Origin of the sequence: Methylobacterium sp. Leaf85 (assembly GCF_001422125.1) — a bacterium.
Classification (GTDB): domain Bacteria; phylum Pseudomonadota; class Alphaproteobacteria; order Rhizobiales; family Beijerinckiaceae; genus Methylobacterium; species Methylobacterium bullatum.
This window is the reverse complement of the sequence record NZ_LMME01000012.1, coordinates 7,501-62,500: the sequence shown is the minus strand read 5'-3', so window position 1 is coordinate 62,500 and position 55,000 is coordinate 7,501. Positions and strand designations below refer to the sequence as shown.

56 protein-coding genes and 1 pseudogene (2 of these 57 running past the window's edge) are annotated in these 55,000 nt (G+C 66.6%); 28 read left to right on the top strand and 29 right to left on the bottom strand.

Annotated elements, in window-relative coordinates:
* A protein-coding gene (gene ubiA, locus ASF08_RS09010) for a 4-hydroxybenzoate octaprenyltransferase (RefSeq protein ID WP_056144037.1) crosses the window boundary here: on the top strand, positions 1–172 show its end. 785 nt of this gene lie to the left of the window's left edge; only the last 172 of its 957 coding nucleotides appear in the window; the start codon falls outside the window, past its left edge; its stop codon occupies positions 170–172.
* 13 nt (positions 173–185) lie between these two features.
* Here the strand turns inward: ubiA and ASF08_RS09005 are convergent, their stop codons facing one another.
* Positions 186–698, bottom strand: a complete 513-nt coding sequence (locus ASF08_RS09005; protein WP_056144708.1) for a DUF6101 family protein — start codon at positions 696–698, stop codon at positions 186–188.
* Positions 699–1,020: 322 nt separating this feature from the next.
* Here ASF08_RS09005 and ASF08_RS09000 point away from each other — a divergent pair, with 322 nt between their 5' ends.
* Positions 1,021–1,848 carry a 3'(2'),5'-bisphosphate nucleotidase CysQ gene (locus ASF08_RS09000; RefSeq protein ID WP_056144034.1) on the top strand — a complete coding sequence of 276 codons (828 nt, stop codon included), beginning with the start codon at positions 1,021–1,023 and terminating at the stop codon, positions 1,846–1,848.
* Positions 1,849–1,992: 144 nt separating this feature from the next.
* Here ASF08_RS09000 and ASF08_RS08995 read toward each other — a convergent pair whose 3' ends face one another.
* The 3 genes from ASF08_RS08995 to ASF08_RS08985 form a co-directional block, all read right to left on the bottom strand.
* Positions 1,993–2,520, bottom strand: coding sequence for a hypothetical protein (locus ASF08_RS08995; protein ID WP_056144031.1), 528 nt, complete (start codon positions 2,518–2,520; stop codon positions 1,993–1,995).
* Positions 2,521–2,842: 322 nt separating this feature from the next.
* Positions 2,843–3,073 (bottom strand): hypothetical protein, encoded by a 231-nt coding sequence (locus ASF08_RS08990; RefSeq protein WP_018042523.1) that lies wholly within the window; start codon positions 3,071–3,073, stop codon positions 2,843–2,845.
* Between the two features lie 202 nt (positions 3,074–3,275).
* Positions 3,276–3,485 carry a cold-shock protein gene (locus ASF08_RS08985; protein WP_026175704.1) on the bottom strand — a complete coding sequence of 70 codons (210 nt, stop codon included), beginning with the start codon at positions 3,483–3,485 and terminating at the stop codon, positions 3,276–3,278.
* A 325-nt stretch (positions 3,486–3,810) separates the two neighbouring features.
* Between ASF08_RS08985 and ASF08_RS08980 the strand changes: the two genes are divergently transcribed.
* Positions 3,811–4,200 (top strand): hypothetical protein, encoded by a 390-nt coding sequence (locus tag ASF08_RS08980; RefSeq protein ID WP_018042521.1) that lies wholly within the window; start codon positions 3,811–3,813, stop codon positions 4,198–4,200.
* 8 nt (positions 4,201–4,208) lie between these two features.
* On the opposite strand, the gene ASF08_RS08975 is transcribed toward ASF08_RS08980, so the two are convergent.
* On the bottom strand, positions 4,209–4,430 hold the full coding sequence (locus ASF08_RS08975) for a hypothetical protein (RefSeq protein ID WP_018042520.1): 222 nt from the start codon (positions 4,428–4,430) through the stop codon (positions 4,209–4,211).
* 197 nt (positions 4,431–4,627) lie between these two features.
* Between ASF08_RS08975 and ASF08_RS08970 the strand changes: the two genes are divergently transcribed.
* Complete coding sequence (locus ASF08_RS08970) at positions 4,628–5,206, top strand: type 1 glutamine amidotransferase domain-containing protein (protein ID WP_018042519.1); 579 nt, start codon at positions 4,628–4,630, stop codon at positions 5,204–5,206.
* 146 nt (positions 5,207–5,352) lie between these two features.
* Here the strand turns inward: ASF08_RS08970 and ASF08_RS08965 are convergent, their stop codons facing one another.
* The 7 genes from ASF08_RS08965 to ASF08_RS08935 form a co-directional block, all read right to left on the bottom strand.
* Positions 5,353–7,011: a calcineurin-like phosphoesterase C-terminal domain-containing protein gene (locus tag ASF08_RS08965; protein WP_056144028.1), complete on the bottom strand. Its 1,659-nt coding sequence runs from the start codon at positions 7,009–7,011 to the stop codon at positions 5,353–5,355.
* 78 nt (positions 7,012–7,089) lie between these two features.
* Positions 7,090–7,383, bottom strand: coding sequence for a hypothetical protein (locus ASF08_RS08960; RefSeq protein WP_056144024.1), 294 nt, complete (start codon positions 7,381–7,383; stop codon positions 7,090–7,092).
* Positions 7,384–7,761: 378 nt separating this feature from the next.
* Positions 7,762–8,604, bottom strand: coding sequence for an NAD(P)-dependent oxidoreductase (locus tag ASF08_RS08955; protein WP_056144022.1), 843 nt, complete (start codon positions 8,602–8,604; stop codon positions 7,762–7,764).
* Positions 8,605–8,691: 87 nt separating this feature from the next.
* Positions 8,692–9,894: a pyridoxal phosphate-dependent aminotransferase gene (locus ASF08_RS08950; protein ID WP_056144018.1), complete on the bottom strand. Its 1,203-nt coding sequence runs from the start codon at positions 9,892–9,894 to the stop codon at positions 8,692–8,694.
* 441 nt (positions 9,895–10,335) lie between these two features.
* The gene (gene cysN, locus ASF08_RS08945; protein ID WP_056144015.1) at positions 10,336–11,736 is read right to left on the bottom strand and encodes a sulfate adenylyltransferase subunit CysN; all 1,401 of its coding nucleotides are present in this window, start codon (positions 11,734–11,736) and stop codon (positions 10,336–10,338) included.
* Between the two features lies 1 nt (position 11,737).
* A complete protein-coding gene (gene cysD / locus ASF08_RS08940; RefSeq protein ID WP_056144011.1) occupies positions 11,738–12,673 on the bottom strand; it encodes a sulfate adenylyltransferase subunit CysD in 936 nt (311 codons plus the stop codon).
* Complete coding sequence (locus ASF08_RS08935; protein ID WP_056144008.1) at positions 12,670–13,467, bottom strand: phosphoadenylyl-sulfate reductase; 798 nt, start codon at positions 13,465–13,467, stop codon at positions 12,670–12,672. The genes cysD and ASF08_RS08935 overlap by 4 nt, the downstream gene beginning before the upstream one ends.
* Positions 13,468–13,717: 250 nt before the next feature.
* On the opposite strand from ASF08_RS08935, the gene ASF08_RS08930 reads away from it, so the two are divergent.
* From ASF08_RS08930 to ASF08_RS08910, 5 genes are all read left to right on the top strand, one after another.
* The gene (locus ASF08_RS08930) at positions 13,718–14,224 is read left to right on the top strand and encodes an Lrp/AsnC family transcriptional regulator (protein WP_056144005.1); all 507 of its coding nucleotides are present in this window, start codon (positions 13,718–13,720) and stop codon (positions 14,222–14,224) included.
* A 107-nt stretch (positions 14,225–14,331) separates the two neighbouring features.
* Positions 14,332–16,101, top strand: coding sequence for a diflavin oxidoreductase (locus tag ASF08_RS08925; RefSeq protein ID WP_056144001.1), 1,770 nt, complete (start codon positions 14,332–14,334; stop codon positions 16,099–16,101).
* Positions 16,102–16,184: 83 nt separating this feature from the next.
* A complete protein-coding gene (locus ASF08_RS08920) occupies positions 16,185–17,978 on the top strand; it encodes an NADPH-dependent assimilatory sulfite reductase hemoprotein subunit (RefSeq protein WP_056143996.1) in 1,794 nt (597 codons plus the stop codon).
* Between the two features lie 152 nt (positions 17,979–18,130).
* A complete protein-coding gene (locus tag ASF08_RS08915; RefSeq protein ID WP_018042507.1) occupies positions 18,131–18,328 on the top strand; it encodes a hypothetical protein in 198 nt (65 codons plus the stop codon).
* A gap of 356 nt (positions 18,329–18,684) precedes the next feature.
* Positions 18,685–19,353, top strand: a complete 669-nt coding sequence (locus ASF08_RS08910; RefSeq protein ID WP_056143994.1) for a TetR/AcrR family transcriptional regulator — start codon at positions 18,685–18,687, stop codon at positions 19,351–19,353.
* A 23-nt stretch (positions 19,354–19,376) separates the two neighbouring features.
* Here the strand turns inward: ASF08_RS08910 and pyrF are convergent, their stop codons facing one another.
* Positions 19,377–20,087: an orotidine-5'-phosphate decarboxylase gene (gene pyrF, locus ASF08_RS08905; protein ID WP_056143991.1), complete on the bottom strand. Its 711-nt coding sequence runs from the start codon at positions 20,085–20,087 to the stop codon at positions 19,377–19,379.
* 66 nt (positions 20,088–20,153) lie between these two features.
* On the bottom strand, positions 20,154–20,774 hold the full coding sequence (locus ASF08_RS08900) for a uracil-DNA glycosylase family protein (RefSeq protein ID WP_056143988.1): 621 nt from the start codon (positions 20,772–20,774) through the stop codon (positions 20,154–20,156).
* 165 nt (positions 20,775–20,939) lie between these two features.
* On the opposite strand from ASF08_RS08900, the gene ASF08_RS08895 reads away from it, so the two are divergent.
* On the top strand, positions 20,940–21,761 hold the full coding sequence (locus ASF08_RS08895; protein WP_056143984.1) for an alpha/beta fold hydrolase: 822 nt from the start codon (positions 20,940–20,942) through the stop codon (positions 21,759–21,761).
* Positions 21,762–21,799: 38 nt separating this feature from the next.
* Here ASF08_RS08895 and ASF08_RS08890 read toward each other — a convergent pair whose 3' ends face one another.
* Both ASF08_RS08890 and ASF08_RS08885 read right to left on the bottom strand, forming a co-directional pair.
* Positions 21,800–24,016, bottom strand: coding sequence for a xanthine dehydrogenase family protein molybdopterin-binding subunit (locus tag ASF08_RS08890; RefSeq protein WP_056144705.1), 2,217 nt, complete (start codon positions 24,014–24,016; stop codon positions 21,800–21,802).
* A 78-nt stretch (positions 24,017–24,094) separates the two neighbouring features.
* Positions 24,095–24,550, bottom strand: coding sequence for a (2Fe-2S)-binding protein (locus ASF08_RS08885; RefSeq protein WP_056143982.1), 456 nt, complete (start codon positions 24,548–24,550; stop codon positions 24,095–24,097).
* A 260-nt stretch (positions 24,551–24,810) separates the two neighbouring features.
* Between ASF08_RS08885 and ASF08_RS08880 the strand changes: the two genes are divergently transcribed.
* Complete coding sequence (locus ASF08_RS08880; RefSeq protein ID WP_056143979.1) at positions 24,811–26,358, top strand: sensor histidine kinase; 1,548 nt, start codon at positions 24,811–24,813, stop codon at positions 26,356–26,358.
* Positions 26,359–26,438: 80 nt separating this feature from the next.
* Here ASF08_RS08880 and cobT read toward each other — a convergent pair whose 3' ends face one another.
* Positions 26,439–27,488 (bottom strand): nicotinate-nucleotide--dimethylbenzimidazole phosphoribosyltransferase, encoded by a 1,050-nt coding sequence (gene cobT / locus ASF08_RS08875; RefSeq protein ID WP_056143976.1) that lies wholly within the window; start codon positions 27,486–27,488, stop codon positions 26,439–26,441.
* Between the two features lie 101 nt (positions 27,489–27,589).
* On the opposite strand from cobT, the gene cobS reads away from it, so the two are divergent.
* The 4 genes and pseudogenes from cobS to ASF08_RS25745 form a co-directional block, all read left to right on the top strand.
* Complete coding sequence (gene cobS, locus ASF08_RS08870) at positions 27,590–28,420, top strand: adenosylcobinamide-GDP ribazoletransferase (RefSeq protein ID WP_056143972.1); 831 nt, start codon at positions 27,590–27,592, stop codon at positions 28,418–28,420.
* Positions 28,421–28,473: 53 nt separating this feature from the next.
* Positions 28,474–28,692: a DUF1289 domain-containing protein gene (locus ASF08_RS08865; RefSeq protein WP_018042497.1), complete on the top strand. Its 219-nt coding sequence runs from the start codon at positions 28,474–28,476 to the stop codon at positions 28,690–28,692.
* Positions 28,689–29,381, top strand: coding sequence for a retropepsin-like aspartic protease family protein (locus ASF08_RS08860; protein WP_018042496.1), 693 nt, complete (start codon positions 28,689–28,691; stop codon positions 29,379–29,381). The genes ASF08_RS08865 and ASF08_RS08860 overlap by 4 nt, the downstream gene beginning before the upstream one ends.
* 286 nt (positions 29,382–29,667) lie before the next feature.
* Positions 29,668–30,288: pseudogene (locus ASF08_RS25745) on the top strand (alpha/beta fold hydrolase); the annotation flags it as partial.
* Positions 30,289–30,340: 52 nt separating this feature from the next.
* Here the strand turns inward: ASF08_RS25745 and ASF08_RS08850 are convergent.
* Genes ASF08_RS08850 through pdxY form a run of 3 tightly spaced genes read right to left on the bottom strand, consistent with a single transcriptional unit; the run spans position 30,341 to position 32,878 of the window.
* Positions 30,341–31,117, bottom strand: a complete 777-nt coding sequence (locus ASF08_RS08850) for a hypothetical protein (protein ID WP_056143966.1) — start codon at positions 31,115–31,117, stop codon at positions 30,341–30,343.
* A complete protein-coding gene (locus tag ASF08_RS08845; protein WP_056144702.1) occupies positions 31,110–32,006 on the bottom strand; it encodes a PhzF family phenazine biosynthesis protein in 897 nt (298 codons plus the stop codon). The genes ASF08_RS08850 and ASF08_RS08845 overlap by 8 nt, the downstream gene beginning before the upstream one ends.
* Positions 32,007–32,029: 23 nt before the next feature.
* Complete coding sequence (pdxY, locus tag ASF08_RS08840) at positions 32,030–32,878, bottom strand: pyridoxal kinase PdxY (RefSeq protein WP_056143963.1); 849 nt, start codon at positions 32,876–32,878, stop codon at positions 32,030–32,032.
* 167 nt (positions 32,879–33,045) lie between these two features.
* Here pdxY and ASF08_RS08835 point away from each other — a divergent pair, with 167 nt between their 5' ends.
* From ASF08_RS08835 to ASF08_RS08820, 4 genes are all read left to right on the top strand, one after another.
* Positions 33,046–33,567 carry a DedA family protein gene (locus ASF08_RS08835; protein ID WP_056143960.1) on the top strand — a complete coding sequence of 174 codons (522 nt, stop codon included), beginning with the start codon at positions 33,046–33,048 and terminating at the stop codon, positions 33,565–33,567.
* Positions 33,568–33,573: 6 nt separating this feature from the next.
* The gene (locus tag ASF08_RS08830; RefSeq protein ID WP_056143958.1) at positions 33,574–34,389 is read left to right on the top strand and encodes a cobalamin-binding protein; all 816 of its coding nucleotides are present in this window, start codon (positions 33,574–33,576) and stop codon (positions 34,387–34,389) included.
* Positions 34,390–34,471: 82 nt separating this feature from the next.
* The gene (locus ASF08_RS08825; RefSeq protein WP_056143956.1) at positions 34,472–34,957 is read left to right on the top strand and encodes an MmcB family DNA repair protein; all 486 of its coding nucleotides are present in this window, start codon (positions 34,472–34,474) and stop codon (positions 34,955–34,957) included.
* A gap of 121 nt (positions 34,958–35,078) precedes the next feature.
* Complete coding sequence (locus ASF08_RS08820) at positions 35,079–37,367, top strand: calcium-binding protein (RefSeq protein ID WP_056143951.1); 2,289 nt, start codon at positions 35,079–35,081, stop codon at positions 37,365–37,367.
* Between the two features lie 24 nt (positions 37,368–37,391).
* Here the strand turns inward: ASF08_RS08820 and ASF08_RS08815 are convergent, their stop codons facing one another.
* Both ASF08_RS08815 and ASF08_RS08810 read right to left on the bottom strand, forming a co-directional pair.
* Positions 37,392–38,258: an NAD(P)-dependent oxidoreductase gene (locus tag ASF08_RS08815; protein WP_056143948.1), complete on the bottom strand. Its 867-nt coding sequence runs from the start codon at positions 38,256–38,258 to the stop codon at positions 37,392–37,394.
* A gap of 27 nt (positions 38,259–38,285) precedes the next feature.
* Entirely contained in the window at positions 38,286–39,287 is a 1,002-nt protein-coding gene (locus ASF08_RS08810) for an alpha/beta fold hydrolase (RefSeq protein ID WP_056143946.1), read from the bottom strand.
* A 157-nt stretch (positions 39,288–39,444) separates the two neighbouring features.
* Here ASF08_RS08810 and ASF08_RS08805 point away from each other — a divergent pair, with 157 nt between their 5' ends.
* Positions 39,445–40,800, top strand: a complete 1,356-nt coding sequence (locus tag ASF08_RS08805; RefSeq protein ID WP_056143942.1) for an MFS transporter — start codon at positions 39,445–39,447, stop codon at positions 40,798–40,800.
* A gap of 66 nt (positions 40,801–40,866) precedes the next feature.
* Complete coding sequence (locus tag ASF08_RS08800) at positions 40,867–41,664, top strand: SDR family NAD(P)-dependent oxidoreductase (RefSeq protein WP_018042486.1); 798 nt, start codon at positions 40,867–40,869, stop codon at positions 41,662–41,664.
* Positions 41,665–41,749: 85 nt separating this feature from the next.
* Here ASF08_RS08800 and ASF08_RS08795 read toward each other — a convergent pair whose 3' ends face one another.
* Complete coding sequence (locus ASF08_RS08795; protein WP_018042485.1) at positions 41,750–42,082, bottom strand: SWIB/MDM2 domain-containing protein; 333 nt, start codon at positions 42,080–42,082, stop codon at positions 41,750–41,752.
* A gap of 542 nt (positions 42,083–42,624) precedes the next feature.
* Between ASF08_RS08795 and ASF08_RS25985 the strand changes: the two genes are divergently transcribed.
* Positions 42,625–42,747, top strand: coding sequence for a hypothetical protein (locus ASF08_RS25985; RefSeq protein ID WP_018042484.1), 123 nt, complete (start codon positions 42,625–42,627; stop codon positions 42,745–42,747).
* Between the two features lie 137 nt (positions 42,748–42,884).
* Here the strand turns inward: ASF08_RS25985 and ASF08_RS08790 are convergent, their stop codons facing one another.
* Positions 42,885–43,262: a hypothetical protein gene (locus ASF08_RS08790; protein ID WP_018042483.1), complete on the bottom strand. Its 378-nt coding sequence runs from the start codon at positions 43,260–43,262 to the stop codon at positions 42,885–42,887.
* Positions 43,263–43,647: 385 nt separating this feature from the next.
* Here ASF08_RS08790 and ASF08_RS08785 point away from each other — a divergent pair, with 385 nt between their 5' ends.
* The 3 genes from ASF08_RS08785 to ASF08_RS08775 all read left to right on the top strand — a co-directional run bounded on the left by ASF08_RS08785 (position 43,648) and on the right by ASF08_RS08775 (position 47,635).
* Positions 43,648–44,340 carry a PRC-barrel domain-containing protein gene (locus ASF08_RS08785; RefSeq protein ID WP_443136810.1) on the top strand — a complete coding sequence of 231 codons (693 nt, stop codon included), beginning with the start codon at positions 43,648–43,650 and terminating at the stop codon, positions 44,338–44,340.
* Positions 44,337–45,668 carry an MFS transporter gene (locus tag ASF08_RS08780; protein WP_018042481.1) on the top strand — a complete coding sequence of 444 codons (1,332 nt, stop codon included), beginning with the start codon at positions 44,337–44,339 and terminating at the stop codon, positions 45,666–45,668. The genes ASF08_RS08785 and ASF08_RS08780 overlap by 4 nt, the downstream gene beginning before the upstream one ends.
* A gap of 200 nt (positions 45,669–45,868) precedes the next feature.
* The gene (locus ASF08_RS08775) at positions 45,869–47,635 is read left to right on the top strand and encodes an ABC transporter ATP-binding protein (protein ID WP_056144699.1); all 1,767 of its coding nucleotides are present in this window, start codon (positions 45,869–45,871) and stop codon (positions 47,633–47,635) included.
* 177 nt (positions 47,636–47,812) lie between these two features.
* Here ASF08_RS08775 and ASF08_RS08770 read toward each other — a convergent pair whose 3' ends face one another.
* On the bottom strand, positions 47,813–49,288 hold the full coding sequence (locus tag ASF08_RS08770) for a M48 family metalloprotease (RefSeq protein ID WP_056143936.1): 1,476 nt from the start codon (positions 49,286–49,288) through the stop codon (positions 47,813–47,815).
* A gap of 5 nt (positions 49,289–49,293) precedes the next feature.
* Positions 49,294–50,103, bottom strand: a complete 810-nt coding sequence (locus ASF08_RS08765) for a hypothetical protein (protein WP_056143931.1) — start codon at positions 50,101–50,103, stop codon at positions 49,294–49,296.
* Between the two features lie 315 nt (positions 50,104–50,418).
* Here ASF08_RS08765 and ASF08_RS08760 point away from each other — a divergent pair, with 315 nt between their 5' ends.
* The gene (locus tag ASF08_RS08760; protein ID WP_056144696.1) at positions 50,419–51,432 is read left to right on the top strand and encodes a TerC family protein; all 1,014 of its coding nucleotides are present in this window, start codon (positions 50,419–50,421) and stop codon (positions 51,430–51,432) included.
* Between the two features lie 184 nt (positions 51,433–51,616).
* Here the strand turns inward: ASF08_RS08760 and ASF08_RS08755 are convergent, their stop codons facing one another.
* The 3 genes from ASF08_RS08755 to ASF08_RS08745 form a co-directional block, all read right to left on the bottom strand.
* A complete protein-coding gene (locus tag ASF08_RS08755) occupies positions 51,617–52,387 on the bottom strand; it encodes an N-acetylmuramoyl-L-alanine amidase (RefSeq protein ID WP_056143928.1) in 771 nt (256 codons plus the stop codon).
* A gap of 22 nt (positions 52,388–52,409) precedes the next feature.
* Positions 52,410–53,135 (bottom strand): J domain-containing protein, encoded by a 726-nt coding sequence (locus ASF08_RS08750; RefSeq protein WP_056143925.1) that lies wholly within the window; start codon positions 53,133–53,135, stop codon positions 52,410–52,412.
* A gap of 214 nt (positions 53,136–53,349) precedes the next feature.
* Positions 53,350–53,619 carry a hypothetical protein gene (locus tag ASF08_RS08745; RefSeq protein ID WP_018042474.1) on the bottom strand — a complete coding sequence of 90 codons (270 nt, stop codon included), beginning with the start codon at positions 53,617–53,619 and terminating at the stop codon, positions 53,350–53,352.
* 220 nt (positions 53,620–53,839) lie between these two features.
* Between ASF08_RS08745 and ASF08_RS08740 the strand changes: the two genes are divergently transcribed.
* Positions 53,840–54,409, top strand: coding sequence for an urease accessory protein UreE (locus tag ASF08_RS08740; RefSeq protein WP_056143922.1), 570 nt, complete (start codon positions 53,840–53,842; stop codon positions 54,407–54,409).
* 64 nt (positions 54,410–54,473) lie between these two features.
* A protein-coding gene (gene dusA, locus ASF08_RS08735; RefSeq protein ID WP_082473136.1) for a tRNA dihydrouridine(20/20a) synthase DusA crosses the window boundary here: on the top strand, positions 54,474–55,000 show its 5' portion. The gene runs 478 nt beyond the window's last position; only the first 527 of its 1,005 coding nucleotides appear in the window; it begins with the start codon at positions 54,474–54,476; the stop codon falls past the right edge of the window.

Genomic DNA, 55,000 nt, shown 5'->3' with positions numbered 1-55,000 from the left:
CGTGGGCGCCCTCGGCGTCACCCTCTTCGCTCTCCATCTCGGATGGCAGGTCGTCCGTCTGACACCCGGCGACGGGCGCGGGGCGCTCAGGCTCTTCCGCTCCAACCGCGATGCCGGGCTGATCCTCTTTGCCGGACTGACGGCGGATGCCGTCTGGCAGGGGCTGTCCTGAGCCCGATCCGGCCTCAGGACAGGGCGCCGCCGACGATCTCGTTCTCGCCGCGATAGATCAGCGGACGCACCGGCAGCACGCCGGTCTTGCGGCGGACGAGGAAGCGCGGGCGACGGCCGTTGAGCAGGCCGTGGCGGCGGCGGGCGCGAGTGGTGCCGAGCGCGACCCGGCCGAGCTGCCGCGACACGACGGCGAGGGTGCCGTCTTCCCGCACGATCATCCGCGGCAGGCCCGTGCGAGCCGAGCAATCGCGCCAGATCGCCACGACGTCCTCGTCACCGTAAGGGCCGAGGCGGCCGAGCGTGGTGCCGGCGCCATCCACCAGAAGAAGCGCGAAACGGTCTTCGTCGCACGCATCGCTGTCCTCGGAGGCGAAAGCGAGGGCGACGCCGACGGCTTCGGTGCCGCCACCGATGCGGCCGGTGATCGGAAGCGACGAGGGGGAAAACGTCGTGGTGGGCAGCGTGACACCGTCCTGGAGGCAGGCATCCGCAGCGGTGCCGACAGTTGTCTCGGTCTGATTCATGTTTGAGAAAGTGTTCATCGGATCGACGCCCTGTTGGTGTGGTCGGCCTCTTGAGGGCCGCCTCTTATGACAAGCAGAATCACGTCTAACCTCATCACGCCAGCTTAATAGCCAGAGTTAAGCGATGGTGGATGGGCCGGAAGCGTTCGGAATGCTCAACACTTCCTTGCCGCATTCGTCAGGATCCGGGGGCATCGCCCGCGCGCGATCCTTGTGGGCGTCGCGGGCTCACCCTACAAAGAAAAGGGTCCCTTGCACCGCCCTGCGCGTGGAAGACGGATTCGCCACCGCCACCGATAGAACCCCGACGATCCGGAGACGCATGTCCGACACGATGTCGCCCAAAGCCGCCCAGGCGCTGCTTCCCGCCCTGAGGGAGGCGATCCGTGAGGCGGCGTCCCTGGCCCTCCCCTTCTTCAGGGCGGGGGCGCAGACGACCGCGCGGACATGGTCGAAAGCCGGCGGGTCGCCGGTGACGGAAGCCGACGTCGCGGTGGATACGTTCCTGAAGATCCGCCTCAGCGCGCTGCTGCCCGAGGCGGCCTGGCTGTCGGAGGAGACCAGCGACGATGCCATCCGGCTCGGCTCGGACCTCGTCTGGATCGTCGATCCCATCGACGGGACACGGGCCTTCCTCACCGGCCATCAGGACTGGTCGATCTCGGTGGCGCTGCTGGCGGGCGGACAACCGATCCTCGGCTTCGTCCACGCACCGGTGACCGACCGGTTCTACGAGGCCGTGGCGGGGGGCGGGGCGACCTGCAACGGCGTGCCGCTGTCCGTCTCGACCCAGACCGGCCTCACGGGGGCGAAGGTGACCGGACCGAAGCCGATGATCGACAAGCTCGCGCGTGGCGGCTCGACGAACGGCGAGGCCCTCGATGTCCAGATCGTCCCTCGGGTGCCGTCCCTCGCCTTGCGGGTGGCGCGGGTCGCCGAGGGATCGATCGATGTCGGCCTGGTCTCGTCCGATGCGCGCGACTGGGATCTCGCCGGGGCGGATCTGCTCCTTCGCGAGGCCGGCGGATCGGTGAGCGACCTGAAGGGAACCCGCACGACCTACAACCGCCCGGACCCCGTCCACGGCGCGCTGATCGCGATGTCGGACGGCTTGCGCGACGATGTCGTCGCGGCCCTGACGCGGGGCTAGGGCGGCCTTCGCCCACGGGGACGCGGGCTCGCCAAAGGCCGAGCCTCACCACGGGGCTCCAGGCCCTGTGGACGAAGACGCCGGCGATCACGATGGCATCTCCGCTCAGGCTGTGTTCCGGACGCACTCGGAGGCAAAGCCCGGTCAGATCAGCATGGCCCCGCGACCGGACGCGACGACGGGGGCAATGCCCGCGTAGAAGAACGGGATGCTGTCCTCGGGGCCGTTCACCACGCGACCCCTCACCTTGGCCATGACGCAGACACCGATTTCGGCCTCCCCTCTGCCGATGGCCAGAACGAAGGGATTGTCTTTGTCGCCCCGCAGGTAGCGTCCGCCGAACGCACGGCGCGCGACCTCGAAGACATACGCCGATGTCAGGAAATGGAGATCATCCGGAAGCGGCTCGTGCCTGCGATGAAAATCATCGAGCACTTGGTCGACTAGGGCAAGGGACGCCTCGCTGTAATCGAGTTTGCTCCCATCGATCGGCGATCCGGAATGCGAGAAGGCCGCGACGAAGTCCGCCGCTTGCCACTCCATGCCTTCCTCAATGCTCGTGGGCATCCCGTTCGAATTCGGGATGCCCTGATTGACCTTGTCCCTCCACGGGGCGAACGGATTGGTTCCACCGGAGAACGGTCCGAACAGCTTTCTCAGAAAGCCAAACATATCGCCTGTGCTCCCGGTGTTTGCTCTGTCGGAATTAGCGGGCTCAAGATCGTCCGACGCCGTTTGTCCTGCAATGGTCCCAGCGAAAGACGTACCGGTTCCGCCGGCACCGAGATCGTTCGACCACTCGGACTGCCTCTTAGGTCAATTGACGCGAGAATGGCAAAGCCGGAGCCCGCCTCCCGGCCGCCTGGAGCAGTGCTGGTCCCGGCGGTAGCAGCGCCGGCATGGTCTAGACATGCGAACGCCGAGCTCGGTGAGGAACTCGGCGTGAAACGTCGTGAGGCGCGAGGAGACTATCCCCGGCGCGGGAAGGCCCCGATCAGGCGTGTTCGCGAACCGCGACCACGTCGGGAGCCACGCCCAGCCGCTCGGCCAGATGCCAGCGCAATTCACGGGGCGAGTGATAATTGTAAGAGGTGTCGATGAGGTGGCTGAGATCGATGTCCTGCGCTTCACGCGACGTCGTCTGCTTCAGCTTTCCTACCTTGAAGGTCGCCGCATCGGTGATCGGCGAACGGACGCCGCGGCGTCGGGTATATTCGAACAACATGTTTTCTTGTGATCTTTCAGATTTTCTTGGTGTGCGAAACGACGAGCTTTGCCTCTCGTTCCGTAAGTCAAAGGATTTTGGGGTTGAGGATGGGTCATTCCTGAAACGAACTCGTCTCCCCAGAGGAGCGCGTCGGAATGCCGGCGAAGCCGGCGCTTGGCGCCGGTGGTGACGCCAGCCCCGAGGGCTGGCGCCGGGTGCGTCAGGCCGCCTGGAGGTTACCAGCCGAATCCTTGCCGCTGCGCTTGTCGGTCTGGATCTCGTAGGAGACCTTCTGACCTTCAATGAGATTGCGCATTCCCGCGCGCTCGACGGCGGAGATGTGAACGAACACGTCCTTGCCGCCGTCATCGGGCTGAATGAAGCCGTAGCCTTTGGTTTCGTTGAACCACTTAACAGTGCCGGTATTCACGAATAGAACCTCGTATCGTTCGTTGACCAAACACGCGTATCTGCTCGAGACACCCGGCGCCGGTCCTCTTTTACATTTGACGGGATCAGCAGGTCGTGAGACGTGCGAGGCACGTTGTGTTCGGCTCACTGACGCCCGCTGAAATCCATGTAGGCGCATTGTGCGGCGGCAACAAGGCATCCGGCTGGATCTTGCCTGTCGGATCGACGCACCGCCCTCTCATGCCGCGCGATGCGAGCCCTGTGGCGAACCCCGTGTTTTTCGGTCCGCGACGTGCATATATGAGTTCGGCTCCAGGCAGTTAGGCGACGCAATCAGGCGGTTCATGGCGGGCATCTCGGTTTCCCTCGAAGGCGCGAACATCCAGCTCTCGTTCCAGAAGGACGATCAGGCCACGGCCGTCGTCATGGATGCCCGTGCGGCCCGTGCCCTCGTGCGCGCGGTCGGGCATCTGCTGACCGCGATCGACGAGCCGGACGAGGTCGATCCGCCGGACGACCTCGCCGACGAGGACATCGCCATGCTGGAAGTCACCTCCTCCGCCATCGAGGTGGGAACCGACGAGAAGGGTCAGGCCGTCGTGGCCCTCCAGGCGGGGCCGCTGCCGCCGTTCCAGCTGCGCCTGACGGACGAAGAGGCCCGTCACGTGGCGACGAGCCTCTCCGAAATCCTCAACGCCCCCCGCGATGTACGCGCATCGCATGGGGATCACTGACGGAACGGTTACATCCGCACGCCCGGGTCCGTCGGACCGCCGGGCAGATAGTCGGGCTCGGAGCCCGGCCCCGCCGGCTCGTCGATGCCGGGATCGTCGACGGGATAGGGTGTCCGCGGACCGGTCGGTCCGATATCGGGAGCCTCGTCCGGCGGCAGCGGCGGGGGCGGCAGGTCGCCGGGAATTCCCCCCGGGAGCGGCTCGGGGATCGGTAGGCCTGGATTGGCCATGCAGCGTCTCCTTCGCTTTGAGGTGGATCGGTCGGTGTGCCGGAGAAACCCACCCCGGCAGTCGCCAGTTCCAGCCCGATGCGGATTCGAGCGTTGCGCTGCCACCGAGGCTGCATTGCATCTCCCCGGAACCAGGAACCCGCCATATCGGCTACCAGTTCTTCCGCCATCATTCGTGACACGTGCGGAGATCAATCATGTCCGATATCAAGCAGTCGAAAGTTCTCATTCTCGCCACCGACGGTTTCGAGGAAACGGAGCTGACGGTTCCGCTGCAGACCCTCAAGAGCGCCGGGGCGAGCGTCGTCGTCGCCTCGCCGAAATCGCGCGAATCGCGCGAATCCATTCGCGCCTGGGACAAGACGGATTGGGGCAAGAACGTCGCGGTGGACAAGGATCTGGAAGACATCGACCCGGCGGATTACGACGCCCTCGTGCTGCCGGGCGGCCAGATCAACCCGGACAAGCTCCGGCTCGAGCCGAAGGCCCTCGACGTGATCAAGACGTTCCTCGTCTCCGGAAAAGTGGTGGCCGCGATCTGCCACGCGCCGTGGCTGTTGATCGAGGTGGGGGTCGTGAAGGGGCTGAACCTGACGTCGTTCTCGTCGATCAGGACGGATGTCATCAATGCCGGCGGCCAATGGCGGGACGAGGCGGTGGTGACCGACAAGGGCATCGTCACGAGCCGTAATCCCGGCGATCTCGACGCTTTCTGCGCCAAGATCATTGAGGAGATCGAGGAGGGCAACCACGGCGCTCGCCGCCTGGCCGCCTGACACTGTGCCTCGGGACGCTAGAGCGCTCTCCGCCGAAGTGGATGCCGGTTCGGCGAAAAAGAGCGCGGCACAACAAAGGCCGAGAGATGTGCCGCGACCCAATGTGGTCGGGCGCTGCTCTAGGCCCTGACCGGCCGGCGTCCCTCTCAGCCCCGCGAGGGGCCGTCCTCGCCGGTGACTTCGAGGACCATCGCGGACGAGAACGGGCGCCCGTACTCGTCCCGAACCTCGACGGTGATGCGATGGCTGCCGGCCGGAATGTCGCCGCCGAGGCGCGCGACCCAGATGTGGCTCGACGGCTCGGCCTTCACCCACGGCTTCTTCGCTTCCGGATAGCGCAGGAAGACCTCGGCGACGAACGGGTCGGGCCGCCGCGTGCGTACCATCTCGACGGCGGGACCGTCGTCGATGCGGTACCGGACGCGAGTACGCGGACCGCCGTCGAAGACGTTCACCACCAGATTGGTCGCCCCGACGCTCTCGCGCGGCACAGGCGAGCGCAGGGTCTGCATCGGCCGGTAATCGCGCAGGACCTCACCGGCCCCTCCACGATACTGGCTCTCCAGCACGATTCTCATTCTCTCTTCCGGTTCGCCCTGGGCCGGTTGGTAGCGAGTGGTGTAGTCGGCGCCGTCGATGGACAGGACGTGGAAACCGTTGGGTGTCCCGTCGCGGCTGTCGGCCGAGGGAATGCCGGTGCGCGCGGAGGGGCCGCTCCACCACGACCCGGAGACGGCGGTGAGGACGTGGTGGTGGTGGCTCCCGCTTGCGCCTGCGCGGGGGTAATGATGCTCGGTCGTGTGGGTATGGCCGGCGAGGCTGAGCACGGGTCGGTCACCGAGGAGGTCGAGCAGGCGCTCGCGGTCCATCACGTTCTGGCGCGGATCGGCCGGGTCGAGATCGGTGACGAGCGGGATATGCATCGCGATGACGACGAGGGTCTCCTTGGGCGTCATCGACAGCATGTTGGCGATGAAGGTCATCTGCCGCTCGCCGATGCGCCCCTCGTAGCGGCCGACACCGTCGCCCTTGCCCGACGCGGCGCCCAGGTAATGCACGGTGTCGAGCATCAGGAAGAGGGCCTTGCCGTGGTGGAAGGCATAGTAGGGCGCGCCGTAGACCCGCTTGTAGGTCTCGCGGCTGTAGCGGGCGTCGGGCGCCTCGAAGTTGAGGTCGTGGTTGCCGCCGATATGGAACCAGGGGATCCCGATGCGCCCCATGATGCGGTTGGAGCGGCCGTAGAACGACAGATCGTCGAACAGGATGTCGCCCGTGGTCATGCCGAAGGCGGCCTTCGTGCCGAGGACCCGCGTCACCGCCGTATCGCGGACATGGCCGAGCTCCACCGGGCTTTCCGGCTGCGGATCGGTGAACAGGATCACGTCGAACGCGTCCGGCTCCGGTTCGCGGGTCAGCGCGAAGTCGATGGAGGCGGGAAGCGGTCCGGTCGGGTCGATGCCGCGATAGCGCAGGCTTAGATCGGGCGGCGTGCCCTGCGGCTGATGGATGTAGCTGAAGCGCGGAATGTTGTTCTCGTCGCGCGGCAGCGCGAAGCCGGCGGGCTTCACCAGGAAGACGATATCGCCGTCCGAGACGTCGAGCGCGTAGCGGCCCTGGCCGTCGGTGCGGACCACGTCGCGACCGTTCGAGACGGCCACATCCGGGATGCCTGCCCGCCCCCCCGGAACCACTTCGTAGACGGAACCCGTCGCGCGCTCCGACGACCGCGCCGCCGAAGGCGCCAGGGCGAGGACGGCGGCACCTGCCAGGGTTTCGCGGCGGGTGAGAGCGGGACGGTCAATCATGCGGCAGCCTGTTGCGACGGGTCGGCCGCACCGAACCACGCCCTCTTGACCATGGCGTGACGATAGTCGCGTCCGCCCTCAGTGTCTGGCTGCGGCCTTCTCGACCTTTGGCTTGTCGCCAGTGGCGCCCGAAAACAATTCGCCGAGGTGTTTCTGGTCGAGACCGCGTGTCACGTCCGCAAGTCGTTCGCGAGTTGGGGATTCCGCGCTGCGCGTGAGGATCGAACCGGTGGCGACCGGATCCTTCACCGCTGCGACGGGGGCCGGCACGGCGGTGGGCGCACGCTGCACGCGCATGGCCCAATGGGCGGCGGTGGAAAGTGCGGCAATGACGACGATTGCCTTGATGCCACCGGTGAGAAGGCGTCGCATGCTGGAAAGCCCGAGACTACGCGGAGGAACGCGACCGGTTCCCCGGCCCGTCTCACTTGTGCGAGAAGTCGGTAAACCATTTGGCCGCTGGCCGGCCCGGAGCCTGTCCTGAAATGGCGCGACCCATCCGCTACTACGATGAGCGTGGGCCATCAGCCACGGCGACGGTTCCTGTTCCCCGCGCCCGTGACACACTTGCCGCGACCCGGCCCACGAGGCCTCACAGGATCGACGCAGAGAACTGGTCCGCACCGCCCCGTCACGACAAGCCCTGCAACCGCGCCAGTCCGAGAGGGTTCGCGAAACCATCGGACGCATCGGCTGCGGGGATGGTGGATGTAGACATCCTGACTTGAGCCGGCAACCAACCCGGCTGCATCAGGGCCTTTCCGCCGCAGCGGCGAAGGCCTTCAACTGCCCGACCTCGTCCCCGTCGCCCTCGGCGGAGAGCCGTTCATAGACGCGCCCCGCGCCGTCGAACATCAGTCGGCCGCCGTCGTCGCTCTCAAGAAAACTCGCGATCTCGTCCATCTCCGCGACCCAGCGATAAGCCTTCGGCACCATGTCGGGCAGGACGCGGGAGAACCGCGCGAGCAGTTCCGGCTCGCTTTCGGCGAGTTCGGCATACAGCGCATGGGCGGCACCCGCCCGGCCTGCCGCGAGTACCATGACGGCGGCGAGCGCCGTCAGCCCCTTGTTGATGCCGGCATAGGACATTTTGAGCGCCGACGCCGCGCCGACGCCGCCCTCTACGGGTCGGACGTCCAGCCCCATTTCGCGCAACGCCACGGACGCCGAAAGGTCATCGCCGGAGACGTAGAACCGTGGCCCCTTGCCATTGGGCTTGGGCGGCGCTCCGATGATGGCGGCATCGATGAAGGGCGCGCCGGCCTGTCCGATCACGGCGGCGACGCCACGTTTCGTCACGACGTTGAGGGCGTTGCAATCGACATAGACCGGTTTGCGCACCGCTGCAGCGAGCAGCGGGGACAGGCGAATTGCAAGGTTCGCCGCCTCCGCTGGCGGGACGATGGAGAGGATGAGGTCGGCCTCGGCAAGGGCCGTCTCCTCCACTCCTTCCATTCCGGATTCCTGGGCGCGTGCGATCGTAACGGCACTTCGACCTGCCAGAACGGTGAGGATACGGGCGCCGTTTCCGTGCAGTCGCGCTGCGATCGCACTGCCCATGGCACCAGGTGCGATGACAGCGATCGTCGCCATGAACGTTTCCTCCGAGTGGAACCACCCGGCTCGCATCTGACTCGCGTCAGACGTGAGTCGTCAAGTCGCGATCCACCCTCGGATGGCTCAGCTCAGCGAGCCGCAGAAGCGCTGGATGCGGGTGCAGGCCTCTTCCAGCGCCGTGTTCGAGGTGGCGTAGGAGATGCGCAGGTTCGGTCCGAGGCCGAAGGCCGAGCCGTGGACGGCGGCGACCCCCTCCGCCTGCAGCAGTTCCACCACGAAATCCTCATCGGACTGGATGACCTTGCCCGACGGCGTCTTGCGCCCGATCGTCTCGGCACAGGACGGGTAGACGTAGAAGGCGCCTTCCGGCGTCGGGCATTTGAGGCCCTTGGTCTGGTTCAGCATGGAGACCACGAGGTCGCGGCGCTCGTGGAAGGCGGCGCGGAAACGGGCGAGATGCTCCTGCGTGCCGTCGAGGGCCGCCACCGCCGCCCATTGGGAGATCGAGGAGGCGCCGGAGGTCTGCTGGCCCTGGACGAAATCCATCGCCTTGATGAGGTGCTCGGGGCCGGCGGCGTAGCCGATGCGCCAGCCGGTCATCGCATAGGCCTTCGAGACGCCGTTCATGGTCAGGGTGCGGTCGTAGAGGCCGGGCTCCACCTGGGCCGGCGTGACGAACTCGAAATCGCCGTAGCAGAGGTGCTCGTACATGTCGTCCGTGAGCACCCAGACATGGGGGTGGCGCATGAGGACGTCGGTGATCTTCTTCAGCTCGTCGCGGGCATAGGCCGCGCCGGAGGGGTTCGACGGCGAGTTGAGGATGATCCACTTGGTCTTGGGCGTGATCACCCGCTCCAGCTCCTCCGGCTGGAGCTTGAAATCATGCTCCATGTCGGTCTCGGCGAAGACCGGCGTGCCGCCGCACAGCACCACCATCTCCGGATAGGAAACCCAGTAGGGACGCGGGATCACCACCTCGTCGCCGGGGTTCAGCGTGGCGAGGAGGGCATTGTAGATGACGTGCTTGCCGCCGGTGCCGACGATGGTCTGCGACGCCTTGTAGTCGAGGCCGTTCTCGCGCTTGAACTTCCGCACGATCGCCTCGCGCAGGGGCACGATGCCGGAGACCGGTGTGTACTTGGTCTCGCCGCGGCGGATCGCGTCGATGGCCGCGTCCTTGATGTGGTCCGGCGTATCGAAATCGGGCTCGCCCACCGACAGGCTGATCACGTCCATCCCGCCGGCTTTCAGCTCGCGGGCCTTCTGCGTCATCGCGATGGTCGCGGACGGCTTCACCTTGGACAGGGCGTCGGCGAGAAAGCCCATGATGGTCTGCTCCGATCACGTCAGATGGGCGCCGATGCGCGCCTCTTCAAAAAGCGCGCGGACCCTAGTCCCGGAGCTGTGAGCCGGCAAGGCTGAGTCGCAGGCGGCACTGTGTCGAAAACGGATCGATCTCGCCCTGCGGGTCGAAACGGTCCCCATCTCCCCCCACCACCTCATCCTGAGGCGCTGCGAAGCAGCCTCAAAGGAGGGCTCCAGTTCCCATGGCGCCTACTGGAGCCCTCCTTCGAGGCCTCCGCTCCGCTTCGGCACCTCAGGATGAGGTGAAGGGTGGGAGGAACGGTGTCACCCGTACGTTTCGCGACCGTCGATCACCGGACCATCCGTCGTGCGAGGAGAAAGGTGCCTTTGGAAACAAAGCCGCCACCCGCCCCGCTCTTGGCAGGCCGGATGGCGGTTCGTTTTAGCCGGTGGCGCGTCCGTTCAGATGCCGCCGAACACCCACCTAAGCTTCGACAGAAATCCGCCGCCGGATTTCGCAGCGCGGGTCGCCTCCGGCTCGTCCTTCCCCGCGGCGGAAGCCTTGTCCGCATGGATCAGCCCGAGGGCCGCCGTGTCGGTGGTCTCGCGGTCGATGAGGATGAAACCGCCGGTGTCGCGGTTCGCCGCGTAGGCATCAATGGCCACGGCGCGGTCCAGGCTGAGGGTCACGTCCGCGATGTCGTTGGCCACGAGGCGCGCGGCCGGAACGGGATTGCCGCTCTCCGGATCGATCCGCGTATGGATGGTCGTCACGGTGGCGTTCACCGTCACGGTGCCGATCTTGGCGAGCAGGGTGGCGCCGGGCAGCAGTTCGGTCTCCGCCGCCCAGAAGAGACGGGCGTCGAAACGGTCGCTCACCCGCATCGGAGCATCGGCCGTGACGATCACCGACCCGCGCGAGGCGTCGATCTCGTCGGCGAGGACGAGGGTGACGGACTGGCCCTCCACGGCATGCGGCAGGTCTCCATCGGCGGTGAAGATCCGGGCGATGGTGGAGGTCCGGCCCGAAGGCTCGACGATGATCGCATCGCCGGGGGCGATGCGGCCGCTGGCGATCAGGCCCGAGAACCCGCGGAAGTCGGAGTTCGGACGGTTCACCCACTGGACCGGAAGACGGAACGGAGCGGCCTGCTCCTCGACCCGCACGGGCACTTCTTCCAGGTACTGCAGGAGCGGCGTTCCCGTGTACCAGGGCACGGCGGCGCCGGGCAAAACGACGTTGTCGCCGTTCTTGGCGGAAAGCGGGATGGGCCGGATTTCGGTAAAGCCCAGGGGCGCGGCGAACGCATCGAACGCCGCCGTGATCTCCTCGAACTTGCCCTGCGACCAGCCGACCAGATCCATCTTGTTCACGGCGAGGACGACGCGCTTGATCCCGAGCAGCGAGACCAGCAGCGCATGACGCCGGGTCTGGCGGGTCAGGCCCTGCCGAGCGTCCACCAGGATCACGGCGACATCGGCCGTTGAGGCACCGGTCGCCATGTTGCGGGTGTACTGCTCGTGGCCGGGCGTGTCGGCGACGATGAACGAGCGCTTGTCGGTGGAGAAGAAGCGATAGGCGACATCGATGGTGATGCCCTGCTCGCGCTCGGCCTGGAGACCGTCCACGAGGAGGGCGAGGTCGATCTCGGCGCCCTGGGTGCCGTGCTTGCGCGAATCGCGCTGCAGTGCCGTCACCTGATCGTCGAAGATCTGCTTGGTGTCGTGCAGGAGGCGGCCGATCAGGGTGGACTTGCCGTCGTCAACGGAGCCGCAGGTGATGAAGCGCAGCACTTCCTTGCTCTGGTGAGCAGCGAGGAAGCTGTCATAGCCGAAGGCTTCGGGTGACTGATGGATCGTCATCTTAGAAATACCCCTCCTGCTTCTTGCGCTCCATGGCGCCCGACCCGTCCTTGTCGATCACGCGGCCCTGACGCTCGGAGGTCCGGGCGGCCAGGGTCTCGCCGATGATCTCGGGCAGGGTCGCGGCATCGCTCTCGACGGCGCCGGTGAGCGGGTAGTCGCCCAGCGTCCGGAAACGCACGGACAGGTTCTGCGGGGTCTCCCCAGGGTTCAGGGGCAGACGGTCGTCGTCGACCAGGATCAACTGGCCGTCGCGCTCCACCACGGGGCGGGGCTTGGCGAAATAGAGCGGTACGATCGGGATCTGCTCCTGCTCGATGTAGAGCCAGACATCGAGCTCGGTCCAATTCGAGATCGGGAAGACGCGCAGGGATTCACCCCGCTTCTTCTTGAGATTGTAGAGGTGCCAGGGCTCGGCGCGCTGGCGCTTCGGGTCCCAGCGGTGCTGGGCCGTGCGCAGGGAAAAGATGCGCTCCTTGGCGCGGGACGCCTCCTCGTCGCGGCGGGCGCCGCCGAAGGCCGCGTCGAACTTGTACTTGTCCAGCGCCTGACGCAGTCCCTGCGTCTTCATCACGTCGGTATGGACTTCCGAACCGTGGCTGATCGGGCCGATGCCACGGGCCAGGCCCTCCTGATTCGTGTGGACGATGAGATCGAGGCCGAGCTCCTTGGCGCGCTGATCGCGGAACGCGATCATTTCCTTGAATTTCCACGTCGTATCGATGTGCATCAGCGGGAACGGCAGGCGTCCCGGCGCAAAGGCCTTCAGCGCCAGATGCAGCAGCACGGACGAATCCTTGCCGATGGAATAGAGCATCACCGGGTTCTCGGTCTCGGCGACCGTCTCCCGCATGATGTGGATGCTCTCGGCTTCGAGACGCTGCAGGTGAGTCAGACGCTCGGGCAGCGTTGCGGCCAGCGCGGTGGCGGCGCTCATCGGGCGATCTCCAGATTGCTGTTACGGGGTGTCGATTCGAATGCGGCGGCTTCCTGGCCCGGCTGAACGTTCGCCTCGGGCTGATGCACGTGAAGGCCGCATTCCTTCTTGGATTCCTGCTCCCACCACCAGCGGCCGGCGCGCTCGGATTCACCGATCTTCACGACGCGGGTGCACGGGGCGCACCCGATCGAGGGAAAACCGCGGTCGTGGAGGACGTTATAGGGAATGTAATTGTCGATGACGAAGCGGTCGACGTCGGCGCGGGTCCAATCCGCGAGCGGATTGATCTTGATGAGCCCGCGCGCCTCGTCGGCCTCCGCCAGGGGCGTGTCCGAACGGTTGGCGGATTGACCCGCCCGCAGACCCGTCAGCCATCCGGCGGCGCCGGCAAGGGCACGGCTCAGCGGCTCGACCTTGCGGAAGCCGCAGCAGGCTTGCCGGGCCGCGACCGAATGGCGAAAGCCATTGATGCCCTCTTCCCGCACGAATGATTCTTCCGAGACCCGCTCGGGTGCATAGGCCTGGATGCGGATGCCGTAGGCCGATTCGGTCTCCGCCCAGACGTCGTAGGTCTCGGGGAAGAGCCGGCCCGTATCGAGGGTGACGATCTCCGTCCGCCCCTTGGCCATGGCGAGGGCATGGGTGAGAGCCTGATCCTCGATGCCGAGGCTGGTGGTGAAGACCAGTCGGCCGGGGATTGCGGACTCGATCGCACGAATGCGCCCCTTCAGATCGAGGCCGGCCATGGCGGACGCGAGGTCCCGCGCCGTTCGTTCCAGGGAAGTACTCATGAGCGTGTTCCGTACGACTGCCTTGTCAGATGCCCGCTTGTCTGGCACCTGAAATGTTCGCTATAACGAACGCTGTCAAGGCATGGCGGGTATCGCGCTGCGGCATTCCCCCGCTGCGGTAAATATGGTTTGCAGCGGCGCGGACGCCCAATGGGTTGCTCGTCGAGGAATATTCTTCTTAATTCGCTGGTCAACGCCGTGCCCTAGCGCACCACAGCGCCGCTGACCGGAACCGCAAAGCGAGGTCAATGTGGACTCGATCGATCTCAAGATCCTGGCGCTGCTCCAGAACGACGCCACCCTGTCGATCGCGACGATCGGCGAGAAGGTCGGCCTGTCGCAGACGCCCTGCTGGAAGCGGATCCAGCGCCTCGAAGCGGATGGCGTGATCGACCGGCGGGTCGCCGTCCTCGATCCGGTCAAGCTGGGCCTCGGACTCACAGTCTTCGTCTCGATCGAGACGTCGGACCATTCGCGTGACTGGCTCGAACGCTTCGCCTCCACCGTCTCGGCCATGCCGGAGGTGCTGGAATTCTACCGCATGGCGGGCGATGTGGATTACATGTTGCGGGTCGTTGTCGCCGATATGCAGGCTTATGACACCTTTTATAAGCAGCTCATCGCGACCTTGCCCCTGAAGAACGTGACGTCGCGCTTCGCCATGGAAAAAGTGAAGTCGACGACGGCGCTTCCGCTTCCGTCAGCGCCGACGAACGGGCGTTTCATACCGACGCTCTCCGTAGTGGCTGGAGAATAAAATTCTGTTCTGCGCTGCGATCATAGGCAGCTCCTTCTCCCCCGACGCCGTTCTGTAAAACGGACATCCCGTTGACAGTCGGCCCCGCAGCGCGACATGGCTTAACGATGGCACGACAAGCGATCCTCCCCCGCACAGCCCCGTTCGACGACAACGAGCGTGCGAGCCTCGACGCCGTCCTCGGAGCGGCGACACCGATTCAGCGTGCCTGGCTCGCGGGCTTCCTCGCCGGTCTCGACGCGGCCGGAGGCCAGGCCGCCGCGCTCCCCGCCGCCCTGCCCAAGGCCGCCGAGCCGCTGACGATCATCTACGCCAGCGAATCCGGCAATTGCGAAGCCCTGGCCGGGTCCGTGGCCAAGCTCGCCAAGAAAAGCGGCTTCAAGCCGAAGGTGGTGGATTTCGCCGACCTCGACGTCGCCACGCTGACGGGCTCCAAGAACCTCATCGCCATCGCGGCGACCTGGGGCGAAGGTGAGCCTCCGGCCCGCGCCACCCGCGCCTACAACGAGTTGATGGGCGACGGCGCTCCCCGCCTCGACGGCGTGACCTTCGGTGTGCTGGCCTTGGGTGACACCTCCTATGTGGAGTTCTGCGCCATCGGGAAGGCGCTCGACGCGCGGTTCGAGGCGCTGGGCGGCAAACGCGGGGCCGAGCGGGCCGATCTCGATCTCGATTTCGACAAGCCCGCCGCCGACTGGATCAAGAACACGTTGAAGGCGCTGGCGCCCGCGCCGAGCGCTGACAACGTCGTCGCGGTGGATTTCGCCGGCCGCGCCGCCGCCGAGGACGACGATGCCGAGCCGAGCCGCGAGCCGGTGGTGGTGGAGGTGGTGGATCACATCAACCTCAATTCGTCGCTCTCCGACAAGGAGACGATCCATCTGGCCCTCGAATTCGAGGACGGCGCTCCGGCCTACGAGCCAGGCGATTCGCTCGAGATCTATCCCGAGAACGATCCGGCCCTCGTCGAGGACATCCTCAAGGCGACGAATCTCACCGGCGACGAGGCCCTGCGCAAGGCGTTGCTGTCCGAGCGCGACATCACCACACTCTCGGCCACCACCGTGGAGCGGTTCGCCAAGGCGACGGGCCATGCCGAGGCGCAGACGCTCATCGACAGCGGCGAGCTGCGGGCCTGGATCGAGGGGCGCCACCTCATCGATCTGATCGAGACCTTTCCGGCCACCCTCTCGGCCGAGCATCTCAACACCATCACCCGGCCCCTGCCCCCGCGCGCGTACTCCATCGCTTCCTCGCGCAAAGAGGTCGGCGACGAGGTCCATCTCGTCATCGCCGCCGTGCGCTACGAGACGCATGGGCGGTCACGCTCGGGCGTCACCTCGGTGCAGGTCGCGGACCGGATCAAGAACGGCAGCAAGCTGCGCGTGAAGCTGAAGCCGAACCGGCATTTCCGCCTGCCGCAGGACCCCGCCACCGACATCATCATGGTCGGCCCCGGCACCGGCGTCGCTCCTTTCCGTGCCTTCGTTCAGGAACGCCGCGCGATCGAGGCCACCGGCCGCTCGTGGCTGTTCTTCGGTGACCGCCAGTTCACCCACGACTTCCTCTACCAGCTCGAATGGCAGGAGGCCCTGGAGGACGGCTCGCTCACGAAGATCGACGTGGCCTTCTCCCGCGACCAGCCCGAGAAGATCTACGTGCAGGACCGTATCCGCCACCACGCCAAGGAAGTGGTGGAATGGCTCGACGGCGGCGCCAGCTTCTACGTCTGCGGCGACGCGAACCGGATGGCCAAGGACGTGCGCAATGCCGTCGTCCAGGCCTATGCGGAGGTCAAATCGCTGAGCGAAACCGATGCCGAAGCCGCGGTGGCGGCGCTGGAGCGGGCGCATCGCTACCAGCAGGACGTTTACTAGGGCGCGTCGTCCCTCCCCCGCGCGAACGGGGGGATGCGCATGCAGCGCCCCGACTATGAACTGAACAAGACCGGATCATCGCCATGGACGACCTGACCCCTCCCCGCACCTACGAGACCCCGCCGACCACCCGTCCCATCGACGAGGCCGAAGCGGCGCGCGAGGCGGGCCTCGCGCATAACGAGCATATCAAGATCGCGAGCGGTTTCCTGCGCGGCACCCTGGCCGACGGTCTGCTCAAGCACGCCACCGGCGCGATCTCCGAGGATGACGGCCAGCTCGTGAAGTTCCACGGGATGTACCTGCAGGACGATCGCGACCTGCGCCCCGAGCGGACCAAGAAGAAGCTCGACAAGGCCTACAGCTTCATGATCCGCCTGCGCATCGCCGGCGGGGTGGTGACACCGAAGCAGTGGCTCGTCCTCGACAACATCGCCACCACCTACGCCAACGGCACCCTGCGGGCGACCACGCGCCAGACCTTCCAGTATCACGGCGTGATCAAGTCGAACCTCAAACGCACCATGGCCGCCATCGACGGCGCCTTGCTCGACACCATCGCCGCCTGCGGCGACGTCAACCGCAACGTGATGGCCTCGACGAATCCGGCCCAGTCCGGCGCGCACAAGGCCGCCTACGAACTCGGCAAGGAGATCTCCGACAGCCTCCTGCCGAAGACCAATGCCTGGCGCGAGATCTGGCTCGATGGCGAGAAGGTGATCGGCGGCGAACCGGAATTCGAGCCCGTCTACGGCAGGACCTACCTGCCGCGTAAGTTCAAGATCGTGATTGCGGTGCCGCCCTCGAACGAGGTCGACGTCTTCGCGCACGATCTCGGCTTCATCGCCATCCTCGACAAGAAGAACACGGTGACGGGCTGGAACGTCACCGTCGGCGGCGGCATGGGCATGACCCATGGCGAGCCCGACACCTTCCCGCGCACGGCCGACGTGATGCTGTTCTGCAAGCCCGACGAGGCGGTGCGGGTGGCCGAGGCGGTGATGACGGTCCAGCGCGACTGGGGCAACCGCAAGAACCGCAAGAACGCCCGCCTCAAGTACACGATCGAGCGGTACGGCCTCGCCGCTTTCCGCGCCGAGGTGGAGAAGCGTGTCGGCACGAAGCTCGCCGATCCCAAACCCTTCGCCTTCACCGGGAACGGCGACCGGTTCGGCTGGACCGAGGGCGATGACGGTCGTCACCACCTGACGCTCTATGTCCCGTCCGGCCGCATCAAGGATGTGGAGGGCGACGGCCCTCGACTCCTCACCGGCCTGCGCCGGATCGCGGAGATCCACGAGGGCGATTTCCGCCTCACCGGTAATCAGAACGTCATCATCGCCAACGTGCCGGGCGAGAAGCGCGCCGAGATCGAGGCGCTGGTGGACGAGTACGGCATGCAGAAGGGAGCGGGCGCCCTGCGCCGGAACTCCATCGCCTGCGTCGCCCTGCCCACCTGCGGCCTGGCCTTGGCGGAGAGCGAGCGCTACCTGCCGGACCTGATGACGGAACTGGAGGAAAGCCTCGCCTCGCACGGGCTGCAGGACGACGAGATCACGATCCGCATGACCGGCTGCCCCAATGGCTGCGCACGTCCCTTCATCGCCGAGATCGGCTTCGTCGGTCGCGGCCCGGAGCGCTATCACCTCTATCTCGGTGCGGCCTTCGACGGCTCACGCCTCGGCAAGCTCTATGCCGAAGACGTGACCGCCTCGGAGATCAGGACGATCCTCGATCCGCTCTTCGGCGCCTACGCTCAGGGCAAGACTCCGGGTGAACGGTTCGGCGATTTCCTGATCCGTGCCGGCTACGTGGCGAGAACCTTCAACGGGCCGGATTTCCACACGAATATCGGCGCCCTGAAGGGCGTTGCCTGAACCTCTTCGACACGTGCACTGCTTCATCGATGCTGCAGTGCACGTGTTCCGGATGGTACGGTCAAGCTTAGGCGAGGCACGAATATAAGTCCGGCATCGCTGAACTCTGGCCCGGCTTCGCGGTTGATCCTGCAAAGCGACCGGAGGCGACGATGGCCAAGCACGAAATCCTTAGTTTCTTCGAGCATCGTCGCGACGGTGCTTGGATTTGCGTGAAGCCGTTCACCCTGACGACGAAGCAGAGCAGCGTCGATATCCGCCAGGGCATGCGGTTCGATTACGGCAAACGCGTCGGCGGCGTCGACCTCGCGGAGTATCTGGAACAGCTCGGTTCCCAGTTCGGCTCGTAAGTCGTCGGCGGCGCGTCCGAAGCGCCGGGCCGCTTTTCCCCGGCCCCTGTCGCCGACCATCAGACTGCTGCTGGCACCAGACCTGCGTTCGGGGCCGATGTCGCCTGTCTAGGATCGTCTTGTCGCGGACGATGGCCAAGTCCTGCCTGATCTGCCAAGTCCTGCCTGATCTATCGTCCGGTGCTGTCTTGCGAAACCCCGGCTCTATCTCGTACGTCCGCCCAAGATCGGACCGGCTCTGAAGCCGGTATCGGCATGCGGATTTCATTCCCGTGGCGTTCATCCGCCCTATGCGACGGCGGCACCCTCATTGCCGTGTCTTTGACGGCCGGGAGCAGGAGACCTAGGGTCGTTCCATGACAATCTCTGTCGATCCGTTGCAGGCGAGCCTGGAAGCCGCCGCACCCACGACCCGATGCAGGATTTTGGCGACGGCGGAGAGGTTCTTTCGCGAGATCGGCTACCAGAAGACCACCGTGGCCGACATCGCCAAGACGCTCGGGATGAGCCCGGCCAATGTCTACCGGTTCTTCGATTCGAAGAAGGCGATCAACGAGGCGGTGGTCGAGCGTGTGACCCGCGAGGTCGAGGCGCTGATCGCCGGCATCGCCGTGGCGCCCGGCCTCAGCGCCGATCAGCGGGTTGCCGAAATCATCCGGGAGCTCCACCGCGACTGTATCGAGCGATGCAAGGACAATCCCCGCATCCATGAGATGGTGGAAGCCGCCATGTCGGAGAGCTGGGGGGTGTGCCGGCACCATATAGACCGGATCGGCGCCGCCCTGGAACGGGTGGTGACGGACGGGGTTCGCAGCGGTGAATTCCAGGTCGAGGATCCCGCAATCACCGCGGCTTGCCTTCATGTGGCGATCACACGCTACTGCCACCCGGTCCTGGTGAGCCAGTACCCCAACGCACCGGCTCCTCCCATCGACGCGATGATCGCCTTTCTGCTGCGCGCGCTCCACGAACCGGCCAGGAACGACGCTCCTTCAAAGGCGAGAGAGCCGGCCGAGTCGATCTAGCGAACGCTGTTGGCTGTCGGGGCTCAGCCCATTTCCGCGAGGATCGCCAAAGCCGCGGCACGGGGATCGGCGCTCTGGGTGATGGGGCGGCCGACGACGATGTGGTCGATCCCCGCGTCCATCGCCGCCGCCGGCGTCAACACGCGTTTCTGGTCGCCGACATCGTCGCCCGCCGGCCGGATGCCGGGGGTCACGATGAGCCGCGACGGTCCGATGGCGGAGCGGACGGAGGCCGCCTCGGCGGCGCTGCAGACGATCCCGCCGATCCCGGCCTCGGCCGCCTGCCGCGCCCGCAGGGACACCAGATCCGCGATGGGGAGGGCGTAGCCCGCCTCGTCGGCATCGGCCTGGTCGTAGGAGGTGAGCACGGTGACGGCGAGGATCGTCGGACCGTCCCCGCCCTTTCCCCGCACGGCGGCGCGCATGGTCTGCGGGTAGGCATGAACCGTCAGGAAAGTCACACCGAGATCGGACAGCGCCCGGACGCCGTCCTCCACCGTGTTGCCGATGTCATGCAACTTCAGGTCGATGAAGATCTTGAAACCGGCCTTGGACAGCCGCTGAACCAGAGCGAGGCCGCCAGAATAGGCGAGCCGGTAGCCGATCTTGTAGAACGTCGCGGCATCGCCGATCCGGTCCACCATCGCCTCGGCCTCGTGGACGCTCGGCAGATCGAGGGCGACGATGAGGCGATCGCGCGGATCGCTAACGGCGGGTGACGCGTCGTGGGACATGGCGGGCTCCGGAGAATCGGGTGACGGATCGCCGCCCGGGCTTCCCATGTCAACGCGAAGGCGGGGTCACCCGCGCATCATCACCCGGGAAACCTCCTCCTTCAGCACCGGCAGCAACTCGTCGGCGAACCAGGGGTTCGTCCTGAGCCAGCCGTTGTTGCGCCAGGACGGGTGCGGCAGCGGCAGTACCCGAGGCCGACGCGGTTCCTCCAGAATGGCACGCCAGTTCCGCACCATGGCGGTGAGCCCTCCCTCGACGCGGCCGAGATGCCAGGCCTGCGCGTATTGGCCGATGACCAGAACGAGATCCATCTCGGGCAGGCCGGCGAAGAGCGCTTCGCGCCAATGCTCGGCGCATTCGCGGCGGGGCGGCTTGTCTCCGCCCTTCGCGTCGAGCCCGGGAAAACACGCGCCCATGGGGACGATGGCGAGCCGCTCGGCGTCGTAGAAATCCGGCTCGGACAGGCCGAGCCACGACCTCAGCCGGATGCCGGACGGGTCCATGAACGGGATACCGCTCTGGTGCGCCCGGTTCCCGGGAGCCTGACTGGCGATGGCGAGACGCGCCGAGGTCGAACCCTGAACGATGGGCTTCGGCTCCTGCGGCAGGCGCGCGCCATATCGAGGTGCGTCGCGACAGATTCGACAGGCGCGCAGGGCGGCGGCGGTGGATTCGAAGGGGGTCATACGAGAGGACAGGTAGTGCGGGCATCTGCCCCTGGGAATCCGGGGTGCCGGGAATCCATGCCGCGGGAACGAGAGGCCGCACCCCGCGCTTGAATCGCCATAGGAGCCGGCATTGCCGGGCTCACCCGCGAGCACGCCCGACCAGGGAATACAGGGAGCAGCCCCATGGCCTTCATCACCGCGCCGGATGGCACGAGCCTCTACTACAAGGACTGGGGCAGCGGACGGCCCGTGGTCTTCCTCCACGGTTGGCCCCTCGACGCGGATATGTGGGAGTACCAGATGGTGCCCGTCGTCGAGGCGGGCTTCCGGACCATCGCCTATGACCGCCGGGGCTTCGGACGCTCGGACCAGCCCTGGCAGGGCTACGATTACGACACCTTCGCCGACGACCTGAAGGCGGTGCTGGACGCCCTCGACCTCACCGACGTGACCCTGGTGGGCTTTTCCATGGGGGGCGGAGAGGTGGTGCGCTACCTGTCACGGCACGGCAGCGACCGGATCTCCCAGGCGGTCCTGATCTCGGCGGTGACGCCGATGATGCTGAAGACGCCCGATCATCCCGACGGTGTCGATGCCGGCGTGTTCGAGGAGATCATCGACGGGCTGAAGATGGACCGGCCGTCCTTCCTCGCCAAATTCAACAAGGGCTTCTTCGGTGCGGGCGTGTTCAGCTCACCCGCTTCTGCGGAGATGATCGCCTGGGCCGGGCAGGTCGCCATGCTGGCCTCGCCGAAGGCCACCATCGCCTGCGTGAAGGCCTTCTCCGAGACTGATTTCCGGCCCGACATGGCGAAGGTCACCGTGCCTTGCCTGATCATCCATGGCGATGCCGACCAGACCGTGCCGATCGACGTCACCGGAAAGGTCGCGGCCTCAGCCGTGCCGAGCGCGGAATTCGAGATCTACGAGGGGGCTCCGCACGCGATACCGCTGACCCATCACGAGCGTCTGACGATGGACCTCATCGATTTCCTGAGGCGCTGACGCCCCCGCGGCGGGCGGAGGCGCGCTGCCGATCGGGCTCAGACCCCCTTCAGCCCGCTGAGATCCAGCGGCAGGGAGCGCAGCCTCTGCCCCGTCGCGGCGAAGATCGCGTTGGAGATCGCCGGGGCGATGACGGGCACGCCCGGCTCGCCGATGCCGGTCGGGGCGGCATCGGAGGCCACGATATGGACCTCCACCACCGGCATCTCGCTCATACGCGTCGGCTCGTAGGCGTCGAAATTCTTCTCCTGCACCACCCCGTCCGTCAGCGTGATCTTGTTGCGCAGGACCGATGACAACGCGAAGCCGACCGATCCCTCCACCTGGGCGCGGATCACGTCCGGGTTGACGGCGACGCCCACATCCACCGCCGCGACGATGCGATTGACCTTCACATGGCTGCCATCCGCCGTGATGTCGGCCACCATCGCCACGTAGGAGCCGAAGGATTCGTGCGCCGAGATGCCGAGGCCCTGTCCCTTGCCGCCGCTGCGCTTGGCCCAATCCGCCTTCTCGGCGGCGAGTTTCAGGACACCGGACAGGCGCGGCGCGCCGGTCAGCATGCCAAGGCGATAGGCCAGCGGATCGGCACCGGCGGCGTGGGCCAACTCGTCGATGAAGACCTCCATCGCCTGCGCCGTATGGGTGTGACCCACCGAACGCCACCAGAGGACGGGCACGCCCTCGCGGGCGTTGTGGACCTCGAACCGGTAGGCCGGGAGGGCATAGGGCGTGTCCGACGCGCCCTCGATGGACGTGGAATCGACCCCGTTCTTCACCAGCATCGCCTCGAAGGGCGAGCCGATCATGATCGATTTGCCGACCATCCGGTGCTGCCAGCCGGTGATGGCGCCCTTGGCGTCGATGCCGGCCTTGAGGGTGTGCAGCACCATCGGGCGGTAATACCCGCCCGCCATGTCGTCCTCGCGGGTCCAGACCAGATGGACCGGCGCCTTGCCGCCGGTCGCCTTCATGATGGACGCGGCCTCGGCGATGTAATCGGCGGTGGGCGTCGCCCGTCGTCCGAACGATCCGCCGGCCCATTGCGTGTGCAGCCTGACCTTGTCGGCGGTGACACCGAGGGTCGCGGCGGCCACCGCCTGTTCGATCGTCTGGAACTGGAGGCCGGCGTAGATGTCGTAGGAGCCGTCGGCCGCCCGCTCGATCGTGGCGTTGAGGGGCTCCATGGCCGCGTGGGCCAGGTAGGGGAAGGTGAACTCCGCCTCGATGACCTTGGCCGACCCGGCGATGGCGGCGGCGGGATCGCCTTTTTCCGATGCGACGATGCCCGGCCGCTTGGCCGTCTCGCGATACTCGGCGAGGATGGCGTCGGAGGATCGCTTCTCGGCCGTGCGCTCGTCCCAGGTGACCGACAGGGCGTCCCGGCCCTTCATCGCCGACCATGTATCCTTGGCGATCACGGCGACTCCGGTGGGAATCGTCACGACGTCGATCACGCCTCGCACGGCGCGGGCGGCCCTATCGTCGACCGTCGACACGGTGCCGCCGAAGCGCGGGGCATGCGCCACCACGGCCGTGACCTGACCCGGCCGGCGGATATCCATGGCGTAGATCGCGGTTCCATTGGTCTTGGCCACGGAATCGAGGCGCGGCAGCTTCTTGCCGATATGGACCCACTGGCTCGGATCCTTGAGCTTCGGCTGCTCGGGCACGGGGATCGCCGCCGCTGCCTCGGCCAGGGCACCGAACCGCTCCTCGCGCTTCGAGGCGAGATGGCGGACCGTGCCGTTCGAAACCGTGATCTCGGAGGCCGGGACGGACCATTTCTCGGCCGCGGCGGAGACGAGCATGGCACGGGCGGCCGCCCCCGCCTTGCGGAGCTGGAACCAGGAATTGGCCACCGCGGTCGAACCGCCGGTCCCCTGGATCGGCCCCATCAGCAGGTTGTTGTAGAGCTTCGCGTCGGCCGGCGCGAAGGCCACCCGCACGCGGGACCAGTCGGCATCGAGCTCGTCGGCCAGGATGGTGGCGAGGCCCGTCGTGTTGCCCTGCCCCATGTCGAGATGCTTGATCAGCACCGTAACCGTATCGTCGGCCGCGATCCGCACGAAGGCATTGGGCTGGGCGGGAGCGGAGGACAGGTCGGGTCCCGCCGCCGCGCGAACCTGTTTGGCCGGGTCGAGGGTAAATCCGATCACCAAGGCTCCGGCGGCGACACCGGCTCCGCCGAGGAAGGCGCGGCGCGACGGACGGGGAGCAGCCGCCTCGGATTTGGTCTGACGGACCTTCAGCATGGCTTCCTCCACGGAGACGATGACGCGCACGGTATCGGGCAGGACGATGCCGGCCCCGGGGCCGACCTCGGGTTCGGATCAGGCGAGGGAGCGGGCGGCTTCGTGAATGGCGGCGCGAACGCGCTGGTAGGTACCGCAGCGGCAGATGTTACCGTCCATCGCGCCGTCGATCTCGGCGTCGCTGGGCTTCGGGGTGGTCGAGAGCAGGCCGATGGCCGACATGATCTGGCCGGACTGGCAGTAACCGCACTGGACCACGTCGAGGCCGCGCCACGCGGTCTGAACCGCCTCCGCCACCCGCCCGGACACACCCTGGATCGTCGTGATCTTCGCTTCTCCCACATCGCCGATGCGGGTCTGGCAGGAGCGGACGGGCTGGCCGTCTAGATGGACGGTACACGCGCCGCACTGGGCGATGCCGCAGCCGTATTTCGTCCCTGTCTTGTCGAGATGATCGCGCAGCGCCCACAGGAGCGGCATGTCGGGATCGGCATCGACATCATGCGACACGCCGTCGACATTCAGTTTCAGCATGACGTCTCTCCGACTTCAGTATCGACTTGTTCTAAATATTACACAGTTCCGAAAAATGTGCGCCTGCACACATCGATCTGAGATCGGTGTCGATGCAGCGTCGGGTCGCGCGCCGTGGATGGGCGCGATTTGGAGACAAGTGTCATGACCGGGTCAGGTCGTTCTTAACCTATCGGGCGCAGATTCGCCGGGTCGCAGCGTCGACGGGTCACGGTCCTTCCGACCGCAGGTTTTCCTCTCAAAAGATCCTCAAAACGGTGATGTCCGACCTGACAGCGGAGATGGTTCAGCGCGGACGCGGTCCTTCGGCACCGGAATCCGCTCGCCGCCGCAAGGTGGCCCGAGACATCCGATCGGCGCGCGAGCGGTTGACCTCGGCGAACGGTCTGGAACGCGCGTTCGATTACGAATTGATCCGGATCTATGCCGAGTACCGCTCCGGTGCCGGTCTGACCCATGCCGTGCTCGGGCTTCTCATCGCGGGGGCGTCGTCGCTCTGGGTGCCGGTTCCCATCGCCCTGTCCTGGGTCGTCTGCCTGCTCTGCGGCGTCGGCCTGTCGATGGGGCTGACCAAGCATTTCCTTCGTCAGCCGGCGGATTCCGTGTCGGTCAGGCGCTGGCGCAGCGCCTTCATGCTGAGCGAGATCGTGCAGAGCGCGTCCTGGGCGCTGATGGTTCTCGTGGCCGCGCCCAGTGCCCGCATCTTCGTCCTGTTCGGCCTCGTCATCGTCGCCGCGGTCGCCGCGATGCTGGCAGCGACCCTGCCCGCCGCCGCCGCCGCCGCGCTTCTTCCGCTGATCCTCGCGGCGCTCTCTCTCCTGGCGTTCTCGCAGGACATGGACACGATCATGCTGGTGACCATGGTGGTCGGCTCGCAGATCTTCTTCATGGGCCTCGCCCGCCGCGTCTACGCCTCGGCGGTGGGCGCGCTGAAATCCCAGGCGGAGAAGGACGCCATCTTCATCGAGCTCGAACAGGCCAAGGCCAATTCCGACGAGGCGCGGCGGCGGGCGGAAGAGGCGAATCTCGCCAAGTCACGCTTCCTCGCGACCATGAGCCACGAGTTGCGCACGCCGCTGAACGCCATCCTCGGCTTCTCGGAGGTGATGAAGAACGAGGTCTTCGGCGCTCACATCGCTCCGTCGTACAAGGAATACGCGGGCGATATCCACGATAGCGGGATGCACCTCCTCAACCTCATCAACGAGATCCTCGACCTTTCGCGCATCGAGGCCGGGCGCTACGAATTGAACGAGGAGGCGATCCAGCTCGCCCATGCGGTGGACGAGTGCCGGCACATGGTCGCCCTGCGCGCGCGCGGCAAAGGCCAAGCCTTCCACGAGTTCATCGACCCCGACATGCCCCGTATCTGGGCGGATGAGCGGGCTTTGCGCCAGATCGTGCTCAACCTCCTCTCGAACGCCGTGAAATTCACGCCGCCGGGCGGCGACATCACGATCAAGGTCGGCTGGACGGCCTCGGGCGGCCAGTATGTCAGTGTCAAGGATAGCGGGCCGGGTATTCCCGAGGACGAGCTCGGCACGGTGATGTCGTCGTTCGGCCGGGGCTCGCTCGCGATCAAGACCGCCGAACAGGGCTCGGGCCTTGGCCTGCCCATCGTCAAGGGGCTGGTGGACCTGCACAACGGCAACTTCCACCTGAAGTCGAAGCCGCGCGAGGGAACGGAAGTCGTCGTGATCTTCCCCGCGAGCCGTGTCATGGACACGCTACCCGCCCTGAACCTGTCCACCGAAGCGACGTCGAGTGCGGACATGGGCGGCAGGCGGAGCGCGGCGCGCGCGGCCTGATCGGCGCACTCGCCTTTCCCGTTTTCGTGATGATTGTGACACCGGGCCGTCACGGGTCCGGTGTCCCCGATGGGATGCCTTCAGCTTTCGCTGCGTCCCGACACCCCCGCCTGGGCGAACGTCGCCATGTCGCGATGGCAGGCGAGCGCGCCCTTGAGCAGGCCGATGGCGAGGGCGGCGCCGGATGCTTCGCCGAGACGCATGCCGAGAGCCAACAGCGGCACCAATCCGAGGCGTTCCAGCACCTCGGCATGGGCCCCTTCCGCCGAGACGTGGCCGGCGAGGCAATGGTCGAGCATCGACGGATCGATGGCATGGAGGATCGCCGCGGCCGACGTCGCCACGTAGCCGTCGATGACCACGGGGATACGCTGCATCCGCGCCGCAAGGATGGCGCCGGCCATGGCGGCGATCTCGCGGCCTCCGAGGCGCGACAGGACATGGAGCGGGTCGTCGAGGTGGCCGGCATGGAAGGCCAAGGCGGCCTCCACGGCCGCGACCTTGCGCTCGATCCCGGCCGCATCGACGCCGGTGCCGCGCCCGACCCAATGCGCCGCCCCACCGCCATAGAGCGCCGCGTAGATCGCCGCCGCGATGGTGGTGTTGCCGATCCCCATCTCGCCGAGGCCGAGACAATCGGTTCCGGCGGCGATGGCTTCCATACCGAAGGCCATGGTGGCCACGCATTCCTTCTCCGTGAAGGCCGGGCCTTCGCAGATGTCGCCGGTGGGAAGATCGATGGCCAGGTCGAAGACCTTGAAGCCGAGGCCGTAGGCGGCGCAGAGCTGGTTGATCGCGCCGCCGCCGGCGGCGAAATTGTCGAGCATCTGGCGGTTCACCTCCGCCGGAAACGCCGAGACACCGCGCTTGGTGACGCCGTGGCTGGCGGCGAAGACGCAGACGAGAGGCCGGTCGAGGCTCGGTTGACCCTTGCCCTGCCAGGCTGCGAGCCACTCCACGAGGTTCTCGAGGCGGCCCAGCGCGCCGGCGGGCTTCGTCAGCATCGCGTCCCGCTCGCGCACCATGGCGACGGCGTCACGGTCGGCACCCGGCACGGAGGCGATCAGTCGGCGGATATCCGAGAACGGCGTCTGATCGGGATTGTCCTGGTTCGGGATCGTCTGAGTCATCGCGCGAAACTTGGCCTTCCGTCTCGGCGCGTCCGGTATGGCGGCCTGCCTGTGGGGCGAGCTATAACCAACCGGGCGCGAGCGGTGAAGGCAGGTCCTCGATGACGCAAGGCCGGGATCTGGAACCGGACGATGCCTTTCCCGGCGCGTCCATGGCCTACGATCTCGCGGCGTGCCTGAGATTCTATTCGCGGCTGCCGGTGCCGCGCCTGCCCGGCGAGGGTGATCCGCATCGTCTGCCGGACTTCCGCACCCTGCCGCGCATGCTGCCACTGGCCGGCCTCATCCTCGCCCTGCCCTCCGCCCTCATCCTGCTCATCGCCTGGGCCCTGGATCTCGGACCGTTCCTGGCGGCCACCCTCGCCCTGGCGGTCGGGACGCTGGTGACGGGGGCTCTGCACGAGGACGGTCTCGCGGATGTGGCGGACGGGTTCGGTGGCGGCGCAACGCGCGAGCGCCGCATCGAGATTATGCGCGACAGCCGCATCGGCGCCTATGGCGGCGTCGCCCTCGTGTTGACGCTGGCCCTGAGGATCGGAGCCCTCGCGACGCTGCTCGATCGCACCGGGTCGCTGGCCGCCTTGGCCCTGGTACTGGCCGCCTCTCTCTCGCGCAGCGCAGCCCTGGCGCCGATGGTGCTGCTCGGCCCCGCGCGGCCCGGCGGGGCGGGGGCATCGGTGGGAACACCCGATCGCCGGACCAGCGGAATCGTTGCCCTCTTCGCCCTCGCCTTCGTCGTCATTGGCTGGATCGCCGGCTTGCCCTCTCTCGGCATGGTGCTGATGCCCGCCCTGGCGCTGGGAGCCTCCCTCTTCCTCACCGCCCTGGCCCGAGCCAAGATCGGCGGCCAGACCGGCGACGTGATCGGAGCCTGCCAGCAGGTGGCCGAGATCGCGGCCCTTCTCGCCCTCGTGGCGACGGTCCCGCGCTGACCATGGCACTTTGGCGCTTGATCGCGACCCGCGCCTGAGGGCATGGAACGGCCATGACCCAGCCTGTCGCCCCGAGGGCTTCGAGCCCCTGCACGAAGCTCTGCATTCTCGACGCCATGACCGGGCTTTGCGAAGGCTGCGGACGTACGCGCGAAGAGATCGGGCTGTGGGGATCGCTGTCGGAGGCGAAGCGGCAGGCCATCATGGCGACCCTCGGACATCGCCTCCGCGCCGCCTATCCCCTGCGGGACAAGGCCCTGGCCGAGCCATGATCTACGCCGCCCTTGCCGTTCTCCTCGGCATCGTCGCCTTCCTCGCCCTCTCGGACGAATCGAGCACCGTCGCGGGGCTGGAGAAGGACCAGCTCGCGCGGCTCGCCTTCAGCGGAACCCTGCTGACGATCTTCCTCGCCGGGTTCTGGCATCGGTTCCGCGAACAAATCGGCACCAACCTGAAGGCGCTGCTGTTCTGGGCCGCCCTTACCGTCGCCCTGGTGGCGGGCTATGCCTACAAGGAGGAAGCCGGGGATGTCGGCAACCGCCTCGTCGGGACGCTGCGGCCCGGCAGTGCCGTCACGGCGGGCGACGGAAGCGTGACGATCAACCGCCGCGCGGACGGGGACTTCTCCGTGCGCGCGGAGGTGAACGGCCGCGCCCAGGTCTTCCAGTTCGACACGGGCGCGAGTTCCGTGGTTCTCACGGCGGAGAACGCAGCCGCCATCGGGATTTCCCCCGCGGAATCCGACTTCTCGATCAGGGTATCCACCGCCAACGGCGTTGCCATGGCCGCCCCGGTCTATCTCGACAGCCTCAGCATCGGCACGATCACCGAGCGGCGTGTCTCGGCCCTGGTGAGCCGGCGCGGTGCCTTGTCGGGAAACCTGCTCGGCATGACGTTCCTCGACAGGCTCGGCTCCTACGAAGTGCGCGGCGACCGGCTGGTGTTGCGCCCTGTGCGCTGATGATCGAAGTCTGCCTCATCGAACCGTCCGCTTGGACACAAACCAGGCGCACGAGATGATGTCTCTGCCGCTGGAGAGCGGACGTCGGCATCCCTTGCCGCGAATGGCGGAAGCGACCTGAAACGGGAAGGCGCCTGTGTCCCTGCGGTGGATCCTTTGGCCGGCGAGCGGAATTCTGGCCGGCTTGGCGCTCGTCAAATCCTTGTCTCGGCGGCGCACCAGCCCGTATCGGCGCTCACATCCGGGCCGGCTCGAAACGAGGTGGATCCGAGTCGACGGCAGGACGATGCATGCCCGCGTCTCGCTCGATGCTGTGCCGGATGACCGCATACCCGTCATCCTCGTCCATGGGCTCGGGATGTCGAGCCGGTACATGATCCCGCTGGCAAATCATCTCGCCCCTCATGTCGAGGTCTATGCTCCCGACCTGCCCGGCTTCGGATTGAGCGAAAAGCCTCGCCGCGCGCTCACGGTTCGCGAGCTCGCGGATGCATTGGCGGCCTTCATGACAGCGACCGGGGTGAAGCGCGCAGCCTTTGTGGGGAATTCGCTCGGCTGCGAAGTGCTGGTCGAACTCGCGCTGGTTTACCCCCAGCTCGTGGAGCGCCTCGTGTTGCAGGGGCCCACGCCGGACCCGGAGGCGCGCAACCTGGTCCGGCAGGTGGTCGGCTTCCTCGCCATCGCACCGTTCGAGCGCTGGTCGCTCGCCTGGGTGGCGCTCACGGATTATGCCCGTGCCGGCATCGGACGCTACATCCTGACCCTGCGGAGCATGGTCGACAACCGCATCGGAGAGAAGGCGTTGCGGGTCGAGCAGCCGACGCTCGTGGTTTGGGGCACGCGTGACTACATCGTCCCCCATGCCTTCGTCGCGAGCCTCGCTGACTCCCTGCCCCGGGGCCGCCTTGCCGTCATTCCGGGAGCGGCCCACGGAATCAACTTCTCGCATCCCGAGGCGTTCACCGCCGTCCTTCTGCCGTTCCTGCTCGATGAGGGGGAGATGCCTGTCGCATGGAGCCGGACCCCGACGATTCCGCGAATGCGTGGCGCAGGTATGCCTGTACGAAGTCCGGCATCGAACGGGGGGCGATCTCGCCGCTGGAACCGACCGTGACGAAACCGGCGAGTTCCGGCTCGATCTCTGCGCGGCGATGGCGCTCCATCCTCTCGCGCAGCGCGTCCGTTCGATCGGGGAATGTCACGGGCCGCAGAAATGCCGCCTGGGTCTGTCCGCGCAGCAGAAGCCAGTTTTCCGGAGCGTCGGCCGGGAGCGCCATCCCGGTCTCCTCCACGAACTCCCGCTCGGCGCTGCCGGCGAGATCGACCGTATCGCCATCCCGCACGTCGTCGAGGTCCGGCGTGCCGCAGGGGAAGTAGGCCTGTCCGGCATTGGCGGTGTGAGCGCCCATGACACCGAGCAGCACGGCGCCGTCCGACCCGTGCGGAACGATGGCGGCGAAGGCGTTGAGGACACGTTGGTCGGGCGAGCCCAGATCCTTGTGGGTGATGAAGCTCGCGTAGGACGTCTCGAACAACTCGACGGCACAGGATGTCCCCTCGAGCCGGCACGACTTCGCGAGGAGCACCCGCCCGTCGAACAGCCCCGACCGCTCGGCGCAGCGGCGCGCCCAGTTCTCGGCGATGGAGGCCGCGTTGGCCTGCGCCCATTCCCATTCGAACGGCACCAGCCGGGCCGTCACCCTCTCGATCCGCGTGAGGGTGAGACCGTCAGGCAAGCAGCGTCCCCTCGCTCATCACCACGGCCGCGCCGCCGATCTCGACGGATTGGAGGGCTCCGGATTCGATGACCAGTTGAAGCGCGATCTCGCTCGGACGACCCATGGCGATTCCCTGGCGGATCAGCACATCGTGCTCGCCGTCGCCGAGGGGCTCGAACTCCATCATCACGCCGGCGAAGGCCGCGGCGGCCGACCCCGTCGCCGGGTCCTCCATCACGCCGAGATGCGGCGCGAACATCCGGGTCTGGAAGCGGAGGCCGAGGCCTTCCGGGTCCACGGCGTAGAGATAGAGTGCCGTCCGAGGCTCCAGGGTGGAGAAGGCGGCGAGGTCCACGCGGGCCGCATCGAGCTTCGCCCGCGTGTTGACCGGCACGAACAGGAAAGCCGGCCCGGCCGTGTGCCGGCTCGGCACGTGACGCCCGAAGCCGATATCCTGCGTCTCCAGCCCGATCATCTGGGCGAGGAGCGTCGCGTCCGGTCCCTCGCCGTCGTAGTGCGGCAGGATCGGGAGCTTGAAGCGCCCACGGCCGCGCCCCTCGCCCGCTTCGACGACGCAGGCCACGGTGCCGATCGACTCTTCGAGACCGAAGGCGGTGGCGTCGGTGAGGCCGGATCTCGCATCGTGCAACGCCAGCAGGATCGCCGCCCCGAGCGTCGGGTGGCCGGCGAAAGGCAGCTCACGGGCGGGCGTGAAGATGCGCAGGCGGGCCTTGTGGCGTGCCTCCGTCGGCGGCAGCACGAACACTGTCTCGGACAGGTTGAACTCGCCCGCGATCCGCTGCATCGCCGCGTCGTCGAGCCCTTCCGAATCCAGCACCACGGCCAGCGGATTTCCGGCGAAGGGCGTGTCGGTGAAGACGTCGAGGGTGACGAAGCGGCGGCTCATCGGCTTTTCCTTTTCGCTGACCATCAGACCGGTTCTACCGGGAACGTCTCGCTGGGTGCCACGAACTCGTCCTGCGCGTCGACGGTGAGGATCTCGCGCGAACCCGCCTCCGCCGTGCGGCGCAGGAGGCCGTAGACCGAAGCACCGGCCATGCCCAAAGCCAAAGCCGCCGAGCCGGTGCGGGCGTAGTGGACGAGGAACAGCGCCGCGATGGCATCGCCCGCGCCGTTCACGTCGAGGGCGAGGCGCGGAGTGCGCAGGCGCCAGAACAGGCCGCCCTCCCCCGCCATCAGGTCGATGGAATGGGACGGGGTGTCCTCGGTGACCAGGGAGGTCACCAGCACGACGCGCGGCCCGAGGGCCTGGATCGCCGTCAGGGCGGCTTTGGCCTCGCCGAGTGTGCCGGTGGGCAGGCCCGACAGGAAGTTCAATTCGAACTGGTTCGGGGTGACGATGTCGGCGGCGGGCAGGGCCTGATCGCGCAGGAATTCAGGGATGCCGGGGCGGACATAGATGCCCCGGTCGGTGTCGCCCATCACCGGGTCGCAGCAATACAGCGCCTTGGGGTTGGCGCTCCGCACCGCCGCCACGGCCCGCACGATGGCGGTGCCGATATCGGCCGAGCCCATATAGCCGGACAGGACGCCGTCGCATTGCCCCAGCACGCCGCGCTCCGCGATGCCGAGCACGAGGTCCTCGATCATCGGCCCGTCGAACACACGGCCGCGCCAGGCGCCGTAGCCGGTATGGTTGGAGAATTGGACGGTATGGATCGGCCAGACCTCGACGCCGAGCCGCTGCATCGGGAACACCGCCGAGGCATTGCCCACATGGCCGAAGGCGACGTGCGACTGGATCGATAGAATTCTCATCGGCGTATCAGGCTTTGCTTCGACGGATGCGAGCGCGACGATCAGCGTCGTAGCCGGTTTCGCCCTGCGGTGCATTCACAACCGACGCGAGGCTCGTCCGTGACGAGATCGACGCTTGCCGGAAGGGCGACCTTCCCGCACATCGGGCGCGACGGGCAGGGGCATCCATGGATTTCGAAGCGCTGAAGACCACGACCCTGACTTTCGTGGAAACGCACAAGGAATGGGCACCCCTCATCATCGCCGTGCTCGCCTTCTGCGAATCCCTGGCCTTCCTGTCGATCCTGGTCCCCGCCACCGTGCTTCTGGTGGCCATCGGCGCGTTGATCGGTGCGAGCGGCATCCCGTTCTGGCCGATGGTGATCGCCGGGGGCATCGGCGCCGGGCTCGGGGATTGGGTGTCCTACGAGATCGGCCGCTACTTCCAGCACGGCGCCAAGTCGATCTGGCCGATGAGCCGCTATCCGCAGATGGTCGCCAAGGGCGAGGATTTCTGCAGGCGCTACGGCGCCTGGGGCATCGTCATCGGCCGGTTCATCGGCCCGGCCCGCGCAGTGGTGCCGCTCATCGCCGGGATGTTCGAGGTGGCGCGCCTGCCGTTTCAGCTGGCCAATTGGAGTTCGGCCTTCGTCTGGGCCTTCGTCTGGCTCGCGCCGGGCGCGGGCGTCATCAGCTTCTTCAACGCGTGACGCCGCATGCGCCGCTTCCCGCCCGAACGCATCGTCTGCCTCACCGAAGAAACGGTCGAGACCCTCTATCTGCTGGGTGAGGAGGACAGAATCGTCGGTGTGTCCGGCTACGCCGTGCGCCCCGCTCGCGTGCGCAAGGAGAAGCCGCGCGTCTCGGCCTTCACCAGCGCCGACCTGCCAAAAATCCTCGCCCTGCAGCCGGACCTCGTCCTCGCCTTTTCCGACATGCAGGCCGAGATCGTCGCCGACCTCGCCCGCGCCGGAATCTCGGTCCATCTCTTCAACCAGCGCGACGTGGCCGGCTGCCTTGCCATGATCCGTACCGTGGGCGCCCTGGTCGGGGCCAGCGAGAAGGCCGACGCGCTGGCCCAGGGTTACGCCCACCGCCTCGGCGCCGCCGCCCTCGACAATGCCGGCCCGCCCCGGCTGACCGTCTATTTCGAGGAATGGGACGAGCCGATGATCTCGGGGATCGGCTGGGTCTCCGAGCTCATCGGCTATGCCGGCGGCGACGACGTCTTTCCCGACCTCGCCCGCCAGCCGGCGGCCAAGGACAGGATCGTCACGTCGGATCAGGTGATCGCCGCGCGGCCGGACGTCATCCTCGCCTCGTGGTGTGGCAAGCGGGTGAACGTGGCGCGCATCCGCGAGCGGCCGGGCTGGGACGCGATCCCCGCCGTGGCGGCGGGGCGCATCCACGAGATCAAGTCGCCGCTGATCCTGCAGCCAGGGCCGGCGGCGCTCACCGATGGGTTCGACGCGATCCGCGCCGCACTGGCGGGCGGGCAGGCTGCCGCAGGTGACAAGGGCGGGCCGACCTGATTCCCTGGCGGGACGGTCGATTCGAGACCGCACTCTCCCCAAGCGAAGCCATCCCCAAGCGAAGCCATCCCCAAGCGAAGCCATGTCAGCAGCCCTCGCCCATCTCGTCCTGCCGCCGGACCGCCGGCAATCGGCGACCGCGCTCCAGGTCCAGCGCGGGGTCCGCCGGCTGTTCGCCGACCTCGGCCATGTGACGATCCCGGAATTCTCCCTCGCCAACGGAAGGCGGGCGGACATCATTGCCCTGTGCCCAGCGGGCCGGCTGACCATCGTCGAGATCAAGTCCAGCGTCGCCGACTTCCGCGCCGACAAGAAGTGGCCGGATTACCGGGACTATTGCGACCGCTTCTATTTCGCCGTTCCCGATTCCCTCCCCGAAGGACTGACGCCCGACGAGGCCGGGCTGATCATCGCCGACGGCTACAGCGCCGCGATCCTGCGCGACCCGGTCGACCATGTGCTGAGCGGCGCCCGCCGCAAGGCGGTGACCCTGCGCTTCGCCCATTCCGCCGCGCGGCTGCTGCACTCGCTCGCCGATCCGGGGGCCGTGCGGGAGGGAGCGCTCTAAGCGACGCGACAGGTTGCAGAAACAGCACGCCTCCGCGCTGACGGAATCGAGGTTCAATTCGCGATTGAGATTGTATGAGCCCCGCCCTACCACCTGCCGGATTCTTCTTTGAGGAGCGGACATGTCGGCGGTGCTGGTAGCGAATGGAGAGCCGATCGACCTTGGGCCGGTCGTCGGCACCGACAGTCTCGACCTCATCGTGCCGAAGGCAAAAGCCGGGTTCGCCCTGCTCACCAGCGGTTATGTTCCGGGCCCGCGCGGCGAACCTGGCACGCACCCCGTCACCCTGACCAGCTTCGGGGCGACCGGCGTTCCTTCGAAAGGACCGCTTTCCCTTGGCGACCTCCAAGTAGAGGCCTTGTCCGTCCGAGACGACGGATCTGTCGTCATCGGCGTCTATGACAGCACTTACGTCGACGGCACGTTCGGCGGCTTTTCGACGCAATATCAGAAGGCAAAGTACAGCCTCGGTACCGTGGACGCGAAAGGGACCTTCACGCCCTTCTACACCACGAAGATCACCTCCCTGTCCGATACGGACGAGCCGTTCCTGAGCGCTTACGACAACAGCGTCGCCTTCGCGCAGAACGGTGCGATGGCCCTCGCCCATATCGCCCAGGGATCGACCAGCAAGATCCGGACGGTCGACATCATCGACGAGAACCACCGCTTCGTCGCGACCGCCGTCGTCGACCGCTCGGTGAACGACGACCAGACCCATTCGACCAAAGTCACCGCCCTATCGGACGGTCGCTATCTCGCGACCTGGGTCGATATGGGCCGTGTCACCTCGACCCTCATGGCTCGCGTGGTGACCGCAGACGGCAAGGTGCCGGGCGAAGCGTTCAAACTCGGCCAGGTGGCCGAGTTTGCGGGCGGATACGAAACGAAGGTGATTTACTCGGTCACCGCCGACCAGAATGGCGGATTTGCCGTCGCCTATGAGGGGCGGGACATCAAGAAGGCCGCTAATGGCGTCCAGACCGATGTCCTCACCGATATCGCAGCATCGACTTACAAGGCTGGTCTCGACGGAAGCATCACCAAAGCGGTCACGCTCGCCCAGACCTACACGTTCGACAACGCTTACATCGTGTCCGTGACGACTCTCTCGAACGGGCAATTGCTCGAACTGGTCCTCGGATCTTCCGATGTGGCGGATGGAAAGATCCTGACGACCGCGCGCGGGTTGCTTTACAACGCGGACGGGTCTGCCACGGGACAGGTTTTCGACTTCTATTCGGAAGCGATCGGAAGCGGGCATCGGTCCGAACTGCCTCAGATCGTGGCCTTGCAGAACGGCACGTTCGGTCTCCTCAAGTCGGGTCACGAGACGGGACTCGAACGGACGGACAGCGACACCGATTTCCAGATCTATTCCATTTCGACGGCCGACCCGTTCCAGGTGAAGGGCGCGACGTCGGGCGCGGACCTGCTCAAAGGGGCCATGGCCTCCGCCAGGAACGACCGGATCGACGGTCTCGGCGGCAACGATACGCTCTTTGGCTATACCGGAAGCGACCATCTCATCGGCGGAGCGGGCAACGACACCCTCGATGGCGGCAAAGGTATCGACCGGATGGAGGGTGGGATCGGCAACGACACGTTCGTCATCGACCATTTCGGCGACGTGGTGATCGAGAAGCGCGGCGCGGGCACGGACCTCGTTCTGTCATCGATCAATCATACGCTCTCGGCCAATGTCGAAAACCTGACGCTGACGGGCAAGGGCGATATCGGTGGCGTCGGCAATGCGCTCGCGAACACGGTCACCGGCAATGCGGGCAACAACCGTCTCGATGGTGGAGCCGGTATCGATGTCCTGAAGGGCCTTGCAGGCAACGACGATTACTATGTCAGCAGTAAGCGGGATCAGGTCATCGAGGCAAAGGACCGGGGCACCGATACGGTCTATGCCAGTTCGGATTTCACGCTCGCGAAGGACCAGTCCATCGAGTTCCTGATCGGCAGCCAGGAAGACCCCTATCTCGCCATCGATCTCACCGGCAACAATCTCGCGAACGCGATCACCGGCACGTACGGCGACAACGTCATCAATGGCGGGTTGGGGACGGACGTACTGGCAGGCTCCGGCGGGAAGGACGCGTTCGTCTTCGATACGAAGCTCGGGAAAGACAACATCGACAGCATCACCGATTTCTTTCACGGCACCGATACGATCAGGCTGGAGAACGCGATCTTCAAAGGCTTGGTGGAGGGCGATCTGTCCGGCGCTGCGTTCAAGAACATTCGCACGGGTACGGTCGATGCGAGCGACCGTATCCTCTACGATTACTACACGGGCGCCCTCTCATACGATACGGACGGTAGCGGCGCCGAGCAGGCCGTCCAGTTCGCGACGGTCAGGAGTGTCGGATTTCTGACGGCCTCCGATTTCCTCGTCTCATAGCACCGCATCGGAGCGGGTCTGCCTTCAACGCCCGCTTCGCCGCGCCGAGACCAGCGCCAGGGCGGCAAGATCCTTGTCGCCGTCGCCGTGGCTGACCGCGTCGATGAGGGTGTCGCGCAGCACGCTGGCGAAAGGCATCGGTACGCCGGCCTGACCCGATGCCGCGAGGGCGAGGCCGATATCCTTCAGCCCAAGCCGCAGACCGAAGCCCGGCGGCTCGTAGCGCCCGGCGGCGATCGAGGCGCCGTAGCCCTTGTAGACCGGTGAGGCGAAGAGCGTGTTGGTGAGAAGGTCGAGGAGATCGGCACCGGCGACGCCATGCCCCTCGGCGAAAGCGGCGGCTTCGCCCATGGCCTCGATGGCCGCGATCAGCATGAAGTTGCCCGCGAGCTTCACCGCATTGGCCCGGTACGGCTCGGTTCCGAAGGACCAGGTCTTCGTGCCGAGGGCGTCGAGCAGCGGTTGCGCCGTCGCGATGACGGCCGGGTCTCCGGCCACGACGATGTTCAGGGCTCCGTTCTGCGCCACGTCCGGCCTGCCGAAGACGGGGGCGGCGATATAGGGCACGCCGGCCCGCGCGTGGATCGCGGTGAGCTCCTGGGCGAGCGCCACCGAGATCGTGCTCATGCTGAGATGCAGGCCGGGCCGCGTGCCGGAATCGAGAAGCCCGCCCTCCACGATCACCGAACGCAGGGCCGCGTCGTCGGCGAGCATGGTGATCGCCGCATCCCCGGTGAAGGCGTCCGCCGCGCTATGCACGACCGTCACCCCGTCGAGACCGTCGGCGGCCGATGCGGTCCGGTTCCAGACCCTCACCCGATGACCGCCCCGGACGAGGCTCTGAACCATGCCCCGGCCCATCCGTCCCAACCCGATCACGCCGACATCCATCTGAGTGTTCCCTTAGTTTGTCCCGGCTCAATGGCCGTTGAGGAATTCGAGCATCGTGGCGTTGAAGCGATCGGTCGCTTCCATATGGACGAGGTGGCCGATGCCGTCGAAGACGACAGCGCGCCCATCGGGCATCCGTGCCGCCAGAGCTTTGGCATGGCCGGCATTGTCGCCCATGTCGGCGCGCAGGTTCTCGGGGGCGAAAGGCTTGCCCGGTGCGTTGCGGTCGTTCCCGCCCATGACGAACAGCGTCGGCGCGGCGATCAGCGGGATCTCGTGGACCACCGGCTGTCCCCAGATGATCTGGTAGGAATTGACGAAGGATTGGAGCCAGCGCGGATACTCGCCTGAGCCTTTGACGCGCTCGCGTATCGAAACGAAGGGCTCGATCGCCGATGAGGGAAGCGACAGCGCGTAGTTCGTCATCAGCTGGCGCCGGTAGACGTCCCCGGTGACACCGCCCTCGATCCGCAGAAGCGTGTCGTTGGAAACCGGCGGGACGGTGAAGCGATAATCCTCGAGACCGATCGGCGCTTCGAGGACGAGGCTGTTCACCCGGCTCGGTGCGTTTAGGGCGAGGCGGGCGGCCAGCATACCGCCCATGGAATGGGCGACCACGTCGACCCGCGGGAGATTGAGGGCATCGAGAAGCGATACGGTTTCCGCCGCCATCACGTCGAAGCTGAACGGTCCCACCGGCTTCGACGATTTGCCGAAGCCGAGTTGGTCGGGAACGACCACGCGGTAGCCCGCACCGGCCAGCGCGCCGATCACCGGCTCCCAGTAACTCGACGGGAAGTTGCGGCCGTGCAGCAACAGCACTGTGCGTCCATTTGGAGTCCCGGTCGGCGTGACATCCATATAGGCGAGACGCTGGCGCTCGTTGTCCCGTGTCAGGTCGAGGAACCAGACCGGATAGGGATAGGCGAACCCTTCGAGCCCGATCCCGAGAGGGCCTGTATCCTCGGCTCGCACGGCGGCGGGCGACAGCGCGAGCAGGCAGCCGAGCAGGAGTGTCGCCAGACGCATGTCATTCCTCCGAAGGGGGTAACGAGGCCGCCCCCTTGCCGAGGGGTGACATAGGGCACTTGCCGAAGCGAGCAGGGATCGTCCACGGCTTTGTGCGATGACGCACGAGGCAATTCCCCCTGGCGGCGGCACGGCCGGGCCGGTCCCCGACAAACCGATGGACGGCCTGCCGGTGCGCGAACGCATGCTTGCGCTTCTCGCCATCGGACTCGCCATGACCATGGCGGTGCTGGACGGGGCCATCGTCAACGTGGCCCTTCCGGCCATGGCGAAGGATCTCGGGGTCAGTCCGGCCTCGGCGATCTTCGTCGTCAACGGCTTCCAGATCGCGGTGACAGCATCGCTGCTGCCGCTGGCCTCCCTCGGCGACATCGTCGGCTATCGGAAGGTCTATCTCGGCGGCCTCGTCCTGTTCGTCGCGGCGTCCCTCGCCTGCGCTCTTTCCACATCCCTGCCCGGGCTCATCGTCGCGCGCATCGCCCAGGGGTTCGGCGCCGCCGGGATCATGAGCGTGAACATCGCTCTGGTGCGGTTCATCTACCCGCACCGCATGATCGGCCGGGGCGTCGGCAACGTCGCTCTCATCGTCGCCATGGCTTCCGCCACCGGCCCCACCGTGGCCGCCGCGATCCTGTCCGTGGCGACTTGGCCCTGGCTGTTCCTGGTCAACCTGCCCGTCGGCCTCGTGGCCCTGGCGGTGGCGGCGCGGACCCTGCCGGTGACGCCGGTGAGCGGGGCCCGGTTCGACGTCCCGAGCGCGATCCTCAACGCCCTCACCTTCGGCCTTCTCATCATCGGGCTCGATGGAATCGGCGAGGCGAACGGGCGCTGGCTCGCCTTGGCGGAGATCGCAGCCGGGCTCGCGGTCGGCACCGTGTTCGTGCGGTATCAGGCGCGGCTCACGACGCCCCTGCTACCGGTGGATCTGCTGCGCATTCCCGCCTTCGCCCTGTCGATGGTGACCTCCATCGCCTCGTTCGGGGCGCAGATGATGGCCTATGTCGCCCTGCCCTTCTATTTCCAGGATGCGCTGCACCTCTCCGCCACCGAGACCGGCTTCCTGATGACGCCATGGCCCATCGCCATCGCCATCACGGCGCCGATCTCCGGCCGCCTCGCCGACCGGTACGCGCCGGGTGTTCTCGGCGGAATCGGGCTGGCGCTCATGTCCGGTGGCATTGCGGCGCTGGCGCTGCTCCCCGCCGCCCCGTCCCTCCTTGATATCGCCTGGCGGCTGACCGTCTGCGGCGTCGGCTTCGGGCTGTTCCAATCGCCCAACAACAAGGTGATCGTCACCAGCGCACCGCGTTCGCGCAGCGGCGGAGCCAGCGGCATGCAATCGACGGCGCGGCTGACCGGGCAGTCGCTGGGCGCGGCCCTCGTCGCCGTCATTTTCGGGCTCACCCACGCCAGCGGCACGGCGGTCTCCATCGGAACCGCTCTGTGGTGCGCCTGCGCCATGGCAGCGGCGGGTGCCGTCTCCAGCATCATGCGGCGCCAGCCGACGGGCTGATCCACCGAACGCAGCCACCCATCGCCTCGGGCGTTGATCCACGAGGCTGCCAACGGAGGAACATTCATGGACATGAATCTGAAGGGGCGACGTGCGCTGGTGACCGGCTCGACCGGCGGCATCGGCTACGGCATCGCCAAGGCCCTTGCCGGAATGGGTGCAACCGTCGCCGTCAACGGGCGCACACCGGACCGGGTCCGGGCGGCGATCGCGCGCTTGACCGAGGAAACCGGCACGACCTGCTTCATCGCGGCGCCCGGCGACATCGCCACGGCGAGCGGTGCGGAGGCGGTGGTGAAGGGGCTGCCGGCCGTCGATATCCTGGTGAACAACACCGGCATCTTCGAGCCGAAGCCGTTCTTCGAGATACCCGACGAGGATTGGCTTCGCTTCTACGAGACCAACGTCATGAGCGGCATCCGCCTCTCCCGCGCCTACACGCCGGGCATGGTCGCGGCGGGATGGGGGCGGGTCGTCTTCATCTCCAGCGAGTCCGGCCTGAACATTCCGGTGGAGATGGTGCATTACGGCATGACGAAGACGGCGCAACTCGCCGTGTCACGCGGCCTCGCCGAGACCGTGGCCGGAAGCGGGGTAACGGTCAACAGCGTGCTGCCCGGTCCGACCCTCTCGGAGGGTGTCGCGGACTTCATGGCGAAAATGGCGAAGGATACCGGCGAGGTCGACCTCGACAAGCTGGGACGGGACTTCGTCGCCGAGCACCGCTCCACCTCGCTGATCGGTCGCCTCGCGACGGTGGAGGAGGTCGCCAGCATGGTGGCCTATATCTGCAGCCCGGCCGCGAGCGCCACCAGCGGCGCCGCTCTGCGTGTGGATGGCGGGGTCATCCGGCACATCGCCTGAGGCCGACCCACCCGAACCGGGAACGGCCGTATCGCCGTCTCGAAGAGCCTGCCCGGCGCTGTCGAAGCGCCGGGCCGCATCGGCGTCAGGCCGACTTGAGATGGGCCGCGAGGTGCTTGTTCATCTCGAACATGGTGCACTTGTCCTTGCCAAAGACCTTCTTCAGCTTGTCGTCGGCCAGGATCTCGCGCTTGTTCTCCGGGTTCTGGAGATTGTGCTTCTTGATGTATTCCCAGACCTTGCTGACGACCTCGCCACGCGGAAGCGCTGCGGCGCCGACCACGGCTGCGAGTTCCTCGGAGGGCTTCAGCGGCTGCTGCAGGGCGTTCGGCTTGGCGGCGCCTTCGGCCTTCGGAGCAGCGGCCTTCTTGGCGGCGGCCGGCTTTTCGGCTGCCTTGGTGGTGGTTTTGGTTGCCATGAGTTCCTCCGGAATTTGGCTTCGAGCGCCGTCACGCCCACGGCCAGGGGCCTCGGAGCGCATAGCTGCAACAACTAAGCGGTGCTGAGAGCGTTCCAAGAGGGAATCACGTAGACCCACCGCCCATCCACAGAAGGGACGGGGATAACGGGGACCCTGCAGCCCTTTCGATCATCGATCACACACAATCTCCGTGGCATGGGCGGTCGCCAGTGCAGCCACGCTTCGGAGCAAGCCGACGAGACGTCATTGCGGCCGTGGACCGGAGATTTTTCCGAAAAGCTTCACGCTAACAACGGCTTGTGTGGCTGCCGGCACGGCCGAGGGGGATTCGCGCCACCGATGCGTCATCCAGCTCAAAGCAATGCGGCCGGTGCGAAGCGCGTGGACTGACGACGGCGTCCCGAAGCATCGAGGGCCTGTTGTGACCGCCAGGCGCGAGGATGGAATTTTTTTCGACCGACCGTCATCGAGGACGTAGGCGCATCGCCCGACCCGGACAATGCAACGATCCCTTAAACTCGATGAGGAACACTCCGCGCATGATCATCGCAGTCGTTGCCCTCACCATCGTCGCTTCCGGCGCGTTCCTCGCTGGTCTTGCCGGACTTGTCGCCGCCGAGAGTCGGGGCGAAGCCGACACACGTGGCGCCGACCTGATCTGACCGTCGAGATCACGCTTTCCGCATGCAGCGTTTCCGCGGTGCGGAAGGAGCCGTTGCAGTGCCTTTCACGAAACTCCCGCATCGCCGCCCGGCCGGAAACGGAAGGCGGCGATGACCGGGAGTTTCGCGAGCGTTCCTCAGAACTTGCCGCCGAGGCCGACGCTGCCGCCCGAGCCCATCTGCGGAGCGAGACCACCGGAGCTCGACCGGCTGGTCGTATCGCCTTCGATATCCTCGCGGCGGATACGCCGCTCCGACTCCGCCTGCGAGCGGGCCTGGCCACCGGCCGATTTCGGCAGGTCGAGCCGCCGCGTCGGCGCCGTCTGCAGAGGCACGCCATCGGGGTCCACTTCGGCCGCCCGCGGGCGCTGAGCTCCGGGAACCGAGCCACGCATGGACGGCGGAGGCCCCACTTCGCTCTCGGGCATGACGCCTGAATTGCCGGACAGCGCCTGACATCCGCCCAGGGCCGCCGCGATGAGCGCCACGGCGCAGACGTTCGACGGGATACGCATCGACTTGATCCTCAAAAGTATTCCACCCTGGTTCGCGCGGGTGGTCCGGCACGCTTGCGCGCATCTCTACGATGCACAAAAGGCGAAAACCAGACGATCGCAGGGCGTTTGTCACACCTCCCCCCTCGACCTGAGGGAAAATTCGGGGTGATCGTCCACCGGTTCGTCTGGACACCCCCCATACTCCACGCCACCATGGCCGCGACGGTCCGGTTCTTGCCAACTCGACATCGCGGCGAGCCGCATCGTCGCCGATCGACCCGCCCTCATCCACAACTTCGCCTTGGTCCGCCCTCATACGCCGTCCGTCCCATGGCAGGTGGGAACTCATCGGAATGGCTCAGGTTGAGCGGGAGCCGGCGAGATGCTTCTTCGGGGAACGCACGTGTTCAGAACTGTCCGGATGGTCGCCGCCGCGTCGATCACCCTTTGGGCCGCCGCCGCAGCAGCAGCGGATGGCAACGCCACGGTCAACGGCCCGGCGAGCGAAGCAGCGCCGGCCGCCCCGGCCGCGCCTCCTGCCCCGCCGCCCGCACCGGCCCCGCAGCCTGCGGCGCCGCCGGCTGCGCCAACGGCCACCGCACCCGTACTGCCGACCGGCACCCCTGCCACGGTCCTGGACACCCAGGATTACGAGGGCGTGCTCGGCAAGGGCGTCCGCAGTTCCACCGGCGAGGATATGGGCCGGATCATCGACATCATCCTCGACAAGGACGGTCGCCCGCGCGCCGCCATCATCGATTTCGGCGGCTTCCTCGGGGTCGGCTCCCGCAAGATCGCCGTGGATTGGCGGTCCATGCGGTTCTCGCCCGATGGCAAGCCGAGCCGCCTCGTCCTGCAGTTGAGCCGCAACCAGGTACGCGTCTCGCCGGAGTACAAGCCGGGAGATCCCATCGTGGTCCTCGGTCCGGCCAGCCCCAGCGTTCCGCCGGATGGCGAGCCGGCTCCTGCGACCGCGTCGAGCCAGGTTCCGGCGGCCCAGCCCGCGGCGCCGGTCCAGACTCCGGTGGCGCCGCCGCAGAGCGCTACACCCTCTCCCGCGCCCGACAGGCCGGGTGAAAAAACGCCGGACAAATGACGGCATCCCGCTCGCAGAATCGACGCGTCATCAAGCCCCGTGAATTGCCGCGATCGGAGTTCCGGCCGCGTGGGGCTCTTCGACGCGACGCCTATGCCGAGAAGCCCGGAGAGGGTTCCACCGACATGCAGGCTGGTTCGGTAAGGAGCAGCCGGGGGCTCGACGCCTTTGCGTTCTTTGTCGCGAACCTCCAGACCGGATTCGGTCCGTTTCTCGCCGTGTACTTCACGCAGGCGCAGTGGACGCAATCCGACATCGGTTTCGCCCTGACCGTCGGGAGCCTCGTGAGCCTGCTCGGCCAGGTGCCGGGCGGTGCCTTCGTCGACGCCGTCCGCTCGCGACGCTTCGCGGCCGGGCTCTCGGTGGTGGCGATCTCGCTCAGCGCCTTCGCCCTCGCCATGTGGCCGAGCTTCCTCATCGTCCTCCTCGCGATGGCGGCCCATTCCGCGGCGAGCTGTATTCTCACACCGGCCATCGCGGCCATCAGCATCGGCCTCGTCGGCCATAAGCGAGCCGGTGAGCGGCTCGGGCGCAATGCCAGCTTCTCGGCGCTCGGCAACGCCGTCGCTGCGGCGCTGATGGGGGCCTGCGGTTACTACCTGTCGAACGACGCGGTGTTCTACCTCACAGCTTTCCTCATGATCCCGACCCTGATCGCGCTCTCGTTCATTCGCCCTGGCGCGGTGCCGCTTCAGGCACGCCAGGGCGAGACGGTGGAGTCCGGCCCCAAGGAAAGCGCGCTGAAGGCCATCGTCACCAACCGCGCCCTTCTGTGCTTTGCCGCCTGCATGACCCTGTTCTTCCTCGCCAACGCCGCCATGCTGCCGCTGGTGGGCAGCATGCTGACCTTGCGGGCCAGCGAGACCGCCACGGCGCTCATCGCCGCCTGCATCGTGGTGCCCCAGGTCGTCCTGGCGATCTCCGGACCTGCCGTCGGACGGGCCGCAGAGAAGTGGGGCCGACGCCCGCTCCTTCTCATCGGCTTCGCCGCCCTGCCGATCCGCGGGCTGCTGTTCGCCTATACCGACAGCCCGGAACTCCTCGTCGCGATCCAGGTCTTCGACGGCGTCTCGGCGGCCGTGTTCGGGGTCATGGTGCCCCTCGTGGTCTCCGACGTCACGCGCGGCACCGGACGGTTCAATCTCGCCCTCGGTGCGGTCGGAACCGCCATGGGCATCGGTGCCGCCCTGTCGACGTCACTGGCCGGAATCATGGCCGATCATCTCGGTAGTCACAGCGCCTTCCTCGGCCTCGCAATCGTCGGTCTCGCCGGCTTCGCGCTGCTCGCCCTGATCATGCCGGAAACCCGTCAGGCCGAGGTGGTCTGAAGGGTGGGCCGGCACCGAATTCGCTTGCCGCTCAACACCCGTTCAGGTTTCCTCTCTACAAACGGGCAAGCTTGACGGTCGCCCGCAACGCTTGGACGAGATTAGCGTTGCGACCTATAAGTTCACGGTTCCGTGCGGCCTGCTTGCGGGATCGCGCGAGCATCCGTCAGTTAAAAACGAGCACTGGGATGGTCACCCATATGGAAGACCTCTGCGTCTACGCCGACAGGCCCTTCGCGTTCGTCGCCCGCTATCTCAAGCGGCGGGCGCTGCCGCATCTGGTGATCCTCTGCGCCGTTCTCGGCGCCGTCGCCTTCTCGGTGAGCACCGATTACGCACTCAAAGGCGTCGTCGATGCCCTCAGCAAGGGGCCGGATGCAGGCCTGATCTGGGGCGCACTGGCCGTCCTCATCGCCTTCATCGCCGCCGACAACATGCTCTGGCGCGTGGCGAGCCTCGTCGGGTCGTTCACCTTTGTCGGTGTGACCGGTGATATCCGCCGCGATCTGTTCCGGCACATGACCGGCCACTCGCCGTCCTTCTTCGCCGACCGGCAGCCGGGCACCCTGGCCTCGCGCATCACGGCGACCTCGAACGCGATCTTCACGGTCGAGAACATGTTCGTCTTCAACGTCATGCCGCCCTGCGTCGCGGCCTTCCTGTCGATCATCTATATCGGCACCGTGAACCTCACCATGGCGGGCGTCCTGGCCGGCATCTTCGCCGCCGTCGTCGTCCTGATGTTCAAGATGGCGGCCGCGGGAAAGCCGCTTCACCACGATTTCGCCGCCAAGGCAGCCAGCGTCGATGGCGAGATGGTCGACCTCGTCGGCAACATGCCGCTCGTCCGGGCCTTCTCGGCGTTCAAGCGGGAGTACAAGCGGTTCGACGGCACGATCGGCGTCGAGATGCGCTCGCGCCGGTCCTCGCTGCTCTACCTGGAGAAACTGCGGATCGTTCACGCGATCCTGACGGTCTTCGCCGTGCTCGGACTGCTCTATTGGGCCATCATCATGTGGGAAGCTGGACAGGCGACGAATGGACAGGTGGTCCTCGTCTGCACCCTCGGCATCCGCATCCTCGCCGCCACCCGCGACCTGGCCGTGGCCCTGGTGGATGCGACCCAGCATACCGCCCGCCTGTCGGAGGCCCTGCATACCCTGCTTCAGCCGCACGACCTGATCGACCATCCGGAGGCCATGCCGCTGTCGGGAACGGGCGCCGAGATCGATTTCGATCACGTGGCCTTCTCCTATCCCGATGGGCGCGCGGTGTTCACGGACTTCAACGTGAAGATCGAAGCCGGCCAGCGCATCGGCCTCGTGGGCAAGTCGGGCGGCGGCAAGTCGACCCTGTTCTCGCTGCTCCAGCGCTTCTACGAGGTTCAGGGCGGGAAGATCCTGCTCAACGGCCAGGACATCAACCGCGTGACCCAGGACTCGTTGCGCGAGGCCATCACCGTGGTGCCGCAGGACGTCTCGATGTTCCACCGGACCCTGCGCGAGAATATCCGCTACGGCCGGCCGGACGCATCGGACGAGGATGTCTGGAAGGCCGCCGCGGCGGCGCATTGCACCGATTTCATCGAGGCACTGCCGGAAGGTTTCGACACCATCGTGGGCGACCGGGGCGTGAAGCTGTCCGGCGGTCAGCGCCAGCGTATCGCCATCGCCCGCGCGATCCTGAAGGATTCGCCGATTCTCCTGCTCGACGAGGCCACGTCGGCCCTCGACGCGGATTCCGAGGAGGCGATCCGGCACGCTTTGGCCAACCTGATGAAGGGCCGCACCGTCATCGCGATCGCACATCGTCTCTCGACGCTGAAGGATTTCGACCGGATCGTGGTGCTGGAAGGCGGGCGTATCATTCAGGACGGCTCACCGGACAAGCTCACCCATCTCGACGGGTTCTATCGCGAGTTGATGAAGAAGGAATCGATGTCGATGGCGGCTTTGGCCGCCGCCTGACCGATCAGGCGAATGGAGACACCCCAGAACCCTCGATCGCGCGGATGAGAGAAGCCGCGCGATCGGGCTTTGGAAAAATCACCGCACCCTCCACCATCCGGGAGGGATGGGAAATGCCGGTGGCGTCATTCAACGCTATGTAAGGCTGGCCTCGCGCGCGGCCTCGCCCGTGTCTCGTTATTCCACCACGAGCTTGTAGCTTTGTCCCGGACGGATGACGGCGCCCCGCTCCAACTCGTTGAGCACGAGGAACCGGTCCAGCGGACGATCCGGCACGACCATCCTGCGTGCCATCTCGTCGGCCGTATCGGCCGGTCCGGCGGTCACCACCTGGATGCGCAACGGGCGCAGGGATTTCACCTCGTCGGGGCCGACGCCGGACAGGCTTTCGGTCCAGCGCCGGAACGCACCGTCGGGATCCGTGCTGCCCTTGGCGGCCATGATCATGCGGAAGGTCGTCTCTCCGACCCGGACGGCAGCGAGGCGGAAGGTCCAGTCCTTGCCGCGCGACATCGCGGTCACCGCCGAGTTGCCGGCGACCATGCGGTTCTCCACCGAACTCGCCTCGATGCTGTCGCTCCACGTGGCGCGCAGCACCTCCTCCAGGCTCTGGCCCACATGGCTTTCGACCTGATCGAACAGGAGGCGGCGGCTCCCCTCCCCCGTGGCACCGAGGACGGCGTTCCGCGTGTTCTCGATGGTGAATCCCTCCGGCACCTCGAAGGCGATGCCGAGGCTCGGATGGAGAAAGCGGCGGCCCTTGACGATGCCGTCGCCCGGATTGTCGCCATAGGCGATCCCGTCGATGGCGGCGAGGTAGCGGGCGCGTTCATCGACGCCGAGACCGGGCGCGCCGATGAGACGCGCGGCTCGCGTGACGAGGTTGATCCGTTCGCTCGTGCCCGGATGAGTGGCGAGCATGTCGGGCTCGCCGGCCATGCCCGTCCCGGTCTTCATGTTGGTGGTGCGGTTGAGGGAGTTGAGGAACCGCCCCGCGCCGAACGGATCGTAGCCCGCACGAGCGAGCGTCCGCACGCCGATCCCATCGGCCTCGAGCTCCTGATCGCGGGAGAAGCGGGCCAGGGCGAATTTCGACTGGTTCTGGAGTTGCGCGCCGGTGGCCGGATCGTTGAGGACGTCGGCGACCACCCGGCTCACCAGTTGGGAGCGCAGGGCGAGCTCGGTACGGGCCGTGGCATGGCGCAGGGTGACGTGGGCGATCTCATGGGCGAGGACGGCGGCGATCTCCGACGTATCGCTGGCGAGCGCCAGCAAGCCTCTCGTCACGTAGAGACGGCCATTCGGCAGCGCGAAGGCGTTGATGACCGGCGAATCGAGCAGCGTGACCGCGTAGGTCTCCTCGGGACGATCGGTGGCCTTCACCAACCGGTCGGTCACCTCGGTCAGCAGGCGCAGAGCCGCTGGCGAGCGGTATTCCCCGCCGAACGACGCCACGAGCTTGGCATGGTCGGCATCGGATGCGGTGCGCTCCCGGCCGGTGGTCCGAGGCGCCTCGACGGGCACCTTGATCGCCGCCGGCTGCAGGACCACGCCGCTCTGGTCGGAACTGCAACCGGTCAGGATGAGCGTCGAGACGAGCAGCCCGGTTCGGACCGCTCCATATCCGCGATGTCGTGTCTGCCCCCCGCTCATACCGTTCAGCGCCGAAGCGTCCGCTCCTCATCCAGAACTTCGATCATGTCTGCGCTCGCGATGTCGAGGGTGGGGCCGCGCCACGCTTCCACGATTCCCCGAACCCGGACGATGCGCCCCCGCAGGGTCGCCACATTCAGACCACGTTCGCGCAGCCGCCGCCAAGTGCGCTTCGACACGGTGACCGTCAAGCCATCCTCGCCTCGTTTGGCGAAGTCGAGATAGGTCCGCGCCGGACGCTCGCCGACATTCACGACCCGGCCCTGCGCCACGATGAAACGCCCCGTGGCCTCACGCAACGCGGCACCGTCGCGGCCCTCGCGGACACCAGCCCGCCACAGGCCGCGGGCGGCCGCCCGAGCCCCGGATTCCAGGGTCAGCAACGCCGGCCGGCAGAGCGTATCGCGTTCCCCCGCATCGGCATAAGCGAGTCCCTCTTCGATCAAGCCTCCGGCCAGGTCGATGGCTTCGTCGGAGACGGCCGCATCCACATGCATACGGCCCCAGCGGTCGATCTCCCCGCGTGGTACGAGGGTCAGCGTACGGTGCCGATGGTCGAGCATCCAGGCACGCGCGGCGCCGTCATCCTCCACCGGCCAACGGATCCCGTCGAGAACGGCGCGATCACCCGATGCCAGGATCATCTCGCCACGCTCCCCGAGCCCGGCGAGCGCCTCCTGTCGCGTCGGCCCACTCACGCATTCGGGCGCCACGGAGCGCGCCGCTTCGGCCCGCGCCGCCCCGGCGAGAACCAGCGCCATGCTCGCTGTCCTCAGGATGCGTTCGATCCGCCGCCCGATCATCACGCGCTGCATCCTCGCCCATCCGGATCCGAACCGGAGCAACCAGATACCATTCTGGGGCTTCCCATCGCGGCAAAACAAGGAAACGAGGAGAAGACCGGGTGGTTTGCCCCGTCATGCGGCCAGTAAGCCACACCGTAAGCCACGGCCGAACTCCCTTGCGCGACAAGGGCCGTCGACGCTGCCGGGACATCCCTTGATTCCCGTCCCTGCGGATCCCAAGTGACGGCAATCGGCTGCGGGCCCCTCTGGCGGATGCGCGTCTATGCCTTCCGTGATGTCGGAGCCGATGCTTTCCTGCGTTTCGCAAAGCATCGACGGTCCCGAATGGTCGACTTTCTCTTCATCGAATGGCTCGGCAAGCCTGTCTGGATGTGGCTCGGCTTCCACGCCCTGGTCGCGGGCCTTCTCGCCTTCGATCTCGGCCTGTTGCATCGGGACAAGGACCACGAGATCGGCGTGAAGGAGAGCCTTCTCCTCACTGCGTTCTATTTCAGCCTCGGCTTGGCCTTCGGGGGCTGGATCTGGTGGTACTTCGGCGCTCAGCCTGCCCAGGAATATGTCGCCGGCCTCGTGGTCGAGAAGTCGTTGTCCATGGACAACGTTTTCGTCATCGCCGTCATTCTCACGTCCCTCGGCATTCCCCGCGCAGCCCAGCACAGGGTCCTCGTCTGGGGCATCCTCGCTGCGGTTCTCCTGCGCGGTCTGATGATCGGGCTCGGTGCCGCCCTGGTGCATCAGGCGGCCTGGGTGCTGTCGATCTTCGCCGCCTTCCTGATCTTCGCCGGTTTGAAGATGCTGTTCGGAAAGGAAGAGGAGGCCGGCGACATCCAGGACAACGCCATGGTGCGGATGCTGCGCAAGGTGATGCGCATCACGCCCGAAATGCATGGCCAACGCTTCGTCGTCCGTAAACCGGATCCCGAGACCGGGAAGTCGGTGCTGTGGTTCACGCCTCTCGCCCTCGGTCTGATTCTCGTGAACGGTGCCGACGTGATCTTCGCCGTCGATAGCGTCCCGGCGATCTTCGCCATCACGACGGATACCTTCGTCGTCTACACCTCGAACATCTTTGCGATTCTCGGCCTGCGCGCTCTGTATTTCGCCCTCGCCGCGATGGTCGACCGTTTCGCCTACCTGAAGACGGCCCTCGCTTTCATCCTCATCTTCATCGGTACCAAGATCGTGGTCGCAGACACGTTCGACCTCGTCCACGTACCGCCGTGGGTATCCCTGGCGGTCACGCTCGTGCTGCTCGCCGGTGGCGTCGCCTACAGCCTGTGGCGCACGCGGGACGTGGCAAAGCACGAGGGTACGGACAGGGTGTCTCAACGCGCCTGATCAGATGGCCTTCGTCGTCCATCCACCTACTCCTGCGTCCTGTCGAGCGAGCCAAGCGACGGGGCCGCACAATGGCACCGGGCATGGACTGATCGACGTCGTTTCATGGCGTCGCCGGTGCGAATGGCCGCCACACCAAGTGCGTCGTACGACGCAAGCCGTATCCCGCGCGGCGGCGCGCCGCTCAGCGTGACGGCAATCCGGCCAGGAGATCCCGCAACGTCGTGATCGTGGATGCATCGGCGACGCCGTCCACGCGCTCCTGCCTGAATCTGCGCTGGAAGGCGGTGATCACAGCTTTCGTTCGCGGGTCGAAAATCCCGGTCACCGGAATGTCGTAGCCGAAGAGCGCGAACATCGCTTGAAGCGCCTCGATCGGCTGTCCGGCATCCCCCTCGGCGAAGAAGCGGCCGTCGCGAATGGGCGCCGCCGGCACGTGATGCCCCACCCCGGCTGCCGCCAGGCGATCCCAGGGGAAATGCTCGCCGGGATCCTCCTTGCGTTCCGGCGCCACGTCGGAATGCGCCAGCACGTGCCACGGTGCGATGCCCCAGCGGGCGATGATGTCCCGGGAAAGCGCGATCACCGCGTCGATCTGTTTGGACGGGTAAGGCGGCAAGCCGCCGACATGCCCGCCATTGACGATCTCGATGCCGATGGAGCGCGAATTGATGTCTCGCTCCAACCCGGAGGCCGTGCGCCCCCATACACCGGCTCCCGCATGCCAGGCGCGGCGCGATTCCGGCACCATCTGGATCACTCGTCCGTCCTCAAGCACGACGTAATGCGCCGATACCTCGGAGATCGGGTTCGCGAGACGCTGCAGGGCAGCGGCCGCGCTCTCCATTCCGGTGTAGTGCAGGAGCAGCATGGTCGGCGGACCGCCCCTGCGCTCGCCGTGGTTGGGCGACGGCATCACGCTGGTCGCCACCGGACTTTCCGGAATAGGCTTCATGCGGCAGCTCTCTCTTTGCGTGTCAGCGCAGTCCTCGCTCGGCGGCGATCCGGTCATAGGCGGCATTGATCGCGGCGAGCCGCGCGGTGGCGATCCTCACCGCCTCGGGCGGAACGCCGCGGGCGATCGCCCGGTCCGGGTGGTTCTCCATGACGAGGGCACGATACCGGGCTTTCACCTCCGCGTCCGTCACCTCGTGGTCGAGGTCGAGCACGAGATAGGGGTCGTCGGCGAGGCGCACGTGCCGGGCGGCAATGCGCCGGAAGGCTACGTCGTCGAACCCGAAAGTTTCGGCGACGGCACGCAGGTAGCGTTCTTCCGCCTCATGGATCGCACCATCGGCCTTGGCGATATGGAACAGGCCGTCGAGCACATCTTCCAGCAACGCCGGCTCATCCTGAAACGCCGTTGCCATCTGTCGCGCATAGGCCTCGAACCCTGCCGAGGTGCCTTTGGCGAGGTCGAACAGGCGCTGGACCCCGGGCTTCTCCCGTTCGCTCACCTGGACCACTTTGGCGAAGGCTTCGATTTCGGAAGGCGTCACCACCCCGTCGGATTTCGCCATCTTGGCCGCGAGCGCCACGAGGCCGGTCGTGAAGACCACGTCCTTCGGCGTCGCGCCGAACAAGGCCCCTTCCCGATCCACCAGGAAGTGACCGGCGACGCCGCCCACCAACCCGCCGATCGGTCCACCGATGGCGAGGCCGATCCCCGCGCCGCCGAGCTTGCCCCAGATGCCGACGCTCACGCCGCGCCACCATCGTCAGCGACAGCAGTGTTTGGGCGAAGAGGATAGAAAAGTTCTTGAAGCAGCATCGGCATCGCAGCGCATCGTCCACCGGCCATCCACCGGGTCAGCCCCGCATACGGCAATTTCCGCCTGCTCGTCCTGTCTCCGAGACATGAAAAAGGGCCGAGGCATGCGCCCCGGCCCTCCGCTTCTCCCAAACGGGAGAACGATGTCAGCGGCAGTACACGTCGCCGTAAGCGTCGCGATACGTGCCATATGGGCAGCGCGGAGCCGTGCCGGCACCGATGATCGCGCCGCTGGCTCCGCCGATGGCCGCACCGGCCAGAGCGCCGCCCGCACGACCGGTGGCAGCGCCGCCGATGGCCGCACCGGCCAGGGCGCCGAGACCGGCGCCGCCAAGAGCACGATCCTGCGGCGTATTGCAGGCGCCGAGGGAGAGGGCGAGAGCCCCGGCGAGGGTAGCGGCAATGAGCTTCTTCATGGTCCCGAGACTCCCTTGTGCGTTTTGTGGCCCGGCTTATCGCCGTGGTGACCTTGCGCAACGTAGCTTAGCCATTCCGTTCGTGGAATGCACCACGTGAGGAAACGGTTCCAGCCACGCTTTCCGTTCGGGCAGAAAACCCTCTACTGATGCACGCCAGACACCTCGGGCGCCCCCCTCCGGACGCCCGGACAAAACCCAGGACCGTTTCGAGGAAGCCATGCTGCGTGCCACCGCCATCGTCCGCAAAGCCGCCATTCGCCCGGATTCCGTGGCGGATACCGTGACCCTCGACCATGCGGGACGCCAGGGAGCAGCCGCGATCCTCACCGGCGCGGGCGGGGTGAGTTTCACCCTAGCACTGGCGAAGGCTGCCTCCATCGAGGACGGTGACGCGTTTCGTCTCGAAGACGGGCGCCTGGTGACCGTTCGCGCTGCGGCGGAATCCTTGCTCGAAGTACGGGCGGAGAATCCGGCTCGCCTGCTGCGGTTGGCCTGGCAGTTCGGCGGCAACCACGTCCCGGCGGAGATCGGTGCAGACGTCCTCTATGTACCCACGACCTCGGCCAATGCCGAACTGATCCGTGGGCAGGGTTGCGCCGCGACCCCGGTTTCGCGAGCCTTCAAGCCCGAACGCGAGGCTCACGACCACAGTCAGTGCGGTCACGACCATGCTCACGATCATTCGCATGCGCACGATCACGGGCATGCACACGACCATGCGGATCACGGCCACGCAAATCACGGCCATGCCCATGTGCATGGCCCCGATTGCAAGCACGATCACTGAGGCGGCCAAGGGAAGCGGTCGCCGCACAATTGAAACCGAGCCGCGTCACTTTCATACGGACACCATGACACCCAGCGATATCCGTTTCTCGGTCGCGCCGATGATGGATTGGACCGACCGCTATTGCCGGTCGTTCCACCGTGTCCTGTCGCGCCGTGCCCGGCTCTATACCGAGATGGTGACCAGCAATGCCGTTCTTCACGGCGACAGGACGCGTTTGCTCGGTTTCTCCGAGCCGGAGCATCCGGTCGCCGTCCAACTCGGGGGTTCGGTACCCGGCGATCTTGCGAAGGCAGCACGCATCGCGGAGGGATTTGGCTACGACGAGATCAATCTGAATGTGGGCTGTCCCTCGGACCGGGTTCAGGATGGCCGTTTCGGCGCATGCCTCATGCGAGACCCGATCCTCGTCGGCGAGTGCGTGGCGGCCATGAAGGCCGCCATCTCGGTGCCGGTCACGGTGAAGTGCCGCATCGGAGTCGACGATCAGGATACGGAGGTCGCCCTGGATTCGCTGGTCGATGCCGTAACGCAGGCGGGAGTCGACGGGCTCATCGTCCATGCCCGCAAGGCTTGGCTGCAGGGTCTGTC

Bases quoted from the DNA above. Each gene is read 5' to 3' on its own strand.
- ASF08_RS08900 (WP_056143988.1), bottom strand. From the start codon at position 20,774: ATGACCCCCTTCGAATCCACCGCCGCCGCCCTGCGCGCCTGTCGAATC.
- ASF08_RS08865 (WP_018042497.1), top strand. From the start codon at position 28,474: ATGACCCAGCCTGTCGCCCCGAGGGCTTCGAGCCCCTGCACGAAGCTC.
- ASF08_RS08910 (WP_056143994.1), top strand. From the start codon at position 18,685: ATGACAATCTCTGTCGATCCGTTGCAGGCGAGCCTGGAAGCCGCCGCA.
- ASF08_RS08825 (WP_056143956.1), top strand. From the start codon at position 34,472: ATGTCAGCAGCCCTCGCCCATCTCGTCCTGCCGCCGGACCGCCGGCAA.
- ASF08_RS08755 (WP_056143928.1), bottom strand. From the start codon at position 52,387: ATGAAGCCTATTCCGGAAAGTCCGGTGGCGACCAGCGTGATGCCGTCG.
- ASF08_RS08815 (WP_056143948.1), bottom strand. From the start codon at position 38,258: ATGGATGTCGGCGTGATCGGGTTGGGACGGATGGGCCGGGGCATGGTT.
- ASF08_RS08975 (WP_018042520.1), bottom strand. From the start codon at position 4,430: ATGGCCAATCCAGGCCTACCGATCCCCGAGCCGCTCCCGGGGGGAATT.
- ASF08_RS08915 (WP_018042507.1), top strand. From the start codon at position 18,131: ATGGCCAAGCACGAAATCCTTAGTTTCTTCGAGCATCGTCGCGACGGT.
- ASF08_RS08835 (WP_056143960.1), top strand. From the start codon at position 33,046: ATGGATTTCGAAGCGCTGAAGACCACGACCCTGACTTTCGTGGAAACG.
- ASF08_RS08795 (WP_018042485.1), bottom strand. From the start codon at position 42,082: ATGGCAACCAAAACCACCACCAAGGCAGCCGAAAAGCCGGCCGCCGCC.
- ASF08_RS08880 (WP_056143979.1), top strand. From the start codon at position 24,811: ATGTCCGACCTGACAGCGGAGATGGTTCAGCGCGGACGCGGTCCTTCG.
- ASF08_RS08790 (WP_018042483.1), bottom strand. From the start codon at position 43,262: ATGCGTATCCCGTCGAACGTCTGCGCCGTGGCGCTCATCGCGGCGGCC.
- ASF08_RS08950 (WP_056144018.1), bottom strand. From the start codon at position 9,894: ATGGGCTTTCTCGCCGACGCCCTGTCCAAGGTGAAGCCGTCCGCGACC.
- ASF08_RS08780 (WP_018042481.1), top strand. From the start codon at position 44,337: ATGACGGCATCCCGCTCGCAGAATCGACGCGTCATCAAGCCCCGTGAA.
- ASF08_RS09000 (WP_056144034.1), top strand. From the start codon at position 1,021: ATGTCCGACACGATGTCGCCCAAAGCCGCCCAGGCGCTGCTTCCCGCC.
- ASF08_RS08980 (WP_018042521.1), top strand. From the start codon at position 3,811: ATGGCGGGCATCTCGGTTTCCCTCGAAGGCGCGAACATCCAGCTCTCG.
- ASF08_RS08895 (WP_056143984.1), top strand. From the start codon at position 20,940: ATGGCCTTCATCACCGCGCCGGATGGCACGAGCCTCTACTACAAGGAC.
- ASF08_RS08860 (WP_018042496.1), top strand. From the start codon at position 28,689: ATGATCTACGCCGCCCTTGCCGTTCTCCTCGGCATCGTCGCCTTCCTC.
- cysN (WP_056144015.1), bottom strand. From the start codon at position 11,736: ATGACGATCCATCAGTCACCCGAAGCCTTCGGCTATGACAGCTTCCTC.
- ASF08_RS08845 (WP_056144702.1), bottom strand. From the start codon at position 32,006: ATGAGCCGCCGCTTCGTCACCCTCGACGTCTTCACCGACACGCCCTTC.
- ASF08_RS08965 (WP_056144028.1), bottom strand. From the start codon at position 7,011: ATGATTGACCGTCCCGCTCTCACCCGCCGCGAAACCCTGGCAGGTGCC.
- ASF08_RS08775 (WP_056144699.1), top strand. From the start codon at position 45,869: ATGGAAGACCTCTGCGTCTACGCCGACAGGCCCTTCGCGTTCGTCGCC.
- ASF08_RS08890 (WP_056144705.1), bottom strand. From the start codon at position 24,016: ATGCTGAAGGTCCGTCAGACCAAATCCGAGGCGGCTGCTCCCCGTCCG.
- ASF08_RS08970 (WP_018042519.1), top strand. From the start codon at position 4,628: ATGTCCGATATCAAGCAGTCGAAAGTTCTCATTCTCGCCACCGACGGT.
- ASF08_RS08800 (WP_018042486.1), top strand. From the start codon at position 40,867: ATGGACATGAATCTGAAGGGGCGACGTGCGCTGGTGACCGGCTCGACC.
- ASF08_RS08995 (WP_056144031.1), bottom strand. From the start codon at position 2,520: ATGTTTGGCTTTCTGAGAAAGCTGTTCGGACCGTTCTCCGGTGGAACC.
- ASF08_RS08885 (WP_056143982.1), bottom strand. From the start codon at position 24,550: ATGCTGAAACTGAATGTCGACGGCGTGTCGCATGATGTCGATGCCGAT.
- ASF08_RS08935 (WP_056144008.1), bottom strand. From the start codon at position 13,467: ATGAGTACTTCCCTGGAACGAACGGCGCGGGACCTCGCGTCCGCCATG.
- ASF08_RS08925 (WP_056144001.1), top strand. From the start codon at position 14,332: ATGGCACGACAAGCGATCCTCCCCCGCACAGCCCCGTTCGACGACAAC.
- ASF08_RS08760 (WP_056144696.1), top strand. From the start codon at position 50,419: ATGGTCGACTTTCTCTTCATCGAATGGCTCGGCAAGCCTGTCTGGATG.
- ASF08_RS08810 (WP_056143946.1), bottom strand. From the start codon at position 39,287: ATGCGTCTGGCGACACTCCTGCTCGGCTGCCTGCTCGCGCTGTCGCCC.
- ASF08_RS08745 (WP_018042474.1), bottom strand. From the start codon at position 53,619: ATGAAGAAGCTCATTGCCGCTACCCTCGCCGGGGCTCTCGCCCTCTCC.
- ASF08_RS08820 (WP_056143951.1), top strand. From the start codon at position 35,079: ATGTCGGCGGTGCTGGTAGCGAATGGAGAGCCGATCGACCTTGGGCCG.
- ASF08_RS25985 (WP_018042484.1), top strand. From the start codon at position 42,625: ATGATCATCGCAGTCGTTGCCCTCACCATCGTCGCTTCCGGCGCGTTC.
- ASF08_RS08955 (WP_056144022.1), bottom strand. From the start codon at position 8,604: ATGGCGACGATCGCTGTCATCGCACCTGGTGCCATGGGCAGTGCGATC.
- pdxY (WP_056143963.1), bottom strand. From the start codon at position 32,878: ATGAGAATTCTATCGATCCAGTCGCACGTCGCCTTCGGCCATGTGGGC.
- ASF08_RS08990 (WP_018042523.1), bottom strand. From the start codon at position 3,073: ATGTTGTTCGAATATACCCGACGCCGCGGCGTCCGTTCGCCGATCACC.
- cobS (WP_056143972.1), top strand. From the start codon at position 27,590: ATGACGCAAGGCCGGGATCTGGAACCGGACGATGCCTTTCCCGGCGCG.
- cysD (WP_056144011.1), bottom strand. From the start codon at position 12,673: ATGAGCGCCGCCACCGCGCTGGCCGCAACGCTGCCCGAGCGTCTGACT.
- ASF08_RS08770 (WP_056143936.1), bottom strand. From the start codon at position 49,288: ATGAGCGGGGGGCAGACACGACATCGCGGATATGGAGCGGTCCGAACC.
- ASF08_RS08960 (WP_056144024.1), bottom strand. From the start codon at position 7,383: ATGCGACGCCTTCTCACCGGTGGCATCAAGGCAATCGTCGTCATTGCC.
- ASF08_RS09005 (WP_056144708.1), bottom strand. From the start codon at position 698: ATGAATCAGACCGAGACAACTGTCGGCACCGCTGCGGATGCCTGCCTC.
- ASF08_RS08805 (WP_056143942.1), top strand. From the start codon at position 39,445: ATGGACGGCCTGCCGGTGCGCGAACGCATGCTTGCGCTTCTCGCCATC.
- ASF08_RS08765 (WP_056143931.1), bottom strand. From the start codon at position 50,103: ATGCAGCGCGTGATGATCGGGCGGCGGATCGAACGCATCCTGAGGACA.
- ASF08_RS08920 (WP_056143996.1), top strand. From the start codon at position 16,185: ATGGACGACCTGACCCCTCCCCGCACCTACGAGACCCCGCCGACCACC.
- ASF08_RS08830 (WP_056143958.1), top strand. From the start codon at position 33,574: ATGCGCCGCTTCCCGCCCGAACGCATCGTCTGCCTCACCGAAGAAACG.
- ASF08_RS08740 (WP_056143922.1), top strand. From the start codon at position 53,840: ATGCTGCGTGCCACCGCCATCGTCCGCAAAGCCGCCATTCGCCCGGAT.
- pyrF (WP_056143991.1), bottom strand. From the start codon at position 20,087: ATGTCCCACGACGCGTCACCCGCCGTTAGCGATCCGCGCGATCGCCTC.
- cobT (WP_056143976.1), bottom strand. From the start codon at position 27,488: ATGACTCAGACGATCCCGAACCAGGACAATCCCGATCAGACGCCGTTC.